The organism is Companilactobacillus tucceti DSM 20183 (assembly GCF_001434665.1).
GTDB lineage: Bacteria > Bacillota > Bacilli > Lactobacillales > Lactobacillaceae > Companilactobacillus > Companilactobacillus tucceti.
The window spans coordinates 1-57,671 of sequence record NZ_AZDG01000010.1; the positions used below are offsets into that span (position 1 = coordinate 1).

Here is a 57,671-nt window from a genome sequence, read left to right on the forward strand (position 1 = left end):
ATTATTTTCCCAGAAGTGCTCTTATTTATCTGTATCAAATTATATACTCAGTACCTATTTACAATGTAAATACGGCTCTTTTACTTATCATCATAAGTAAAGTATGAAGGTTCTACTTACTTAAAACGCCAAATCCACCAAGGATAATTCCACCTATCAATACACAAACAATTAAACGTGTAGAATTCATCTTTTTCTTACCTAGTAACCAGTAACAAAGAGCAACCAATAGTACTGGAATTAGTGATGGCATGATTTGATTTAATACAGATTGAGCTTTCAAAGTGACTTTACCACTTTGGAAAACTAAGGGAACTTTGGCCGAAACAACTGTAGGTATCAAGGCTCCTACAACTGTAACACCAAGAAGGATGGCTGCGTCGGTGATACGATTTAACTTATCACCGGCGGCATAAATCAATTTTTCACCTTGGGAATATCCTAAAGGCAACAATGTAAATCTCAAAAATAGAACTGCAAAATTGACAAGTAACCAGATAATTGCTCCAATTGGATTACCCTTCAATCCCATGTAAGCACCGATTGAACCAAAAATAGTTGGTAAAATAACTCCGACAATTGTATCACCAACACCGGCAAATGGACCCATTAAACCAGTCTTTAAACCAGCAACTGTATCTTTAGCTTTAGTACCTTCTTTTTCTTCAATTGCCATATCCATTCCGACAATGAAGCCACCGACATAAGCGTTAGTATTGAAGAACTGATTATGCATCTTCATCATTTCAATTAAATCTTTGTCATCAGGATACAACTTTTTTAAAGTTGGCAAAATTGTATAAAGATATCCAGTAGACATCATTCTTTCATAATTCCAACAGATTTGACTGGACCAAAGCCAACGCCAATTTGCTTTAAAAAGATCCTTTTTAGTGATCTTAGTTTTCGTATTCGCCGAGTTCATTTTCCACGCCTCCATCTTCTTGAGATTGTGATTTGTCATTATCGCCCTTATCGCTTTGCTTATAATACATAATTGCAAGTGCAAGACCTAATAAAGCTACACCTAACATTGGCATCTTTAAGTATGCTGCTGCGATAAATCCAACGATCAAATATGCAATAAATTTCTTTGTTGGTAAAAATCTCAATAAAATAGCAATACCGACAACTGGTAGAATTCCACCGGCAACGGTTAATCCATTAGAAAGCCATTGTGGTAACCATTCAACAATTTTTGAAACAACATTATTACCTACAATTAACATAACGAATACTGGAATGGCTCTTGATAATCCCCATGGAAACACTCCCAATACGATATTTCTAGCAACACCTTTTGTGTCACCTTCTGCAATATGTCTATCGACTCGATGTAAGAAGAATGTATTAACGAAACGTGCCAAAACATCCAACTGAACCATCAATAATCCCACTGGAACGGCCAAACCAATTGCAAAGTCAATGCCTTTACCTGTCATAACCGCATATGCCGTACCAATAATAGCTCCAGTCATAAAGTCTGGCATACTTGCACCACCATAAGTACCAACACCTAAAACCATTAATTGTAATGTTGCACCGACGACCAAGCCGGTTTTAACATCACCCATTATAATTCCGGCAACAAAACCAATTAGTAATGGATAATTACATAAAATTCCAACAGTAATTTGATCGATAATCATCCAAAATGCTAAGGCTGTTAATAGTAATATTTGCCACCAAACTATTGTCATGATTATTTACGCCCCTTTTTCAACAAATTCATAAATTCCTGCTTATTATCGTTTGGAACCATTTGATGATATAATTCAATATTTTGACTTGATAAATAATCAAATATCTTTTGATCTTCATCGGTCACGGCAACACTCTTAGCGATTTGACGTGCATTTTCAGACATGGACATGTTACCGACATTAATTGAGTCCAATTTAACGCCTTGTTCAACCAATCCTTGTAGCATGGATGGATCTCTAACTAAAATAAATACTCTTTGACCCTGATATTTTTTATCTTTTAGTCTTTTGGCTGCACCTTGGCTAGTTAAAATACTTAAATGTACTCCTCTAGGAACTGCAGTCTTCAGTGTCATTTTTTGAACATCGCTCTTTACAATTTCGTTATCAATAACCATGATTCTTGTTGCATTTAGCTTTCTCGTCCACATGGTCGCCACTTGACCGTGAATCAGTCGTGCATCAACTCTAACATTTACAATTGGATTCTTTGTTGAAGTCGTATCCACATCACTATCGTTCAATTCTTGAGCAACTTCTTTTTGAGGATCAATTTCTCCAAGAACTTTTCTATTCTCTTTAATTGCCTCTTCAATAGGAGTTCCAGTAGCAATTGTTAAAAGTAAACTTAAAGATAATCCAGCAAATACTCTGACTTCTTTATGTTTATCTTTAAACAACATTGCTGAATTTGCTGGAGTCCCATTTTTTATATCAGTAATTATATTAAATGAATCCGTAGAGTTGTTCTTATACAACTTTTCATATTTATTTACTACATCGTCAACTCCCATGGGATCATGAAATGAGACTGTTGCAAAATCATTTAATTCACCTGTAATCATCTCACAACTCTTTAAAGTCTCTTTAGAATAATCACCATGACTCGATAATACATACATACCTTCTCACCACCGTCTTAATATTAACTTAATGTACTAACTTATTTCGAGATAAGTCTAGCACATCAGGTAACCGATTACAATATTTCTTAAGATTCGTTTAAACGCTGATATATCGGTATTTACCATTTTCCTTACTACTTGAATTTATCCATCCTAATGTGTTAACTTAACACTAAGATTAATATTTGAGTTAGAGCTCAATCAAGGAGGATCAAGATGAACGTTCCTTTAAAAAGAATAAAAGACTATGAAGATATGGGACTCGGTCTATTCATTCATTGGGGATTATATTCTCAATTAGGTCAAGGTGAATGGACAGAGTTTATTCATGGAATAAATAAAGAAAAGTATGAAAAATTAGCAGATACTTTTTCAGCAAAAGATTTTGATGTAGAAAATATAGTTAAACAAGCTAAATCTATGGGTGCTAAATATATTGTTTTAACTTCCAAACATCATGAAGGTTTCTTCTTATATGACAGTAAAGGTTTAAGTGATTTTGATTCTGTCCATAGTTTAGCTAAGAGAGATTTAATCAAGGAATTCGTTGACGCCTGCAACAAGTATGACATTAAACCCTTTCTATATATGGCCACTTATGATTGGCATAATCCTCTCTACGAAAGCGACTTTAACAAGTATTTGGAATACTTACGTAAGTCTGTAGAAATCCTATCTAAAAATTATGGTCCTATCGGCGGTTTTTGGTTTGATGGAAATTGGAATAAAAAAGATGCTGATTGGAAATTAGATGAGCTTTACGGAACTATCCGTAAATATCAACCAAACGCAATGATCATCAATAATACTGGACTTAAAAATCGTGGTAAAATAATTAATCCAGAAATTGATGCTGTTACATATGAAAGAGGTACCCCTGATTCAATTAATCATGGTGAAGAAAATCAAAAATATGTTGCAGGTGAAATTTCATTAACTCTCAATCAACATTGGGGATTTGCGGATTCAGATATTGATTTCAAATCACCAAAAGAAATTATCGAAAATATTTGTCATGCTAGAAATATTGGGGCAAATATCTTAGTTAATATCGGCTTAACTGGTACGGGATCCATTCCAACAATCTCTGACCAATATATGAAACTTATTGGAATATGGATGAAATATAATAGTTCGGCCATCTATAAGACTCGTCCAACAAACATTGAATCAGGTTATAAAATGAATGATTTTGTACTTTCAGATGGTAAAAATCTTTATTTATTCATATTTGATTTAAAGATAGTTGGAAATAGCAATGTAGTTCTTGGAGGTGAAGGAGTCAATCCTCGTTCATTCACTGGAATTTCTAAAGAAGTTAAGAATATTTCTTGGTTAGATAATAAAGAAAAGTTAAGTTTCACTCAAAACAATGATATGCTAACTATTGACGCAACAGGTTTTAAGTATGGAACTGACTTAATTGTCCGAGTGGCAAAAGTTGAATTCTAACCAGGAGGAGTTTAATTGCTCACACCCAAATATCAAGAAATTATTGAAATATTAACTGACGAACTAAATCATGGTTCATTTAATCAAGGCGACAAATTTTACAGTGAGTCCGATATCTGCAAACGCTTTGGTGTCAGTTCTACCACTGCCGTAAAAGTTCTAAATGAACTCCAACAAGAAAATAAGGTTACTCGTATTAAAGGAAAAGGAACCTTTGTAGCAAAGGAAAATCACCGTAGTGTTGTATTGTTGACAGACTTAAACATGTCTAACGGCAATACTGAAGGTGTAAAGGTACTTTCTGCCCAAGAGAATAATCAACAAAAAATTCAAGAGATCCTAAAGATCGATTCTAAAACAAAATATTTTGAAATTAAGCGTTTACGATACATTGGTGATGAAGTAGTCCAGTACACTGTTAACTACATCAATTCCAAATATATTTCAAAAGAAACATTAATAAACTTGCATAATTTTGATTCTGTTTATCAAAGAATCCGCGAAGATTCTGGGATCGACCCTTACAAACTACCATATTCGCAAAAAACCACTGTGGAATTGCTTAACGATAAAAATATTCTCAATTATTTTAATCATAAAAAGTATCCACTATTTATCTACCAAAAGAGAAGAACATATCTACCTAATGTTAATGGTTCTATCCTTGAATATGCTTTTACATATAAAGATCCCGCCTACTGGGGTTACCAAACCGATTCCGTTTTTGGAAGCAATATATAAGGATGAATAAAACAAGACAATTTTTGCCAAATAAAAAGTCAGAGTCCAATTGGATTCTGACTTTTTATTTATTTTCTTGAAAATCAAATGGTGTGACATTCTCCATACCTATCATGGGATCAATTGCATTATTCATTACCATATCTAAAGTCAAAAGATAAGATTTCGGTTCCGATTTTAACTCTTCATCTTCATCTTCAATAATCTTAGGATCATCTATTTTTATCTTAAATGCAGCAAATAATCGATTTTTCAGATTAGTCTTTCTTTCAGCTGATTCGTCTGAAATAGAGCGCTCAAAAGCTGTTCTATTACCTACCATGATAAGTAGACGCTTAGACCTTGTAATCGCCGTATAGAGTAAATTACGGCGTAACATACGTGATTCTTCATTAACTAAAGGAAGTATCACCATCTCAAACTCAGATCCTTGTGCTTTATGAATCGATGTGCAGTAGGCCAAAGCAATATTAGTCCAATCCTTTCGATCAAGTGTTACTTCATTTCCATCAAAATCTATTACCAATTGATCTACATGATCGGTATTCTCTTTTGCTAAAATTATTCCAATTATTTTACCAATTTCACCGTTAAATACATTGTCCTCAGGAGTATTCACCAAATAAACTACTTTATCATTAATACGATAATGAACATTTCCCATCAAAACTTCTTTACGTTTTGGTTCCATAGGATTAACAACATCTTGAATTATGGAGTTTAAATTATCGATCCCGGCTACTCCACGATACATCGGTGCCAAAACTTGAACATCAGCAATATCAAATCCTCTATCACTCGATTTACTTACTATTTGTGACAAAACTTCGGGTACATTTTGACTGCTGCATTCGATAAAGCTTCTATCTGAACGGTTATGAAAGACCTCATCAGTCACTAAACCTTCGTTAATATCATGTGCCAATTGAATAATAGTAGAATCTTCATCTTGGCGATGAATATCTTTTAAAATTACTGTAGAAAATATTTCGCTGTTGATCAAATCAGAGAATATTTGACCGGGTCCAACTGATGGTAATTGATCTTTATCTCCAACTAATACTACTTGTGTTCCAGGCTGCACTGCATCGATCAAAGTTTTAAATAGTTTAGTATCAACCATAGACATCTCATCAATAATCAACAATTTGCAATTCAAAGTTGGTTCAGCAAATTCATCATCTTCTGTACCCGTCAATCCTAACAATCGATGGATCGTCATTGCAGGCAATCCTGTTGATTCACCCATGTGCTTAGCGGCCCTTCCAGTAGGTGCTGCTAAAGCAATAGCATAATCTTCTGAACTAGGATCTAAAGTTGCATCATTTAGTTTTGCATAGGCAGCAACAATTCCGTTAATAATAGTGGTTTTCCCAGTTCCAGGTCCACCGGTCAATAGAAAGACTGAATGTGTGAGTGATTCTTTAATAGCTTTTTCTTGCGAAGGATCATACTTTACTTTAAATGATTTTTCAATTTTATGTAATTCTTTTGAAAACTCTATATCAGTCCAGTCGAAACCTTTATAAGTGTCTGTGATCATCTTCATTGATTGGGCAATCGACCATTCAGCATCAAACAATGATTTGTCATAAACTTTACCTTCTTCAGAAACTAATACCCCATCATTTACAAGTGATTTGAGACCATCTTCAATTTTTACTTTCAATTCGTCTAATTGATTATTTGAACGTAAAATTGCTAAAGCACGTTTAAATAAATCATCTTGTTCAATCAATGTATCTCCAGTTGAATTATTTAGAACTGCTACCAGTTGAACAAGTGCTCCTTTTATTCGTCTAGGATCATCTAGTGGAATATTAAGATTTCTAGCAAGTTCATCTGCACGTTTAAACCCGACACCCTTAATATCAGTTACCAATCTGTATGGATCTTCAGTTATTTTTTCTAAGGTATTCACACCATACTTTTGAAAGATTCTAGTACTCAAAGTATTCCCAAAGCCGAAATTACTAAGCTGATACAAAACTTGTTCTGTTTGATGATTTTTAGATAATTGCTCAACTATTAAATTAGTTTTCTCTTCACCTAAGTTGAGAAAGTCAAGTGCATTGGGATCTTGCAAAATTTTATCTATAGCATTTTCACCCAATGTATCAACTATTTTTTCAGCTTTTTTCTTACCTATCCCAGGAAACTCATCACTAGAAAAGAAACTGATCAACTCTTTTTTCCCACTAGGACGACTATGCTGATACGTGTCGGCCTTAAATTGTTTTCCATATTTAGGGTGATCTACCATATGACCTTCAAATTTATATTCTTCTTCTTCAGAAATATTGCCAAAACTACCTGTTACGACAATGTCTTTGCCATCCCATTTAGTATTTGTTTTTTTGATTTTAATTGTAAAAATCTTAAAAAGATTCTCTGGATTTTCAAAAAAAATAGCTTTGACAGTTCCAACAAAATATTCTTTATCGTCTGCCATTGCTATCTCCTGTTTTAGTTAAATAATTTTGTAAATTTGATAACTTCTTTTCGTTTTCTACAAAATACTTGGGATCGATTTCTTTTGATTTATTTAAATATGATTGATAATCATCCTTTAAATTCATAGCACATAGAGCCATATTAAAGTAGTATTTAGCCTTTTGCTCCATCACGATAGCTTTTTGATAATACTCTTTTGATTCTGCAAAGTTTCCATTAGCTAATAATAAATCAGCCATCAATTCGATAGCAGCTTGATCTTTAGGATTTTTCTCTATTGCTGTTAAAGCATAGACGATTGCCAATTGGCGCTTACCTTGCTCATCCAAAGTCTTAGCTTCCATAAAATAAGCCTCAAAACCATAATCAGCTTGTATCAAACCAGAAAAGATCTCATTAGCTTTATCGTACTTATTTGCCAAAAAATAGACATTCCCTAAGTTATATTTAATATCCTTGTTATCACTAAATAGGGCCAAAGATCTCGTAAGAAGTTCTTCAGCCTGTTCTAAATCACCAACTTCAACTAAATAAGCTGATAATTGTAATATTTTATCTAATTGTTGATTATCTTTATTTAATTCACTAACTAGTTGTTTAATGGCAGCTTCTTTATCGCCATTTTTAAATAACTTTTCTGCTTTTTTATCCATTTAATACCTCAGATAGTATCAGTACTTTCCAACTTTTTATGTAAGTATCCAGTTTCATTCCATTTTATAAGTTTGAATTCATTATTACTATATTGTAAATGTGTCAGACTTGTATTTGATAATCCACCATCTTTTCTAATGTCGGCAACTTTAGTACCTAACAAGGATTGAATCAATGTTACTAAGGCTGCACCATGACTAACTATCAAAATTGACGAATTATCATCATTCTCAGAAACAATTTTTTTAACAGCATTAGTTGTTCTTTCAGCAACTTCCTCAAACGATTCACCCTTAATTTGGTCAGCATCATATTTACTAGGCTCAAATCTAAATGCATGGATAACTTCAGGGATTTCCTTCTCTAATTTAACAAATTTTTGACCCTCCATGATTCCAAGATCAAATTCTCGCAAATCATCTACGACTGTCAAATTAACAGATTGCTTTAAATCAGCTATCAAAGTTTCCGCAGTAGTTTTAGCACGTGGTAAAGGACTAGTATAAGCATTAGCTAAATTTATTCCGTCTAATCTTTTAGAAAGTAGTTTAATATCTTTTATACTCTCAGGAAGTAGTGGAGAATCACCATGTCCTCCTTGATATTTTCCCTCTAAGTTCCATTTGGTTTTTCCATGTCTGACAAAATACAATTCCATAATTTTATTCACCTTACAAAGTTAATTACTTACTATTATGATGATTTATAGTATCATTTTCAAGTTTCAGATAAATACAAAAAAAGACCAAGCAAATACTTGATCTTCTTCAATATTTAAATTAAATGTATTGTAACTTCTTTGCCTTCATGTAAGCAGCATCAATAGTTGCTCCACCCAGACACTCTTCACCATCATAGAATACAACTTCTTGTCCTGGTGTAATGGCACGTACAGGATTATCAAAATCAACAGATACCTTACCATCTTCAAGTACATGGACAGTAACGCCTGTATCTTGTTGACGATATCTGAACTTAGCTGTGCAATGGAATTCATCGCCATAATCTAAGCCAGTAATAAATGATAATTCTGATGCTTCCAAATGATCTGCATATAATCTTTCATTATCGTATCCTTGGTCAACATAAAGAATGTTCTTTGACATATCCTTACCTACAACAAACCATGGCTCATTAGACTTGCCGTTTCCGCCAATTCCAAGTCCTGATCTTTGACCAATTGTGTAATACATCAAACCTGCATGCTTACCCTTAACTTCACCATCTGGTGTCATCATTGTACCGGCTTGTGCAGGTAGGAACTCACTAAGAAACTTTCTAAAGTTTCTTTCACCAATGAAACATACACCAGTTGAGTCCTTCTTCTTTGCAGTAGCAAGTCCAGCTTCTTCAGCAATACGACGAACTTCTGACTTTTGCATTCCACCAATTGGGAACAATGCCTTTTGTAATTGATGTTGTTGTACTGTACTTAGGAAGTATGTTTGATCCTTATTAGCATCCCCACCACGTAATAAATGTACAACGCCATTATCATCACGGAATGATTGTGCGTAGTGACCCATGGCGATATAGTCAGCATTAAGCTTCTCAGCATAATCTAAGAAAGCCTTGAACTTAACCTCTTTGTTACACATAACATCAGGATTTGGAGTTCTACCCTTACGATATTCTGCCAAGAAATATTCAAAAACACGATCCCAATATTCCTTTTCAAAGTTAACTGAGTAATAAGGAATACCAATTTTATTAGCAACCTTAGCTACATCCTCATAATCCTCTGTAGCGGTACATACGCCAGAGTCGTCAGTGTCATCCCAATTCTTCATGAAGACACCAATAACCTCATATCCTTGTTGTTTTAACAAAAGAGCACTAACTGATGAGTCAACTCCTCCACTCATTCCAACAACAACGCGCTTTTTTGTATTATTCATAATAAAACCTCTATCTCTTAACTAAAATATTTTTATCTATTAAAAACTTCATTAAATATCTAAAATCTTCAACTTCTTGAGTTGTATTCTTTGATTTAAAAATATTCAAATTATGTAGACCACTTTTATCCGTTGTAGCCATTTTAAGATTACTAAAATCTTTATTGATGGTAACCTTCAAGACGTAACGAGCATCATATGGTGAGTCACCATTAATTGGACGTTCAAGGCGGAAATTACCTTGTTTAGTTTCTTGAAAACCAACATCTAACAGTGCGTATTTTTTTATTTCAGGACTGATTTCATAAAAATCAGTATCTCCTAAAACTTGTGCTTTTGTACTCATAGTAAAAACCCCCTAAGCTTAGTTAAATTAAGTTTGAAGAATCCTAACTAATTAGTCAAGTCTTTAACTATTGAAACTAACTTGTTAGAGAAATTAACGATTTCTTCATCAGTATTATCCTTACCAAAACTAATTCTGATTGAATCGTTAATTTTAGGGCTATCTTTACCGTACATAGCAACGAGGACATGCGAAGGTTCAAGACTTCCAGCGGTACATGCTGAACCACCAGAAACTGCGAAATATTCCAAATCTAATCTTGTTAACAATACCCCACGATCGACCCCTGGCAGATAGAGATTAAATACGTGATTTAAAGCATTGATATCTTTAGGACCATTTACTTCAAATTTTATATTATTATCTTTTAAGATAGTTTGAATATGTTGTTTAAAACCAAAATAACGATCACGACGAGCTGTTTTTTCTTCAGGAGTAATCAGCTCTACCGCTTTAGCAAAACCAGCAATAGCTGGAACATTCTCAGTTCCGGCACGACGCTTTGTTTCTTGGTCCCCTCCTTTGATAAAAGAAGGAATTTGAATCTTATCATTAATATAAAGGAAACCAATAAATTTAGGACCATTTATCTTATGAGCAGAAGTTGACAGTAAATCAATATGTTGATCTTTAACGTCAATAGTCTCTTGTCCATATGCTTGAACAGCATCTGTATGGAAGAAAGCTTGATGGTCTTGTAACAATTCACCTATCTCTTTAATAGGATTACGAGATCCAACTTCATTATTTCCGTACATAATAGATACCAAAATAGTATCATCTGTTAAAGCATTTTTTACTTGGTCAACAGTCACTTCTCCACGTTCATTTGGCATCAAGTAAGTAATGTTAAAACCTAATGACTCTAGATACTTCATAGGTTTTAAAATAGCTTCATGCTCAATGGCCGTAGTAATTATATGTTTACCTAGATTTTGTCGTGATAGAGCAGTTTCAATAACTGCCGTATTATCACTTTCAGTACCACCACTAGTAAAAACTATTTCTGAATCTTTAGCATTGATACTTTTGGCTATAGTATGACGACTTTCATCTAATACTTTTCTTGCTTGACGGCCAAAATAGTTAGTGGCTGAAGCATTTCCAAAATTATTTGCCATTTGTTCAGAAATAACATCAACGACTTCCTTAGCCATTGGCGTTGTGGCAGCATTATCTAAATAAGTAAACTCCAATTTAAAAATCCCCTCTACTCTTGATCTAAGAAGTTCAATAACATCTCAACTGACTTCTTGCCGGCTTGAATAACAAAGTCGTCAAAATTGACACTTGCATCTTCATCACCAACATCACTCATTGAACGAATTACAACGAATGGTGTCTTAAATTGTACACAAACTTGCGCCACAGCTGCACCTTCCATTTCAGAAGCTAATGCATCTGGGAACGACTTTTTAATTGTAGCAATTTTTTCTTTTCCGTCAATAAATTGATCTCCAGTAACAATTACTCCAACGTGTGAAATTAAGTTTGATTTCTTAGCAGCTTTAAATATTTCATCAACATAAAAAGAGTCGGCCTCAAAGAATAATGGTTGTTCAGGCAATTGGCCCATTTTATAACCAAATCCAGTTGCATCGGCATCATGGTATGCTAACTTACTTGAAATCACAACATCGCCAATTTTTAGTCCTTCGCCAATACCACCAGCAGAACCTGTGTTAACTACAAAGTCAGGTTGATAACGATCATTAACAATTGTCGCTGTCATTCCGGCTTGAACTTTACCAATACCACTCTTAGCAAGATAAACTTGGTGATTATTGTATGAACCAATAGTAATTTCAACACCAGCAACCTCATCTTTAGTTACGTCGCTTAGAGATTCTCTTAGTAATTTGATTTCCTCTTCCATCGGAACGATTACGCCAATTTTCATTTAACACTTCTCCTTTATATAAAAAATAAAATTAAAAATACAATAATTATTAAGCCAAACACTGTAATAATCGCAATATTTAGCTTTTTTTTCAATTTATTTGTCTTATTTTCAAATGACTCTAACTTTTCTTGCATAATTTGATCAGGATGTTCTCTACGATACTCTTCTTCAGCACGTATTCTTTCTTGATCTCTTATTTCTTGTTGTCTTTTTTCAATTTGATCAGCCGGTACTACTGAATCATATTCAGATTTATCTGAATTAGAAAATCTATCTTTTATTTTAGAAAAAAGATTATTTAGCATTCAATAACTCCCAATAAGTAATTGCGTAAATAGACTTAGAATCACAAATCACACCGGCATCAACTTGTTCCTTAGCCTCTTTTAAAGTAAGTTTCTCAACATTTAAAAACTCATCTTGATCCAAGGGACGCTTGAATTCGACTTCTTTTAATTTATCAGCTTTAAACATCGTTAACTTTTCGTTTGAATAACCAGGGCTGGCAAAAAAGGCTGTAACCTTTTCTAAATTATCGGTTGTCATACCTAGTTCTTCATTCATTTCACGTAATGCTACTTCCTTTAAATCACTGCCCTCATCAGGGTCAATCTTACCAGCTGGAATTTCCAAAGTCTCTTGGTCTAAAGGTGCACGCCATTGTCTAACAAAAATCATTCTTCCATCGTCAGTAAATGGAATAATTGCAACCGCACCATGATGCTTAACTACTTCCCTTATAGCTGGAATACCATTAGGAAGTATAACTTGTTCAACATCTACATTAATAATTTTTCCACCAAATACTCTTTTTTGAGCTACTACTTCTTCATAATATCTAGAATCTTCTTTATTCATTTTTCAAACCTCTTGATTTCATTAACCTTATTACAGACATAAGTATCGCCACTAAACAAATTGCTAGTGCAAATGCCATTGTGACACGCATACCATCAATAAAGATATCGGGTCTATTATCAATATATGTTGTCACAGACTTTCCATAAAAGCTACTCATTGATAAGAACAAAATTGTTGTTGATACAGAAACTCCAATTATCATTCCCATATTTCTTGCCAATGCATTCAACCCTCCAGCAATACCTAAATCTTTAGGGTCAACTGAACTCATGATCATAGTATTATTGGGAGCTTGGAACAATCCATTTCCCAATCCATTCAAACCAATAAATAATAGTATAAACCATAAGCTGGTATTTACATTAAAGAATAGATAGCCAATTTGGGCAACCGCAAGAACAGATAATCCGGTAATTGTTAATAAAATTGGATTAATTTTAGCAGACATTTTACCAGATATTGGAGAAATGATAACTTGAACAATTGGGAACATCATTAGGATATATCCAGCAATAGAGGCTTTTATTCCCAATGCATTTTCCAAATAAAACGGTGAAACAACGTTGAAAAAGAAATTAGTAACAAAAATTAAAAATCCCACAACTAAGCCCAAAGTAAAATCATGATTTTTAAAGATTCTTAATTCTATCATTGGTTGCTCAGTATTCTTTTGTAAGTGAATAAACCACATAAACAAGAGAATTGATAAGATGAAAGCTAAAATAATATAAATGTTCCCAAAACCGACTGATTGGCCAATAAAGATTGCGGCAAAGAATAGTAATAATGTTACAAGATAAACAAAAAATCCACGATAGTCAAATTTTGCTGGATTTTTCGGTTCTTTCTTTGGCAAATTTAAATATCCTAATATTAAGGCTATAGCTCCAATTGGCAAATTTATCCAAAAAATATAGCTCCAATGAAATTGTGAAAGTATTAATCCACCGATCCCTGGTCCTGCAATAGAACCAATCGATACAAACGAACCAATATATCCTAAAGCATAGCCACGCTCACGTAACGGAAAGGTTTGTGTAATTATGCCATTATTAGTTGCCATTGCCATCGATCCGCCAAAAGCTTGAAGAGTTCTACCTGCCAATAGAATTGGTAAATCAACTCCAAAACCACAAACTAGAGAACCCAAAATAAATAGAAAAGATCCCATTTTAAAAACTTTGATTTTACCAATTGCATCAGCTAATTTACCAAATAACAATAGGAAGATACAAATTGTAACTAAGTAGATAGAAACGATCCATTCGGCCATATTCATAGGTATATTTAAGTCTTTACTAATTACTGGCAATGCAATATTAACAATAGACCCATCTAAGGTGGCCATTAAAGTAAATATTCCCACTGAAATAAGTATCATCCATCTTTTAGGATTTAATTCTTCATCCACGTTACTTCTCCTTGATAAATAATTTCAATAAAAAAGAAAGCACTATTCAGCGCTTTCCTCATCTTGTTTTGGATCTAATATAGTTATATTAATTGCCTGTGGACCTTTAAAACCAGGAGCAATTTCAAACTCAACGTCTAGATCTGGCTTGATAAAGAAGTCCTCACGATTCAAAACAGAATCAGCAAAGAAAAAGATATCTTCTTCTCCATTATTTACAAAACCAAATCCTCTTTCGTTATTAAAACGAATTATTTTTCCTTGAAACATTATTAGCCCTCAAAACCTTCTTCAATTGTTTGAGGATATTCCTCAGTAACAATCTTAGCACATCTTGAGCAGAATGTTGGGAAGTTTGAGTCACTACCGACATCAGTCTTGATCATACGACATCTTTGACATACATCTCCATCAGCTTTTTCAACTAGAACACTAGCATCTTCATACTTGTCAGCATCTGCAGGTGCAACATCTTGACTGATCTCAAATTGGGAAACAATCAATAATTGACCAAAGTTACTATCAATTTTATCCAATGTAGACTTCAATTCATCATTTGGATAAATAGTTACCTTAGCTTCTAATGATTTACCGATCAATTTGTTTGTACGAGCAACTTCTAGTGACTTCAAAACATCATCACGGAATGACATGAATTTACTCCAATTTTCATGAATTTCATCAGCATCTGATAAATTCTCAACAACTGGTAGTTCTGTCAATTGAACGTATTCTTCAGGTTCTTTTAGATATTCCCAAACTTGTTCCATAGTGTGTGGCAATATTGGAGTCAACAATTTAGCTAGTTTAACAGCTGAATCATAGATAACAGTTTGCATTGAACGACGTGAATGTGAATCTTCAGGATCAATGTAAACAACATCCTTGGCAAAGTCTAGATAGAATGTTGACATTTCATTAGTAATAAAGCGAACAACGTTCTTTGTTACATCAGCAAAATCATATACGTCATACTCATCATGCAATTTCTTAACTAAGTCATTTAATTTAACTGCAATATATTTATCTTCTGGACGAAGATCTTCATAAGCAACGCGATTTTCTTTTGGATCAAAATCAGCTGTATTAGCAAGCATGAATCTCATTGTATTACGAATCTTACGGTAAGTTTCAGAAACTTGTTTGAATGAATCAACTGATACAGAAACATCAGAACTAGAATCAATTGAAGCAACCCAAAGACGGATGATTTCAGCACCGAATTGTTTTTCGATATCAGAAGGTGCAATAACATTACCTAATGATTTACTCATCTTTACGCCATTCTTATCAAGAGTAAATCCTTGAGAAAGGATAGCTTTATATGGAGCAACACCAAATGCGGCAACTGATGTGATCAATAGTGAGTTAAACCAACCACGATACTGATCAGAACCTTCAAGAATCAAGTCAGCTGGAAATTCTAAGTTATCACGTAACTTAGCAACTCCAGCATGAGCTGTCCCAGAATCAAACCAAACATCCATGATGTCTGTTTCTTTAGTAAACTCACCATTTGGACTATTAGGATTTGTATATCCTTCTGGCAAAAGATCTTTAGCATCACGTTCAAACCAAACATTTGAACCATATTTACCAAATAAATCTGCGACATGATCAATAATTTCTTTGGTCATGATTGGTTCACCATTTTCAGCGTAGAAAATTGGAAGTGGAACACCCCAAGCACGTTGTCTTGAAATTACCCAATCACCACGATCGCGGATCATATTATAAAGACGTTTCTTACCCCAGTCAGGGATAAAACTTACTTTTTCAAGCTCAGATAATAATTGTGGTCTGAATTTATCAATTGAAGCAAACCATTGTGGTGTAGCACGGAAAATAACTGGTTTCTTTGTACGCCAATCATGTGGATAACTATGGCTAAAGAAGCTCAATTTCAATAATGAGCCATTTTCAGTCATACGTTCGGTGATCATCTTATTTGCTTTATCATAAAAGACACCTTTATATTCAGGAACTTCATCAGTAAAGCAACCATGAGCATCAATTGGCGAAAAGATTGGCAACTTATATTTCATACCAACAACAAAGTCATCAGCACCAAATCCAGGAGCTGTATGAACTAATCCAGTACCATCATCTAATGTAACGTGATTACCAAGAATAAGTAGTGATTCACGATCATAGAATGGATGAGTAGCTGTTAAACCTTCAAGTTCACTACCCTTAAAAGTCTTTAGAGTTTCAACATTATCCCATTCAAGTGTTTCCTTTAAGAAACTGATACGTTCTTCAGCAACAACATACTTTTTACCGTCAGCATTAACTAAAGCATAGTTAAACTTAGGATTTACACAGATAGCCTCATTTGAAGGCATTGTCCATGGAGTTGTTGTCCAAATAATGAATGATGTATCTGTATCTAATAATCCTTTACCATCACGAACCTTAAAGGCAACAAAAATTGATGGGGATTTAATATCCTTATACTCAATTTCAGCTTCAGCCAAAGTTGATTCTGATGATGGTGACCAATAAACAGGCTTCTTACCACGATAGATATAACCTTTATCAACCATTTCACCAAAGACTTTTACTTCTTCTTTTTCAAACTCTGGTTGATATGTAATATATGGATGTGCCCAATCAGCTGAAACACCTAGACGTTTAAAGCCAGCCATTTGTTTTTTGATTTCTTTTTCAGCAAAATCACGACACATTTCACGGTATTCAGTCATACCGATTTCCTTACGTTTAACACCTTTTTTGGCTAATTGTTGCTCAATTGGTAGACCATGAGTATCCCAACCTGGTACGTATGGTGAACGGAAACCGTTCATTGACTTATATCTAACAATGATATCTTTTGAGATCTTGTTCAATGCATGTCCCATATGAATATCACCATTAGCAAATGGAGGGCCATCTAGTAATTCAAAAGTTGGTTTTCCTTCATTTAATTTTTGACGCTTTTCATATATTTTGTTTTCTTCCCAAGCTTTTTGCCATTCTGCTTCTTTATTAGGCAAATTACCTCGCATAGGGAATTTAGTTTTACCTAAATTTAAAGTATCTTTTACTTTCATCCTTACACCCCTTATAAAAAATAAAAAGAACCCATCCAAATTAGGACGAGTTCTCGCTATACCACCTATTGGTAAATAATTATAGAAATTTTTAAGAGTTGATATACTAAACAAATTATTCTACTAACCTCTCACCATACGTTAGCTCGCTGGAAAATGTTTTATAAAGCACTTGTTCTCTTAATTATTGTTATTATTCTGATCATCGTTATCAAATTGGAATGTCGGACCATTCTGATCATGATTGATCGTATAAGGATCATCCGAACTTTCCTCTGATTTTTGACTATCAGCAATGTTGTCATTATAATTCATTTGCTCGTCATTGGAAACACTATCTTGATAATTTTCATAATTATCTTGAGAATACTGTCCATTATCCATACCGATTTTTTGCTTCAAATCGTTGGTAGATGTAGCATCAGCAAGCTTTTGCCACTTAGGACTCTCGATCATTTCCAATTGTTGTTGCAACATACCTTGCAAACCTTGTCTGAAACTATCTGTTTTCTGCTTCAACTCATCAGTTTCAATTGTCACTTGTCGAGCTTTATCAGAGGCATCTTGTAAAATTTGGTTAGACTTATCTGTCGATTGATCTAATAACTCACGGGCCTTCTTTTGTGATTCTTCAATAATCACTTGTGCTTCTTGTTCAGCCCCAGATTTAACCTTGTCAGCGGCATTTTGTGCAACTAAAATCGATTGATTTAAAGCATCTTTCATATCAGTAAAATATTTGAGTTGCTCTTTAACATCTGCAAGTTCTTTTTCTAATTGTGAGTTCTTTTGTAAAGCTAAATCATAGTCTTGAACTACCTGGTTCAAAAACTTATCGACTTGGTCACGATCGTACCCACGAAATTTGTGGTCAAAATCTTTATCATGTATTTCAACTGGTGATAATACCATAATTTCACGCCCCTAATCATTTATTAATGACATTTACAAACAGTATATACTTATTATTTCTGGATTTACCCATAATATCATTAATCCTTATTCGACCATATCCACGAACACTTAGCGTATCACTCATTGTAATAAATTCACTAGCATTGCGTGTATTGGCCCAATTAAGCTGAACCTTACCATGTTCTACCAAAGATTTTGCAACCTGACGAGATAAATCGTAAGCAGTCGCAATAACAGTATCTATTCGAAGTGACTGAACACGAATATCTTCATCTACCGAATCATCTCTAGGAAGCAACAAGTCAGTAAAATCTTTTTGAATTAAATGAATCTTATATGGTCCAATTTTAGTAACTTGCTCCTCAATATAATCATCCATCTGGTCAAAAACGAAAAATTGCCATCTTTCACCATCAGTAATGATGTCACCAAAATGATCACGATCTACTCCTGATCCTGTCAGGGAACCAAGAATTTGACCGTGATGCAAATTAGCAAATTTTTCTGGATATCTTATTTCGTACATTGAAACCTTAAAGTCGGATTCTTTTGGTACAAAATAATCAGGAGCAATTATACCCCTGACTCTTTCCGCATCTTCATATCCACCAAAATAATGAACAAATAAATCATCGTATTTATTGATTAAATTATTCAAAATAAGCTGCTCTCTTTTGTTAAGGAAATCAGTTAACTGTGGTGTATACATTGTCTGTGACTTTAACAGCAAATCACCGATACGATCGACAAAAGGTTTTTCTTCTGGACGAAAAAAGCCGCTATTTAAGCTTATTTTTTCTTTGTCTGCCATTTTAAATCACCATAAATATTACTTTCTGGACTAATTGTAAAATAATCAAAGCAATTAATGGAGAAAAATCTAAAACTTGTCTATTTAAAAATGGTAAAGCTTTATGAATCAATACTAGAAATGGTTGTACTAACCTAACGATCAATTGACCAAATGGATTTTGATACAATCTTGGCATAAATGAAAGTATGCAGTAAATAAATATCACCATTTCATACAATTGGAAAATTCCAGCAATGATATACGGTAAACCGGTTAAAATTCGATCCATCTAACTCCCCTATCTATTCATTAATATCGGGAATGCTACCATCAATTTCAAACTTAGGCGGTGTACATAGGAATATCTTATCTCCTACACGTTTAATTTCACCATTTAGAGCAAAAATGGATCCCGTCAAAAAATCAACAATTCTTTTTGCTGAATCATCATTGATATTATTGAAATTTACAATAACAGCCTTATTGTTTAACAATTGTTTGGCAACTACCTTCGCATCAGCATACACTCTTGGTTGATAAATAGCTATCTTGCTGCTGTTGGTAGTTCTAGAATCTGTTGTTGAATTCATTGAAACAACCTTTTCATTATTAGAATAATCAGCCTCTTGTACAGGTTGATTCTCATCGTCTTCATCATTAATACCAAAGAAGTTACTGAACTTTTCAAATGCCATAGATAAGTTCTCCTTTATTTATTATTACGACGTTTAAAGATTGGTGGTGTTGAGTCATCATCATCGTCATTTAAATCAATAGTCTCTGGTTTTTGGAAAATTTCAAAATCACTCTTCTCACCAGAAACATTATTTGTATCAGCATCACGATTAATGTCCCAATCTGCCAAAGGATCTTTCTTTGGTTGAGGTGCTGGTTGAACACTACCTTGTTTATTACCATCTAATGTAGCCATTTTATTATTTAAAACTGGCTTCTTAACATTTTTCTTAGTATCTTCACTTTCAACACCAGTGGCAATAACTGTAATCTTAACTTGATCTCCAAGTGTTTCATCCATTGATGTACCAAAAATGATATTTACATCTGAAGTTGCTTGATCGGAAACAATTTGAGCTGCTTCTTGTGCTTCATAAAGTGATAGATCTGTACCACCAGTAATATTAAGAAGAACTTGTTTAGCTCCATCAATTGAAACTTCAAGTAATGGTGATGAAATAGCCTTAGTTGTAGCCTCATTAATTCTATTTTCACCGTTAGCTGTACCGATACCCATAAGTGCTGAACCTTGGTCTGACATAATAGTCTTAACATCAGCAAAATCCAAGTTAACATAACCAGGTGATGTAATAAGATCAGAAATACTTTGAACACCTTGGCGCAATACATCATCAGCAATACTGAATGCTTCACTCATTGGAGTCTTTTTATCAACAACTTCAAGTAATTTGCTATTAGAAATAATAACTAGTGTGTCGACATCCTTTTTGAGTTCAGTTATACCATCAGCTGCAAAACGTGAACGTTTTGAACCTTCAAATGCAAATGGACGAGTAACAACACCAACAGTAAGTGCTCCACTTTCTTTTGCAATATTGGCTACGATAGGAGCAGCACCTGTACCAGTACCACCGCCCATTCCAGCAGTAATAAAAATCATATCAGCGCCTTCAAGAGCCTCTTTAAGAGCTTCTTCACTCTCTTGAGCAGCCTTTTGACCAATTTCTGGATTTGAACCGGCACCTAAGCCTCTTGTTAATTTAGGTCCTAATTGAATTTTTGTTTCAGCTTTTGAACTTTCCAAAGCTTGAACATCAGTATTTGCAGCAATAAATTGAACACCCTTAATTCCTGTGTCCACCATACGGTTAACAGCGTTACCACCGGCACCACCTACACCAATAACTTTAATTACTGCTCCCATGTTGTTGTTTGAGTCTAAAGAATATTCCATTAAGGAGTTCCTCCTGTTTAATTTATCTTAGTTTTTAATCAAAAAATTTACTCCAGAAATCTCTAAACTTATCCATTCCTTTGCCTTTTTTGGCTTTTGGAGTTTGTTTTGGTTTTTCAATTTCATCTGGTTCATTTTTAGTCTTTGGTTCTGGTTCAACGACCTGCTTGGCTTTTGCCACAGGTTGAGGAGTTGAATTATTTTGGTTAATTGTTGCTCCGTTAACAACATTGTCAGCAATAATTCCGATATCGTTTAACCTTGAAGCATATGTTACCAAACCTAGTCCCAAGGAATATGACGGATGACGCATCCCCATTTGGGAAGGGACATAACTTCTAACTTTCACACCAAAAACATTTTTAGCAAGTTCTTCAATGTTAGGTGTTGCAGCCACACCACCAGTTAAAACAATTCCACCTGGTAGCGATAGAGCACCTGAATTTTCTAATGGATCTTTTAATCTATCAAATATTTGCTCTAAACGAGCCTCAATTATTTCTGAAATATATTGTTCTGAAATTTGTTCTGGTTCGGATTTTCCAACTACCTCAACACTGATAGTTTCATCAGAAGAAGTCTCGTCAGGATCAGCGTTACCATAATAAACTTTTAGTTGATCAGCATTTTCAATAGTTGTATTTAGCACTACCGAAATATCATGAGTGACATAATGACCACCTTCAAAATCAACAGTTGATAATTTCAAATTATAATCATGAACTACTGAAGCAGTTGTTTGACCAGCACCCATATCAATGATGACTGATCCAAATCCACTTTCACCGTCATTTAAAACCACTTGACTAAGAGCCATCGGTGAAATGACTTTATGAATAATGTTTAATCCAGCCAATTGAATAGCTTTTTTTGTATTATGAACGATTGTTTTAGGCGCCGTATATATGACACCTTTCATTTCTAAACGAACACCAATCATACCGCGAGGATCTTTAATATTATTAAATCCATCGACTGAAAATTGTCTTGGAATCAAAGATACTACTTCGCGTTCACTAGGTAAGTTTTGTACCATAGCCGCTGCCATTACTTGTCTTACATCATTTTCAGTAATTTCCTTTGACTCTGAACCAACGGCTATCATACCTTGGCATTTTTCTATTTGTAACATATTTGCGGAGATTCCGACCACAACGTCGTGAATAGTAATATTGGCTTGTGTCTCGGCCCGCTTAACAGCTTTTTTTATTGCACCTGCTGCCTTATCGATATCAACTATAACACCGCGGCTAACTCCCTCGGATCTTTCGCTTCCTACGCCAACAACATTTAACTTGTCATCCGACGATTCAGCAACCACTACTTTAATTGAACTAGTACCGATATCTAGTCCTACAAAAAACTCTGAATTATCCATATATACGTGGCAGCCTCCCTTACCTAGAAAAAAATCTTTTCATTAGAAAATTTTAACACAAATATGACTATATTAAACCTATTTCTTAGCTTTAAAAGGATAAGAATATGCACCAATTTCTAAATTAATTACACCTTTTCGCTTCATTTGAGCAGCAATACTTGGATAATACTTCATTTTTGCCTCTACGGTTCTAATATCAGCAACCACCTTGTTACCATCATTCATATCAATTTTGATACGATATGGATTCAATTTGGTTGGAGCGTTATAAAACTGAGAAACATTAGTTCTTACATTATCAGGCAAATTCTTATAGATTTTTGAAATCTTCTTTAAGCCTTTTTTATTAAATCCACTATAAATTGGATAATTTCCAATTGGCGCATGCATTCTTTGATTCAATATACGTCCGCCATTTACCACTCGGTAATAATAACCATCTTTATAAATTAATCCTAAAGTTGGAATCTCTTTCACTTTTATCACTATATCGCGTAAATTACGAGTTCTAAATGAAACAGTCTTTATCGAAGGTAATTTCTTTTTAGTTTTATCAGCAATTGATCGATGATCTAACAAAACATTGACCAATAAACTATTGTTATTGATTTCAGTGGCATCTATAACTTGTTGTGCACCTAAATCATTAACACCTTCAACATTGACATTTCTTACTTTACTAAGTGGAGAACCTAGATAAGCAATGAAAATTATCACGACAGTCAAAATCAAGATAATACTATTTTTACCTAAATTCTTCCTCTTCTTTGTCATAATAACTCCTAACTACTTAACTAAGTCAGTCAATACCTTAATCAATTTATCAGACGCATCTGGAACACCAATTTCTTTAGAGGCAGTTGACATTTTGTCTCTAAGGTCTTCACTACTCATTATCTTATTAACTTCTGAGTACAACGATTCTGAAGTTAAATCTGACTCAGGAATCATGACAGCTGCACCATTTTTGGCAACTGACAAAGCATTTTTAGTTTGATGATCGTGTGTTACATAAGGACTTGGAACAAATATTGCAGGTATTCCTAATGCCGTTATCTCTGCAATACTTGTGGCCCCACTTCGACCAACGATCAAACTAATATCAGGTAAAATTTCAGGCATATTATCAATATAAGGTTGCACAGATACATTGTCCATGTTCAATGATTTGGAATCAATCTTTTTGATTACATCATCGTAATGTACCCTTCCTGTCACAAACAATAATTGATAATCTGATTTTGAAAATCTTTCCAAAGATTCAATCGTCGTCTTATTAATAGGAGCTGCTCCCCTTGAACCACCAAAAATCATAACCGTAGGTTTATCAGCCTTTAATTCATAATCTTCTAAACGAGTATTCTTTTCTATCTTAGCAACTTCTTGAGCTCTAGGATTACCGGTAAAAACAATCTTTCTCTTCTCACTGAATTGATCTTGTGCTTCCTTAAAAGCAATCGCAATCTTATCAACAAAGTGACCAAGAAATTTATTTGTTATACCAGCAATAGTATTTTGCTCATGGATCACTGTTGGAATATGTAGTCTGTGTGCTGCGTATACAACCGCACTTGAAACATAACCACCAGTACCAATAACAACATCGGGATCAAATTCTTTGATTATCTTTTTAGATTTTCTAACACTAGATAAAAATAATTGCATAACTTTAACATTTTCAAATGTTAGTTTACGTTTAAATCCCCTTATTTCTATTGTCTTAAAAGGAATGCCCGCATTATTAACAATTTTACTCTCTAAGCCCTTTTCAGTACCGACATATAAAACCTCATCAACAAGGTTTCTCTCCTTTAAGCGCTTAATTAAAGCCATCGCAGGATAAATATGTCCACCGGTACCTCCACCAGAAACTACTATTCGCAATTTGGTCATTATGCCTCTCCTTTGAGTCCTTCAACTTCTTCTATAAATTGATCTCCACGTTGTTCAAAAGTATCAAACTGATCCCAGCTAGCAGCTGCAGGAGATAATAAAACAACGTCTCCCTTATCACTTTGACGATAAGCTTCAGGTACAGCTTCGGCAAGATTAGATACTTTTATGATATTTGTGATATTAGCCTTTTGAGCGGCATCAACCATCTTATCTGCAGTTTCACCATATAAAATTATATTCTTAACTTTTTTTAGGGGCTCAACTAATTCATCAAACCCATTACCACGATCAAGACCACCAGCAATCAAAGTCAACGGCTTGTCACCAAATGCTTCCAATGCAACAGTAGTGGCCTCAATATTTGTAGCTTTAGAATCGTTATAAAATCTACGACCATTAAATTCATCTACAAATTGAATACGATGTTTTACTCCCTTGAATGAAGTCAAAATATTAATTATATCTTCGTTCTTGACGTCAAATAATTTAGCAACATTGATTGCAGCTAATGCATTTTGAACATTATGCTCCCCAGGAATTTTAATAGCATCAATATTCAAAACAAATTCTTTGTCATAATAAATTTCATTATTTTTGACATAAGCACCATGATCTAGTACTTGGTTGTCGGAAAATGGAACAATCTGAGCTTTTGAATCTTTGGCTAGTTGACGCCATTCTTCTTCATTCCAGTTAACAATGAAATAATCATCTTTAGTCTGATTCTTAGTAATATGCATCTTAGCCTTAATATAATTTGCTCTTGTTTTATGGAAGTCTAAATGAGTTGAATAAATATTATTTAATACAGCTACATGAGGATGCAAATCAATTGTTCCTTCTAATTGAAAGCTAGAAAGTTCAGTTACCACAACATCATCTTTTGAAGCTTTCTGAATCACTTCAGAAATGGGTATACCAATATTACCTGCATAAAATGAATTTTTAAATTTGGGTGAATGTTCCAACATCAATTTTATTAATGTTGTTACAGTGGTCTTACCATTAGTACCGGTAACACCAACCATATGAGCATCAGAGAAGCTGTAGGCGATCTCTGGTTCTGTAATAACTGGAATGTTTAATTCTTCTGCATGCTGAATCAATTCATTGGAATAAAAAATTCCAGGATTTTTAACAACATAGTCAAACGATTCATCCACTAGAGATGCGTCATTACTACCTGTAATAACTTTAAATCCTTGATCCATCAATTCCTTTGCTTCTTTATTTCCTTCTAACGGATTTGAATCAACAACTGTTACATCTGAATTCATTTTATTTAATAATTTTGCAACTGCAAAACCACTTTTTGCTAAACCCAAGACGAGAATTTTTTTATTTGAGTATTTACTTTCTGCTTTCATGACTGACTTCCTATATAAATAATATTAGATAAATTCCTGAACAAACAATTCCAATGATCCAAAAAACAATATCAATTTTCCATTCGTTCCATCCAACCATCTCAAAGTGATGATGAACTGGTGTCATTTTAAAGATACGTTTATGGAAAACTTTGAATGAAAAGACTTGTAGCATTACACTTGCCGTCTCTAAAACATAAACTAATCCAATTAGTAATAAGGACCAATAACGCCCAAGTAAAATAGCGATTACTGCAAGACCAGCACCTAGTGCTAATGACCCAACGTCACCCATAAAGATTTTGGCAGGTTTATGATTAAAAATTAAGAATGCTAATAATCCGCCGACCACTGAGAAACAAACGATTGCAATGTCAATTCTATTTTGATTTAGTGCAATGATTCCATAAGTTCCATAGGAAATAGTAGCTAAACCACCTAGTAATCCATCTATTCCATCAGTCAAATTGGTAGCGTTGGAAAATCCTACTAACCAAAAGACAGTAAATAAAACAAATATGATCACTGAATCGATCGACCAAATACCAGGAATAGTAAAGTTAAATGGCAATTGGTCAGTTGCATAAACATACAGAAAAATAAATGCAACTATAATTTGTAAAACAAGTTTTTGTAAAGCTTTCAAACCTAAATTACGTTTTTTAAATACTTTAATAAAATCATCAATAAACCCAATTCCACCATAAAGTATTATTACCAAGGTAATAATAATCAATGAATGAGTTAATTGATTTTGCCAGGCTCCAACCCACAGGTTAGTAATAGTCATAGCAATTATAATTAGAAGTCCACCCATAGTAGGCGTTCCTGATTTTTTCTTATGCCATTTTGGACCAACTTCACGAATAGATTGCCCTTCTTTATGAGCAATTAAGTAGCCAATAAAGAATGGCATCAGAATTGAGACTATGGCAAAGGTACTTACCACATCTATAATAATTTGACTTAGTTCCATGTAAATCCCCTCAACCTATTTATTTTTCAATGTAACTATAATTTTACCACTGTCATTCAGAACATGACCGGCCTTCAATGATTGAGATACTACATATCCGTCACCTTTTGTCGTAACATGCTTACCTGTAACTTCAGCAAATTTTAGAACATCATTTTTAGACCATCCACTTAAGTCTGGCATGGTCATCGCACCATTAGTCAATAGAACTATTCTTTGACCTGGCATAACTTTTTCACCACTAGCTGGTAATTGTTGAACTATTTTATCACCAGTCCCTATAATACCAGCTTGTAAATCCATAGATTCAATTTTCTTAGTAGCTTTATCAGTTGTACTATTCAAAAGACTTGGGATATTTACATATTGGCTGCCAGGAATATTGGACTTCGTTGGTGAACTTCCTTGATTTACTAACCTTGTTACCAATGGATTAAATATCTCTGACAAAATCTTTTCTGGAGATTCTGTCATTTCTTGAGGCTGCTTCATAGTGATATAAACAATATAATTAGGATCATCATATGGAATCATACCAGCAACTGAGAATATATAATTATTGGTACCTGTTAAGTAACCACCATTCTCAGATGCAATTTGAGCCGTACCAGTCTTTACACCGACCTTAACATCTGGAACATTATAAACTTGACCAGTACCATATTTCTTTGTTACAACTTGTCGCATTGCTTTTTTAACTTTTTTAGCAGTGTCAGATGAAATAGGTTCTCCAACTGTTTCAGCTTTATAGGTTTTTTCAGTTTTACCAGTTGTATCATTTACTACCTTTTTGATAATTTGAGGTTTGATCATCTTACCGTTATTAGCAACTGCAGAAAATGCTTGTAACATCTGGATAGCATTGACATTAACACTTTGACCAAATGACGTCATAGCTTGATCACTGGCATGTTCAAAAGAAATTCCTCCTGAAACTTCGCCTGGTAATTGGATTCCTGTCTTTTCACCAATTTTAAATCGTTTCATATATTTCATCCAAGTATCAGCACCCATTTTTTCTTCTAGGTGCACCATCCCAACGTTAGATGATCTTGGAAAAGCTTCTGATATAGGAATAGAACCCCAACCAGCATCGTTCCAGTCATTTATAGTTCTACTTCCTACTTCCACAGAACCAGACTGATATAACTCATTAGGGTCATAATTACCAGAGTCAATAGCAGCAGAAAGTGTCAAAATTTTCATAACTGATCCCGGTTCATACTGATCTTCTACTAAAGTGTCACGCCAACTATCTGTTAATCCCTTTCCAGTAGTCGGATTAAAAGTAGGTCTTTGAGTAGCGGCCTCAATTTGACCAGTTTTAGAGTTCATAACAATTACTTGTAAATTCTTAGGACTGTACTTATCTTGAACATTTTGTGCCAATATCTCAGCATATTGTTGGATTCGACTATTCAAAGTCAGATAAATATTGTTACCATCAATAGCATTTTTTTCTACTATTTGTGAATTAGGAAGTTCATTTCCATTAGAGTCTTGCTTAGTTATCTTCTTACCGTTAGTACCTGATAACATTTTATTGAAATATTTTTCAATACCCATAACGCCGCTGATGTTACTGTTAACATCATTAGCATTATTAGCTTGAGTAATTCCGACTAAATTAGTCGCAAATACGCCGTTTGGATATGACCTAGATGGCAATTCAACAAACTTTATTCCAGGTAAATTTTTAGAAGCAATCTTATTTTTCATTTCGATGGAAAGCCCACGACCAGATTGGCCGAACTCCACTTGATACTGTTTTTTATTTTTGGGATTCAAATATTCCAAAGCTTGCTTTTTTGAAATTGGCAAATATTTGCTCAAAATCTTTGCTACTTTGGACTTATTTTTAACATAATCCGGCTTCCCATCTTCTGTTTTAGCAGAATGTGAAATAACCGCATATATATTATAAATGCTTGAATCTCCAGCAATCATTTCACCATTTGTATCTAAAATTTCACCACGGTGAGCATTAACTGTTGCTGAGTGTTCATATTTCATTTTTGTTCTTTGAGCAAGATTTACTCCGTTATATTGCTTACTTATGGCAATGGAAGTAAATCTAACTGTTAAAGCTATAAAAAAAAGGGCAGTCACGAGCACTATTATTATTCCTACAATATAGTGATTTCGTGTTTCCTTATTTGATAAAGCTTTTTTTATAATCCGTCTCATTTCGAAACATTCCTTACATTCTTGTTACTCATTTTTAAATTATGTTCTTTTGCAAATGAAGACAGACGATCAAAGCTTGTCATCTCTGAAATTTCTTGTCGTAAATTAATATTTTCTGTGCTTGTTTTACTTAATTTAGATGTAACTTCATCTAAATTATTCTGAGCTGCAGTCATGGAAACATTAATACTGACCAATGCCACCATTAAAGACAATACTAAAACACCTAAACCTATTAATAAACTTATCTCAAGTTTTGATACGGCGACACGGCCGGATACTTTGGGGGTATTAACAGGTTTAGCTTGTGGTTGAACTTCTTCGTAGTTTTGTAGATTTCTGGCTGTACTTTCTCTCATCTTTAATTCTCCAATATTAGATCTTTTCTACAACTCGTAATTTAGCACTATGTGCTCGATTATTTTGATCCAATTCATTTTCTTTTGGCAAAATTGGTTTTCTTGTAATCATTTTTAAATCCGGTTTTAAATAGTCAGGAATCACCGGCAAACCTTGTGGTACATCAATTTGTGATTTTTCCTTAAATATATGTTTAACTATTCGATCTTCTTTAGATTGGAAGGTTATTACACTTATACGTCCTTTGGGAGCCAATAAATCAATGGCTTGCTCTAACGATCTCTCCAATGAACCTAATTCATCGTTAACGGCAATTCTAATTGCTTGGAAAACTCTCTTGGCAGGATGACCGCCAGTTCTTCTTCTTGCAGCTGGAATTGAATTTTTTATAATATCCGCTAACTCTAAAGTAGAAGTTATACGGTGATCTTCTCTAATCCTTTCGATTGAACGTGCAATTTGTTTCGAGAACTTTTCATCACTATATTTATAAAAAATACTAACTAAATCATTGTAATCCCAGTCATTAACAATTTTTTCAGCATCTAAATCTTGACGTTGATCCATACGCATATCTAAACGAGCTTCTTTTTTATATGAGAAGCCTCTTTGTGCATCATCAAATTGAGGAGATGAAACTCCCAAATCATATACCACACCATCCACTGCTGTGACATTTAATTTATTTAGGCTTTCCTTCATATTCTCAAAATTGCTTCTAATCAAGGTCAATTGATTGTTACCTATGGCATCACTATTTTTAAGCTTTTCTCCAGCCTCAATAGCAGTCTCGTCCCTATCAAATGCATAAACATGACTGTTATTAATATGACTAAGCAACTCTTTAGTATGTCCCCCACGGCCAAACGTTGCATCGACATAAATACCATTGTCATGCGGATTCAATTGTTCAATTGTTTCTTTTAATAAAACTGTTTTATGTTTAAATTCATTAGAAGTCAAAATCCGTCATTTTCTCCGATATTTCTTCAAAATTATCTTCAGCTTCTTTACTGAAATCGTTCCATCTGTTTTCGTCCCAAATTTCAATTCTATCTGAGACTCCGACGATAACACAGTTCTTTTCCAATTTGGAAAAACTGATCAAAGGTGCTGAAATGTTAATTCTACCCTGCTTATCAAATTCAACCTCAGTCGCAGCTGAGTAGAAAAATCTAGTAAAAGAACGAGCATCCTTTTTCGTTAAAGGTAATTTATCTAATTGAGCTTCCAATTTTTCCCATTGTGAAAGAGGATATCCAAATAGGCATCCGTCCATACCACGCGTAATGACAAAGCTTGTCCCCATTTCTTTACGAAATTTAGCGGGAACAATAATTCGTCCTTTACTATCGATCGTGTGATGAAATTCACCCATGAACATCCCAGTCACCTCAATTCTTTAACACCTCTTAATTTACCACAATTCCCCACAATTAACCACTTGTTATTGCATATTGCTATTGACAAATCAAAAAAACTCCCGATCCACTGATAAATAAGATTATAAGTGGTGGGAGATGTATTCTAAATTTGCTAATAACAGGATTAAAGTTGCATAAAATGATTGAGTGAAGTAGTATTTCATTATATGAAATCAGATTAGGTGGTGGAAGTTTTGAACGACGAAAAAAAGCCTAAAAGTACTTTAACTAAAATAATTCAAGTTGTTGTTTGGTTAATGATCTTAGTTACCATCGGTGGAGTCGTACTCGGATCTCTTATGAGTTTTATTTAGACAGATAAGAGTGTGACAAAAGGCGGTCTGCCACCGGAACATAGTCTAGAATCACGAATGATTGGTACTATCAATCATTCGTGGTTCGTAACTATGTGGAGGTTGCAGCATTTTGTTACACGTTTAGGCTATAAAAAGTTTGGAAATAAAAGAGGTTGTGACTTATGTCATGGCTCCTTTTTTGATTTTTAACTTAAACGTGCAGCATAAACATGTGCCAACACATAGCTTTTTACGCTTAAATCAAATAAGCCCGTCAATCCAAAATCGGATTGACGGGCTTATTTGCCTTAATGCTCGAAAGCTGACCATGTGTTGGCACGCTCTCTTTTTAACCTTTAACAATAATAAAACGTTTAAAGACACGACTTAAAACTACAAGTAAGACTATCAACATAATCATATTTGCAATAAAGCTACCACCATTTATAACCCATGAATAAATCCATGGATTCATGGTCTTTGGCGCATATGCACCCCAGTAAATACCACCTGCTAAGAAATGCAAGAAGTATTTAACAAGGAACCCTAACGCAGAATATAAAATTATCAAGCCAAGTGGATTACCACCATTTTGAATTTTGTTTTTAACTTGAACACTGCCAAGACCAACTAACCCAACAGCAGCAAACGCTAATGGATATTCGACCAATCCTTGTAATGGATTTAAAAATCCACCACTACTGAACCCCTTTAAAATTAAATCCAAAATTCCCCAAACAAGTCCAGCAGTCAGCCCAGGTTTTACACCTCTTCTTAAAGCATAAATAGCCATAGGTATAAGTCCATATTCAACTTGGATAGATGAAACACCTAAATCATGCGGAACAAATGACAATGCCTGAGCAGCGGCAACAATTATTGCGCCTTCTGTCAAAACAACTAAGCCATTATTTCTAGTTGCAATATTTTTTTGCATATAAAAAGACTCCCTTATAATATTTGCCATCACAAGAGAGTCCAACTGTACACAGTGTCCCTAAACACGATCCCTACGCATGTATTAACATAACAGGTTTAAAGGGTCTGAATTTCAATTCACTCTCAGCCGAAATGGCTCCCCTTGTGTTGACTACTTAATATATTGTTACTATACCACAATTAGTTTTTTCTTCCAAAAATACGTCCTAAGAAACTAGTTTTTTTCGTTTCATTGAAAATATCCAAAGGAATATTTTCCCCAAGCATTCTATGAGCAATATTTTTGTAACTATGACCTGCATCACTTTTATCATCCAACACTACCATCTGTCCAGAATTGGATGCTGCAATGACTTCATCTTCATCAATCACGATTCCTAGTAAAGGAATTCCCAAATGATTGACTATATCATCAATCTTCATTGATGTTCCATTATTGATCATATTTTTTCTAACTCGATTTATAATTAAATGCGGCGTTATTGGCATATTCATATTCTCTAATATTCCAACTACTCTATCGGCATCACTAACCGAAGCTATCTCTGGGTTTGTAACCACAATAGCTCCATCAGCAACTGTTACGGCATTTTGAAATCCATACTCAATTCCAGCTGGACAATCAATCATTACAAAATCAAAACGCTGTTTCAAATATTCGATGATACTTTCCAAAGATGCCTGATCCAATGCATATTTGTCAGTAAACTGAGATGCCGCCAATAAATATAAATTATCATCAAATTTAGGATCTCGAACTAAGGCCTGGGACAAAACAACACGTCCTTGAGCAACATCGACAATATCGTAAACTACACGATTAGTTAATCCTAAAACTGAATCTAAGTTACGTAAACCAATATCAAGATCAACCATGCAGACTTTTTTTCCTAAACCTGCAAGAACAGTACTGATATTAGCCGTTGTAGTGGTTTTTCCCACTCCACCTTTACCGGAAGTTATAACAATTGATATCCCCATTATTATACCGTCCTCTTTCTCGAATCATTTATAATCTCACGATAATTTTGCATATCTTCAACATTTATAGTATGAAGATCATCTAAGTAAGCAAAACTATCATTTTTAAACTTGCTTGAATTATCTTCAGTAACAATTTCAATAACATCAGCAATTCTTAACTGAGCAGCTCCATCTAAGTTTCCACAAATAGCTGCACCTGTATTATCTGGATAACCTGCTTGTACTATTCCATGAACTTTACCAATTATAAAAACTGAACCTGTAGCACTAATATGTGCTCCTTCATGCAATGTTCCCAAGAATAACAAATCACCATCGTATTCTAACTTTTGTCCACTACGAACAATTCCCGCTTCTATATTCATTTGACTCTTTTTTATCAAATCTTCAATAATTGACTTTTCTTCGACATCAGAGTCAATACTTTTAATTTCAATCTGCGGATACTCGGCAAAAGAAGTTTTCAATTCTTTTACTTGTTCACTTGTTAGTAATCGGTTACCGGTTTTAATAGTAAATTGAATAACTTCTTCTTCAGAAGATCCAACATTTTGATTAGCAATAATCTCTTTTAATTCTTTTAATGAATTACCAAAGTCGCCCTGATCATTAATGGTCATGACATAACCGTCTTTACTTCCTTTAAGAGTAACGTCACTCATTTACTATCCCTCCTGTATTTAACAAGCCAATCACTCAAGTTAGCCAGTGGAATATAAAGAATGAAAAATACGATCATATTCCATAGTAAAGTGGGTCCTAAAGTAAAGGTAATAAAGTCCATAGCATTTACATTGATCTGTTGTAACAATCTTTCTAGTATATATACCCCAGATTGTACAAATGTTAATGCTAGGAAATAAATAGAAATTTCATATCCCATATTTGCTTTAACAAATAAAAACTTATAATGATCGACTCCCACCATTGCTAGTGGAAGTAAAATTGTATACAAACCTATCAAGCCAAAATAATAGGAATCGTAAATCAAACCAAATATGACGCCATAAAGAATCAGTTGTCTACGAGTACTGATCCTCATTGAAAGCATAACCATTACCATTAACATAAGTTGAGGAACAATTATGATATCACCAGTATTCATATTATTTAGAAATGACCACTTCATTAATCCATCTAAATAAAATGCCAATAAAGCGAGAATTACTTGGCCTGTAATTTTACGTGTTTTAACGTTCATTACTCTTCACCACTCACAGATGATTTAATAACAGTTACAACAGTGAAGTTTCTCATCTCAGCTGCAGGAACTATGTAGACAGAATTAGTCATTCCGTAATTATCTTTTTTAACTGAACTTACTTTACCAATATACAACCCTCTAGGAGTAACACCACCTAAACCGGATGTAATAACTTTTTGGCCTTTTTTGATATCTTTTGTTGAAGTGACATTTTCCATAACTAAGTCTCCAGAATCACTATCATACTTACTTATGACACCAGTAATGTTCTTATTCGTACTTTGAATCTCAGCAGCAAACTTGTCATTAAGTTCATTATTAGTAGAAATCAATTCAACTTTAGAACTGATCTTATCAACTTCAACTATACGTCCGATCAATCCTTTACCAGACATAACAGGCATATTTTTCTTAAGACCGCTTGTTTGTCCACGATTGATCGTCAAATAATTTTGCCAACTACTTGGAGAGCGTGACAATACCGATGCATTTACTGAACTGTAATCAGTTAAAGTCGCATTTAATTTCAATTCTTCTTTTAGCTTTTTATTCTCTTCTTGAACGACCTTCAACCTAGCTTGATTCTGTGCTAAATCACCGATCTTAGCCTTCAGTCTACGATTCTCAGTATATGTATTATACAAATCTGAAAACTCTGATGTTGCATTTTTGACAGCATTAGTTGGGTAGGCAAATATACCTCCGACGATACTAACAGTGTCATTACCTACCTGCTGTACAACAGGAGGAGTACTTTTCTTATCCTTAATATTGACTGACACGGCTAATAATCCAAAGGTCACGATAATAATCAACATTAGAATAATTAACTTTTTATTTGAAAAAAACTTTTGCATTGCTTCCTCCTACTTGAACAAATAAAAAAAACGGGATTAACCCGCTTATTTTTGTCGACGCATTACATCGATATTTTTAAGAGATTCTCCAGTACCGATGGCTACACAGTCTAGTGGGTCTTGAGCAATGAATACGGGTACTCCAGTTGCTTCAGAAATAACTTCTGGCAAATGATGTAGTAAAGCACCACCACCAGTAAGTACGATACCATGATCAATTACATCCGCAGCAATTTCAGGAGAAGTTTCTTCAAGTGTTTCTTTAATAGTCTCGATTATTTCTTGAACATCTTCATGGATGGCTGTAGCAATATCTTCACCAGTTAATTGAATTGTCTTAGGTAGACCTGTAACCAAATCTCTACCACGAATTTGCATTGATTCGATTTCTTTAGCCTTCTCAATTGATGCTGAACCAATTTGGATCTTAACATCTTCGGCAGTTCTCTCACCAATTTGCAAGTTAAAGTTAGTTTTAATGAATGATGAAATAGATTCATCAAACTTGTCACCAGCAACTCTGATTGAACGAGATGAGACAATTCCACCTAATGAGATAGTGGCAACATCTGTTGTACCACCACCAATATCAACAACCATATTTCCGGTTGGGTCCATTACTGGAAGACCTGCACCAATTGCAGCAGCAAATGGTTCTTCTATTACATATGCTTCACGAGCTCCTGCATGTTGAGTTGCTTCAATGACAGCACGTTTTTCAACTTCAGTAACACCACTAGGTACACAAACCATAACTGATGGTTTTGAGTTCCCAGCTGTTTTTTCGATGAAATATTTCATCATAGCTGCAGTTGTATCGTAATCAGCAATAACACCATCTCTCATAGGACGGATAGCTGAGATACTTCCGGGTGTACGACCAATCATTTCACGGGCATCGGAACCAACGGCAACGATTTCTCCAGTGTTGTTATTCTTTGCTACAACTGATGGTTCATTAAGGGCAATACCCTTACCTTCTACATAGACAAGTGTATTAGCAGTACCTAAGTCTATACCAAGTTTCTTTGATCCAATACCAAACAATTTATATTCTCTCCTTTAAAGTACACACCACATTTTACGCTAAACAAAATTATATCATACAAAAGCCCAATTTAAAGTAGCACAGTAACTTAAACTAAATTAAATTAGATGACTTCATACTGAGATATGAATTTCTAGTTATTACTAAATGATCAACTAGACCAATGCCTAATAATTGGCAACATTCGTGCAGTCTCAATGAAAAGTTTCGGTCATTTTTAGATGGGCTTAATCTTCCACTAGGATGATTGTGAGCAATAAGAACTCGACACGCTGAAACGCTTAGGGCTTCACGCAAAATATCTCTAGGGTGGACAGTCGCCGAATTAATGGTACCAATAAAAATAACCTTTTCTATTATAATATGATTACTATTATCTAGATATACTGCAATTAATTTTTCTTGTGGTGAGCTTCCAATTTTTTTTACTAGATGTTCTCCTAATATTGATAATTCTATTATCTCATCAGGTAATTTATCAGCTTTTAGTTTACGTTCACCTAACTCTAAAGCAGACAGTAATTTGCAGGCGTTAGCTAATCCAACACCTTTTATATCTGTTAGTTGCTTTAAATTTAATTGAAGGTCTTCTGATTTTGACAAAATATCTGTAGATATATCTAAGACACTCTGACCTTTAATTCCATTACCTAAAACTACGGCAATTAATTCTTCTGTTTTTAAAGACTTTACTCCGTGATTTAAAATCTTTTCTCTTAATTTTATCATTGTATCCTAAATTACGAAAAAAATGATTCCAAATCAGAAACTAAATAAAATGAACCAGTTACTAATAAAACTTGTTGTTCCGTTAAATTATTTTCTATTTCTTTTAGCTTATTTCGATAGTCTTTCACAAAAACTACATTATTATATACTGAAAAGTCATAATCAGCTACATCAGCAGAACGATTCATGTCTAAAGTAGTTACATAAACCTTGTTAACACGCTCGGACAAATAATTCAAAATATCTTTTCTATCTTTGTCCTTCATTCCAGCATACATTATAATTATATCTTTCTTTTCCCAATTTGATATTAAAGAATTTATTAAATTCTTAATTGCTGAAAAGTTATGCGCACCATCTAGAATAATCATTGGCTTTTTATGAACCACTTGCATTCTACCTAATATTAAATGTGATTCAAGATTATCCTTAACTAATTCTAAATCAACTTTTTCCTGATTAATAGTTTGATAGGCTAAAAAAGTTCTTATAGCAATCGACATATTAACAGCGGTTGTCTTTTCAAAACTTGAACAATTAATTCCTTTAATTACTACATTCTTGCCTATGTAATCAAAAACGCTTTGATTTTCACTAGTTTCAAAATCACAAATTTCAAAGTCTTTACCAAATTCAAACATCTGGCTGTGCATTTCAGCTGCTCTTTTGGTAACGATATTACGAACATCTGGTTGCAAATATCCAGTAACCACTGGTCTATCATTCTTTATTATTCCAGATTTTTCAGCTGCTATATCTTGTAAAGTCGGTCCAATTATTTTTTCATGATCCATATCTATCGAAGTAATTACAGAAACATCTGGCAAAATCACATTAGTTTTATCGTGAGCTGCTCCAATACCAACTTCTATAACTGCTACATCTACTTTATCTTTGAAATAAGTGAAGCCTAGAATCACGACAAATTCAAATTCGGTTAAATCAATTTTATCAGTAACTTTTCTAACACGATCTACCAATTCAACCAAAGCATCATCAGAAATCATTTTATGATTAATTTGAATTCTTTCATTGAATTTTATAATAAATGGTGAAGTAAACATCCCAACTCTTTTACCAGTTGCTTCTAGTAAGTTGGATAAATAATTGCAAGTGCTTCCTTTGCCATTTGTTCCCGTAACATGGATAGTCTTATAACTATTTTGAGGATTACCTAACTGGTCTAAAGCTTTTTTGATGTTTTCTAAACTATCAGTTCTATGAAATTTAGAAAATGAATGAATATAATTAATAGTTTCCTGATAACTTAACACGAGATAATTCCCCCTAAAATAGTAAAAAAGTCGTTATTTGCCTAAACAAACAACGACTTTTTTTGTAGTCTAATGGAAATAGACCACAAATTAACAAGTAGTCAATTTGCCACATTCCCCATTATAAGACTATTTATTAGCTTTTAGTTGATCAATTCTTTGACTGATCTTGGCTTGACGTGATTTATAGTCGGCTAATTTTTCTTTTTGTTCAGCGACCACTTTTTCAGGAGCCTTTTTAACAAAGTTTTCATTTGAAAGCTTCTTATCTAAACGACTAATTTCTTTGTCCATTTTAGCCATTTCTTCATTTTGACGAGCAATTTCCTCATCAAGGTCAATCAATTCTGCTAAAGGAATGTAAACTTCTGTTCCGTTTGTGACCGAAGTCATGGCAAGTGCTGGAGCTTCAAGATCAGTATCAATTTGTAGATCCTTTGGATGTGCAAATCTATCAACATAATCTTTGTTATTCAAAATGACTTCTTTTATATCATCATTTTGAGGCTTGATCATGATATCAATTGCTTTAGATAAAGGAGCATTGGCTTCAAGACGAATCTTTCTAACTGACTTGATCAAGTCAATTAGGACGTCCATATCACTCATAGCTTTTTCATTCTTAAATTCATCGTGATTTTCAGGATATGAAGATAATGAAATTGATTTACCATTATGTGGCATTGATAACCAAATTTTTTCGGTAACAAATGGCATGATTGGGTGCATTAGCTTCAAGATCTTATCAAGAACATATGTTAATAGCATTCTCTTTTGGTCTTTTGCATCCCCATCTTCACCAGTTAATGTAGCCTTACTCATTTCAATATACCAATCACAGAAATCATTCCAAATTAAATTATAAAGATTACGGCCTACTTCACCAAATTCAAATTTATCCATCAAACGATTAACTTCATTAACTGTTTGATTCAATTTAGCTAAAATCCACTTATCTGAAAGGTCATAGCTTGTTACCTTTGATAAATCATCCATAGCTGGTGTATTTTCATCAAGATTCATAATAACAAAACGACTAGCATTCCAAATCTTATTAATGAAATTCCAGGCTGAATCCATCTTGTCATAACTAAAACGTGTATCTTGGCCAGGTGTTGATCCATTCATTAAGAACCAACGTAAAGCATCTGCACCATATTTCTCGATAACATCCATTGGATCAATACCATTACCAAGTGACTTACTCATCTTGCGACCTTGTTCATCACGAATCAAACCATGAATAACAACATGTTCAAATGGACGCTTCTCAGTAAATTTAAGACTTGTAAAGATCATTCTTGAAACCCAGAAGAAGATAATGTCGTAACCAGTTACTAATGTGTCTGTTGGGAAATAACGTTTGTAATCATCGCTATCTGTATCTGGCCAACCCATAGTTGAAAATGGCCATAGAGCACTTGAGAACCAAGTATCAAGCACATCACTCTCTTGTGTCCAATTTTCAATATCCTTAGGTGCTTCTTCACCAACATACATTTTGCCGGTTTCTTTGTTATACCAAGCAGGAATTTGATGTCCCCACCATAATTGTCTTGAAATTACCCAATCATGAACATTATCCATCCATTGTGTAAATGTATCTTCGAAACGATCAGGAACAAAGTTAACTCTAGAATCAGTTTTTTGGTTTTTCAAAGCTAGTTCTGCTAATGGCTTCATCTTAACGAACCATTGTGTTGATAAACGAGGTTCAACTTGAACACCTGAACGTTCTGAATGTCCAACACTGTGAACAATAGGTTCAACATTTAACATGTAATCTTGATCTTTCAAATCTTTAACCATTGCTTTACGAGCTTCGAAACGATCCATGCCATTATATTTACCAGCATTTTCATTCATAGTTCCGTCAGCATTCATCGTATTGATTCTTTCAAGATCATGTCTATTACCAACAGCAAAGTCATTAGGGTCATGGGCAGGTGTAATTTTAACCATACCTGTACCGAATTCCTTATCAACATAATGATCAGTTATGATTGGAACTTTGCGATCAACTAGAGGAACAATGACTTCTTTACCAACTATATCCTTATAACGTTCATCACTTGGATTGACGGCAATAGCTATATCACCAAACATTGTTTCTGGACGAGTTGTGGCAATTTCAATATAACCAGATCCATCGGCATATGGATACTTAACATGATAAAAGGCACCTTGATCATCCTTATGAATAACTTCAATGTCAGATAAAGCTGTTTGAAGTTGTGGATCCCAATTAATAATGTACTCACCACGATAAATCAAACCTTCGTTGTACAACTTAACAAAAACCTTACGAACAGCTTTTGAAAGGCCTTCGTCAAGAGTGAATCGTTCACGATCATAATCAAGTGATAGACCTAATTTACCCCATTGAGATTTAATGATCGAAGCAAATTCATCTTTCCATTTCCAAACTTCATCAACAAACTTTTCACGTCCAAGGTCATATCTAGAGATGCCTTGTTCACGTAACTTAGCTTCAACTTTAGCTTGAGTAGCAATTCCGGCATGATCCATACCTGGAAGATACAAAGTATCATAGCCTTGCATACGTTTATAGCGAATCAAAGTATCTTGAATAGTAGTATCCCAAGCATGTCCTAAATGCAACTTACCAGTAACATTTGGTGGTGGGATAACGATTGAGTATGGCTTTGCTTTCTTGTCTCCGGAAGGCTTAAATACTCCTTCATCAAGCCATTTTTGATAACGGCCTGCTTCGACTTCTTTGGGACTATATTTAGTATCCATGTCGATTTCTCTCATAAAATTTCCTCCATAAAATAAAAAAAGCACTCATCCTGAATAGGACGAATGCTCGCGGTACCACCTAAATTAGGAGTCAAAGACTCCTCTCTCAACAGATAACGGTGGCCCGATCAATTTTGATAGCTCACAGGTAACAATTAAAGAATTCAACTAAGTACTTTTCAGCGACTGTACTCTCTCTAAAGTTTATTTCAATAATACTCCTGATCAAAGCTGTTGTTTATGATAATAAAACAATATTTAAAAAACGTCAATTGCCTAAAGTAAGCTATTGATATTTTCTTGATTACTTTCCATAAAATGATCACCATGTTCAATTGTTGTAATCTTTACTCCAGCAAGAGATCTCTCAATTAAACCATCAATATCCAAGACACTTTCAAATTTACGTGTTTTTTCAACATTAGGTCTAGTTTTAGGACTAGGTGGGGCAAAAACTGTACAACAGTCTTCAAATGGTTGAATAGATAAATTAAATGTATCGATTTTTTCAGCAATTCTAATAATTTCTGTCTTATCCATTGTTGCAACGGGACGAAGAATTGGTGTAGTTGTTACATCATTTATAGCCATCATGCTCTCTAAAGTTTGTGAAGCAACTTGCCCCACAGCTTCACCATTGAAAATAGCTAAAGCATGTTCTTTCTCACGTAAAATATCCGTTAATCTAAGCATAAAACGACGTTGAATCGTCATTAAGTATCCTTCTGGTACGGATGCTTTGATAGTTTCTTGAATCTCTGCGAATGGAACTTCAATAAATTTGATATTTCCACCAAAAGCAGTCAATTTACTCGTTAGTTCTTTAGCTTTATTTAATGCTTGTTCTGATGTGTATGGAGGACTGTAGAAATGAACCATTTCAATATCCACTCCACGCTTCAAAGCATAATATCCAGCAACTGGTGAATCAATACCACCGGACAACATAAGCATTGCTTTCCCAGCAGTACCAACTGGTAATCCACCAGCACCTTTAATAGTTAAGTAAGATAGATAAATTCCATCTTGTCTAACTTCAACAGAAATCTTAATATCTGGACGTTTCATTTCAACATCAATGCCAGGAAATTCATCACAAATTGCATCCCCAAGTTGAAGATTGATTTGATTAGTATCCAAATAATAACTATGATCTGAACGCTTAGTACCCACTTTAAAACTCATTCCAGGTTTATAAGCTTCATGCATCATTTCGATAGCTTTTTTCTTAACATCCTCAAAATCTTTTGAGACTTCAACACTCAATGAAAAAGTTTGAATCCCAAAAACATTTTTTAGTTTTTCCATAACTGGTTTTGCGTCAACACCATTTAGTTCAATATGTAGACGATCACGATGTGGTCTCATTCTTAAATCAGGGTAATCTTTCAAAACTCTAGCGACATTACCATGTAAGCGGTCGATGAAGCTCTTACGATTTTTACCCTTTGTTGATAGCTCACCATAGCGAACCATAATTTCAGTATATTCCATTAAATTCTCCTAGTTTTGTTTCTAAAAACTTAATTCAAAATTTGAAAATGATCATGGATCTGATCTAAATTCTTAATGAATTTCTTCATTTCAGCTTCAGTATTATTCTCATCTAAACTAACTCGAAAAGCACTTGTAGCAACTTTTTCCGGAGTGCTCATTGCCTTTAAAGTACTAGATTCCAAACCCTTTTTAGATGAACAAGCACTTGTTGTTGAAATATAAATGTCACGATCCTCAAATGTATGAACAACCGTTTCACCTCGAACACCATCAATCGTGAAGCAGATAATATGCGGTGCAAAATCATCTGATATCTTTGAGAATACGTGAGTATTTGAAAGGCCTTCGATATGATTGATCAATTCGGATTTTAATTTTAACATTTTTTCAGCTTTTTGAGCTTCGTTATCTTTTAATAAACGTAAAGCCTTGGCCATAGCAGCAATAGCTGGTGTATTTTCAGTACCACTTCTAAGATTTTTTTCTTGGCCTCCACCAGCCATAAGTGGCTCCAATTGCTTACCAGATTTCATATAAATAAATCCAATCCCACGTGGTGCATGGAATTTATGACCTGAAAACGTGTAAAAATCAACACGGGAATCAATAAATTTATCATCTATATTCTTTCCAATAGCTTGAGTTCCGTCAACATGGTAACTGATGTTTGGGTAATCATCCAAAACACGTGCCATTTCATGTATCGGTTGAATAGAACCGATTTCATTATTAACCGCCATTGTTGACACAAGAATCGTATCGTCTCTAATAGCGTCCTTTAAATCACTTGCACTAACATGACCTGTCTTATCTACTGGCAAGTATGTTACTTCATAACCAAGTTCTTCCAATTGATGCATCGAATTCATTACTGAAGGATGTTCAATTGAAGTAGTAATAATATGTTTACCAAATTCACGTTTTTTAAAAGCAGTTCCTTTTATGATCCAGTTGTTTCCTTCTGTACCACCACTTGTAAATACTACCTCATAGGGTTTAAATCCCATAAGTTGAGCAATTTGCTTACGTGATGTTTCCAATAACTCATAAGCTTTTAAACCTAACTTATGTAAACTAGATGGATTACCAAAGTAATTCAAACTAGCAGCGTTATATGTTTGTAAAACAGATTCCTCAATTTTTGTTGTTGCACTATTATCAAAATAAATCATATTTTTTCCCACCAAATAAAAAAGGCCCTCAGGCCTAAAATTTCATCTCTTATACGATACATCAAAACGATTAATTATGCATTAATTGTCTCTTTAATTCTTTCAACTGATCCTGGTTCAACACGTTCCAATTCTTTGGAAATTATTTCAACTGCTTTGTTGTAATCGTAATCATTATCAAAGATAGATTTTGAACGTTCCAATTGATCTTTAAAGTTATCGTCATGATTACCATATCTATTAGCATATTGTAATAATTTTTCAGCTAAACTTACTTTTTGCTTTAATTCGGTTGTCTTTTGAACTAAATTCTCCAAATCTTCCTGCGCAACAATGACTTGTTTACTAATATCTTCCATATTAATTTGCTTAGAACCTAACTCGTCATATAATTTATTGATCTCGTCGTAAACCATATAGAAATAATCCAAGTAATAATCTGGCAAGCCATTTAGTCTCAATTGTTCAACGATCTTCTTTTGAATTTCTAAACGTTTAGAATATTGATTTACACTATTAATCGCAATACTCTCACTGGAAACCATCTGATTCAAGCTATCATTGATCGACTTTTCCTCTTCTTCAATTCGATCAAGTTTTTCAATGATATCCTTGAAGGTAACTTCAGCGTGAGAATATACAACCTTTTTATCAGCAATGTCTTGAACTTCTTGGTCATAATCTTCTCTCAGACTGATCAATTCCTTACGATTATCTTCAATTTCATTTGTATCATTTTTCTTTAAAATATAGTGTTCTTCTAATTCTTGCATTCTATGTTCTAGTTTATTGTGTTGATAATTGGCATGATTAATATAGTCTAATACCGGTTTTTGTTGCTTTAGGACACTTTGTTTTGCTTCAACCTCAAGTGTCAAAATGTCATAAAGATTTTCAATCTTTTCCTTTATATCGTCATTTAACTTGCTAGTATCATCAAAATCTAGTTCACCTAAAGCATTATCCGATTTAATCATATTCTCTTGAACACTATTCATTAAATCAGCAATATTATCCTCAAATTGATATTGTTGATTTAATAATTTTTGATAAACATCGTTAATTTCTTCTACTTGTCCAGGAAATACTTCATTTAAATCATGATGTAGTGGTTCTATCACTTTGAGTTGATCGGTTATCAATGCAATCTTCACTCTTGCATCATCCAAATATTGGCTGGCCTCTAGATGATCACCATTTTTAGTAGAAGTTTCTTCTTCATCTAATAGTGTCGCAACTTCTGAAAGTTCATCTTCCAAATTATCCGCTGCAGAACCATAATCAAATGATTGAGTTAATACTTGCTTACGCAATAATTGATAGTTCTTATGCAATTCATCACGACGTAAAGCATTTTGCTCGTCACTATTTGATAAGTTATCTAATGAAGATTCTATTTCACTGAATTTAGATTCAACATCTGATATTCTTGTTGCTATTGCCTTAAGTTGCTTATTTGCCCCAAAAACTCTAAATTGGGTATTCTTATAATCAGCTTTACGCATATCAGTAGAAATATCAGGTACCACTTCATTCAATTCTTGAAAATATTCTTTTTTTACACTAACAAAGCGCTCACTACTGGAACCTGTCAGATTCATATCTTCGATTTTTTTTATTTTATCTTTAAAGCGGTCTTCCTTTAAATCAGTTATATTGTCCTTGTAGCCATTCAATACACCGGCATTTTTCTTTTGCAAGAACCACATATACCATAAGAAAATCAGCACCAATAAGATAATTACAATAATAATTATAGACACATTTACACCCCTAATGATGTTACTTAACATTCATACTCAAAATTATAACAAAGATTTATACTACTATTACTGATAGCAAGCATTCATAATAAAGTTTTAAATATTTACTTTGACAATGGTTAATATTCACGTTACACTAGTCTTCGTGTAAAATATGCAGCAAAGAGCGGCAAGAACGTCAACAGTTAAAGGCTTTTAGTTCGATTAGTAACCTGTGGCTGCACATGGCGAAGATCGTAACGATAACTGCACGAATGCTAAACTCTTGTTAATTATTTTACTCCATTACAACTTTGGAGGAATTTTATTTATGTCTAGATATACAGGACCTCGTTGGAAATTATCTCGTCGTTTAGGTATTTCCCTATCAGGATCAGGAAAAGAAATCGCACGTCGTAACTATGCACCAGGTCAACATGGACCAAATAGTCGTCGTAAGATCTCAGAATATGGTCAACAATTAACAGAAAAGCAAAAATTGCGTTTCATGTATGACGTTAACGAACGCCAATTCCGTAACCTCTTCTTACGTGCCGGTAAGCTTGAAGGTATCCACGGTGTTAACTTGATGATTCTTCTTGAAACAAGACTTGATAACGTTGTTTACAGATTAGGTTTAGCAAGTTCACGTCCACAAGCTCGTCAACTTGTAAACCATGGTCACATCACTGTTGATGGTAAACGTGTTGATATTCCATCATACGAAGTACAAATTGGTCAAAAGATCAGCCTTCGCGAAAAGTCAAAAGACTTGGCTATCGTTAAGGAAAACCTTGAAAATGTTGTTGGTCGCCCTGGCTTTGTTAGCTTTGACGATAACACATTGACAGGTTCTCTAGTACGTAACCCAGAACGTAACGAACTAGAACCAAATATTGACGAATCACTAGTTGTTGAATACTACAACCAAATCCTTTAATATTTATATTCAAACATCCACTTGGTGGGTGTTTTTTTATACGAAAAAAACAGGTCGCCTAATTGGCGACCTGTTCATTTATTTCTACCATAAATTGAACTAATTTCATGAACTTATCAAAAAGTAACTTATCGAAGTCTCCTCTTTCAACAATTTCAGAGTCTTTATTAAGAGTAAATCCAATTACAAAATCACTTGATTTAACCGACGTATATCTTTTTAGTATTTTTTTGTATGAATCACTTGCAGTAAATAATTCTGGTTGAGTGTGATCATTAGATACTCCCCAACCTCCATCAATTATTCTCTTTTCTAAATCTTGTATTATAGGATAATATTCTGGTCTCTTATTTATATCTGCCAATAAACTAAAAGTAATAAAATATCTATCGGGCCATAATCCCAATTCAACATGCGGAGTTTTCTTATACCCTCTTTTATTTTGATTTATTGCTAACCAAGTATCAGGTGGCGGATTTTTTGTCCTACGCTGATGTTTAGCTATTTTCATATAAAATTTAGACTGATATTTTTCTTCCAGTGCTGATAACAATTCATCACCAAATTTTTGAAACTTTGGATCAAGTTGTTGTCGTATCAATTGTAAACGACCAGATAACGTATCATCTTCAAAAACTTCAAAATCATTTTTCTTAAACATCATATTCTTCCTTTGTTGTAGAATATACATATTGATTATATAGGAGGTATTATGCAAAAACCACTAGCATATCGAATGCGACCAACTAATATCGATGAAATAGTAGGTCAACAACACTTAGTTGGAACTAATAAAATCATCCGTAGAATGGTTGAAGCTAAGATGTTATCTTCGATGATTCTTTACGGACCACCTGGCATTGGGAAAACTAGTATTGCCAGTGCAATAGCTGGTAGCACTAAGTATGCCTTTAGAAAATTAAATGCTGCTACAGATAGTAAAAAAGATTTACAAATCGTTGCTGAAGAAGCAAAAATGAGTGGTACGGTTGTTCTACTTTTAGATGAAATTCACCGATTAGATAAGACAAAACAAGATTTTTTATTACCCTTATTAGAAAGTGGATCAATTATTTTAATTGGTGCTACAACTGAAAATCCATATATCAATATAAGCCCTGCTATTCGTTCTAGAGTGCAAATATTCGAATTACATCCGTTGTCACCAGATGATCTAAAAAAAGCCGTCAAGCGTGCTTTAAATGATGATAAAAACGGTTTGGGTAAGTATGATGTTAAAATTGATGAATTGGCACTAAATACATTAGTTGAATCCACTAATGGGGATCTACGAAGCATATTAAATGGATTAGAACTATCTGTCTTATCCACCAAAAAAAATGAGAATGGAACAATACATTTAAAACTTCATGATATTGAAGAATCCATTCAAAAAAAGGCTATTTCAGCTGATAAGGATGGAGATAGTCATTACGATGTGATATCAGCTTTCCAAAAATCTATTCGTGGAAGTGACCCAGACGCAGCACTCCATTACCTAGCAAGATTACTAGAAGCTGGGGAACTAACAATTGCTATCAGAAGACTACTCGTTTGCGCATATGAGGATATCGGATTGGCAAATCCACAAGCATGCTCTCGTGCAGTACAAGCAGCACAAGTAGCACAAATGGTTGGACTTCCTGAAGCTCGTATACCTTTGGCCAATGCCGTTATTGATTTATGTTTATGTCCTAAATCTAATTCCGCCATGGATGCAATAGACTCTGCATTAGCTGATGTTAGATCTGGTAAAGCTAACTCTATACCAGATGACTTAAAAGATGCCCACTATAGTGGAGCCAAGAAATTAGGCCACGGTGTGGGATACAAATACCCTCACAATTATCCAAATGATTGGGTAAAACAACAATATCTTCCAAATAATTTAATCAATACTACATACTACCAACCTAAAAACACTGGTAAATATGAACAAGCACTTAATATGCGATTGAATCAATTAAACGATTGGAAGAAAAAAACAAATTGGAGTAATAAAGAACATGATGATTAAGATTTTAATGGCACTATTTATTTTATTCTTACTAGCCCTTTCCTATAATCTGTGGTATCACAGTGATAAAAAATTTTTAATTTACTCACCTGATGAAAATTCAACTCTTAAATCGGCAATGAGAATTACTTCGGTGCTTTTGGTTGTCATATCAGTTGTTGGCGTTATCATATTATTAGTAGGTAATGAAAAAGCAAACTTCATTACTTTACTTCTAGGTAGTCTAACAGCAGCTATATTTTCAATTTATTTAGCAAATATTAACAGATAGCTGTATTTATTTTTCCGAATAAACTAAAATATAAGTATAGGTATAGTACTTATACCAATACAATAACGGGGTGATATTATGTTACAACAATACAAAAACATTCTCGTACCAATTGACGGATCATTTGAAGCTGAATTAGCTTTTAAAAAAGCTGTTGAAGTTGCAAAAAGAAACAAAGCCGCAGTTCATTTACTACATGTAATCGATACTCGTGCTTTTCAAAATGTTTCCAGTTTTGATTCTACAATGGTAGAACAAATTACAGAAAAGGCTAAAGAAACTGTTAAAGGTTATGTTAAAACAGCAAAAGAAGCTGGATTAACAGAAATTGACTATAGCATCGAGTATGGAGCCCCTAAAGCAATCATTGCTAATGACTTCCCTAAGAAATTAGGAATTGATTTAGTTATGATCGGTGCAACTGGTTTAAATGCAATGGAAAGATTATTGATCGGTTCTGTTACTGAATATGTAACAAGAACAGCGGCATGTGATGTGTTAGTTGTTAGAACTGACTTAGATAACAATCCTATTAAAGACGTTAAGAAAAAGAAATAATAAAAAATAAAAAAGTGAGCCGGATTTTTAAAATCCAGCTCACTTTTTTTATTTGAAATTAATAATTAGTTAGTTGTTAAATACATTAAAATCTACATCTTTAATCTTCTCTTTTAATTTTTCAAAGATTTTCTTATTATCAATAATGCTTGAAAGTACATAAGCCTTGATATAATTCTCATCGGCTTTTTTACCTTCGCGGGTACCAGCTTCAGCTAAAGAACTATACATCTCATCTAGTTTGAACAATGATTGCTCTTTTCTAGCGATATAGATACCTTCACTAGCGTAATCTGCTGCTCTCTCATTATCACCCAGATTCAGAGAAAGATCAGACATGTTAGCATAAATTGAAATACTATCATGATAGTTTTCATCGCTAATTTTTTCGACGCTAGCTTTGATTAAATCTTTAGCTTGTTCAAAGTATACCTTTGCTTCATCAGTTGATTTCTTATTGACATAAGCTTTAGCGGTGTAAATATCAATTAAGATATCATACATGTCAACGTTCGCAATATTGACATTCATCGCACGGTTAAAATCAAAAATTGCTTTGTCGTAATTCTTGCTGAGTTCATATTCTACTAACCCATTGAAGAAATGAATCAACTTGATTTCTTGCTTATTATTGATATTGATATCATTTAACTTATTGAGCTTATCTTCAATAGCTTGATAATCGTCAAAGTAAAATGATTTTTTTATATCACTGATAATTGAATAAATCTGACTATCGTCATTGACGATAACGAGGTTCATTGTGATACCCAGTCTTTCACAAATGCGAACCAAGATTTCCATACTTGGAATCTTATTTTTTTTCTCGATCAAACTAACAGTTGCCTGTGTGCATATGCCATCGGCCAGCTCAGATTGAGAAATTCCTCTGAGCTTTCTGTAATGGCGAATTTTTTCACCTAAGATTTTCATTTTAAACTACCCCATTCATTTATTAATTTCAGGATAATTTAAACAGTTCTTAAAAAAAGTTGCAAGGAATAAGCAACAATAAATGTATTGGTTATAATTATTTAATTATTTACTTCAAAAAGCCAAGCATCTTCTTCAGAACCATTTAACAATTCAGGATTATCAGTTAACTTATCATTGATCTTAACGATTTTACCGGAAACTGGTGATTGTAGTTCTACAACAGCTTTTTGCGCCTCAACCTCACCAGTTGAGTCCCCAACTTTAATATCATGTCCTAAAATTGGCAAATCGACAAACTTAACTTTACCTAAGGCCTCTTGTCCAACCTTAGTTAATCCAACACGTGTTGTTTCTTCTCCAACTTTTGTCCATAAATATTTTTTTTCAGACATACTCTTTACCTACCTTTGATTAAATGTACCATTTTCAAACATATAACTCTTATGATGGAATCTCATAGACATAATTAATCCTATACCAATCATATTACCCAAAAGTGCTGAACCACCTTGAGAAATAAACGGCAACGGAATACCTGTCAATGGTAGTAATCCGATACTCATACCAATGTTTTCAAAGACGTGGAATAAGATCATCATAATAACGCCAGTCGAAACATAAGCATAAAATTCATTTTTAGTATCAAAAGTTACTTGAATCATTTGATAAATTAACAAGAAATATAAGAATATCAAAACACATGAACCAATGAATCCAAAGTTTTCACCGACAACGGAAAAAATCATATCAGATTCACGTACTGGAACATAAACGTTAGAGACATTAAATCCCTTACCAAATAATTGTCCAGATCCAATAGCCTTCATATTCTGCCAAATTTGATAACCATTTTCTGAAGTATCCTGAGATGGATTTAACCAGCTATCAATTCTAGCAAATTGATAAGCTCTAAATCCAAAGTGAGACAAATACGATCTTCCCCAATCGGTAGTAGCAAAGGTCAAAGCTACACCACCCACTACTGCAACGATTAGGAAGGCTGTACCTATAATTTTCCAATCAATACCTGAAACTAAAACGATTCCACCTAAAATGGCGATAAATACTAACAAAGTACCCAAATCGTTTTGTAACTTTAGTAATACCAAGACTGGCAATGTCCAAAGGATCAATTTACCTAATAGTGAAAAGTCACTTTTCAATGTATGTGTTCTAAACTCGGTATTATGATTCGTTACAATCTTACTTAACATCAATATATACGCGGGTTTCATTACCTCAGACGGCTGGAACGTAAATGGTCCTAAGGCAAACCAACTTTTTGCACCAGTTTGCGCAAAATAAGTTCTACTGTATAAGAGAAGAACTAATACCAGTAACGCCAGTCCTCCAAAATACGCAATATTAGCTACCTGCCACAATTGTTCTGCATCCAACTGCATGATTACAACTACGATAACTGCTCCAATTGCATACCAAACTATTTGTGAAGCAACATTCTTCAATGGATTTTGAGAATCCTGAACTGTAGCAACATAAATAGACATTAAACCAATAAGGGCCAACATCATAACCGAAAAGATGACTCCATAATCAATTCTTGATTCTAAATCATTTTCTCTTTTATTGTTTTTTATTTGCATTTTAACACCTATTAATGATTATGTAGATTGTACTGCATCAATAATTCATTTATTGCATCGTCAAGTTTAACTGACTTAAAGGGAGTATCGTTACTTTCTACATATGACAAGTAACGTTCACCCTCTTTTTTAATAGTTCCAATATATTTTTTACCATTCCAAAGTTCATAAACCTCGGGATCGTCACTTATATCTTTTAAATTAATTTCAATTGCTTTCTTTTTTCTAACCATTAAATCTTCCTATTCTTTACTATGAAATTTCTTAGCAATAATCTCATCTTCGTAGTCTTCTGGATGAGGATTGCGAAAAATGGTGAAATTATCCGGAACAGGATCCACTCCACCACGAACAAAGGGATTGCACCTAAGAATTCGAGCAATACCCATAATTGCTCCTAAAATAGCGCCGTGCTTCTTAACGGCATCAATAAAGTAAGTAGAACATGTTGGATAATATCGACAGCTAGGAGGTAATACTGGGGATATAAACTTCTGATAAACTCTGACCAAACTAATTAATAGTCTTTTCATTTAACTACCTTAAAAAGTCTAACATATGAATCCATGTTCCTGGCCAAAGTACGGCTAACGGATTTGACCCGCCAAGAGCAGAACCAATTAACATACCCAGAATAAAGAAGATCAGAATGAGTAGAAGCACCCAACCTATTTTTCGAAAAATATCTTTACGATATTCTCTACCAAAATCTTTTTTCATTATTCACCCTAGTATTTTTTATGTTTTTCTATATTTTCTAATAAAATTCCAGTTCCCAAGGCAACTGAATCCAAAGGACTTTCAGTCATTAAAACAGGAACCTCCAATTGTTCGGCCAATAATTTATCCAAATTCTTAAGTAAAGATCCACCACCAGTCAACATAATACCGCGATCGATAATATCTGCAGACAATTCAGGAGGTGTTTGTTCAAGAACACCTTTGGCAGCGTCAACGATTTGAAGAACACCATCATGCAAAGCATCCTCAATTTCTTTTTCGTTAACCGTGATCTCTTTAGGTAAACCAGTAACGATATCAATACCACTAGCAGAGAAAGTAACTTTATCATCGGCTTCCAAAGCAGAACCAATTTCGATTTTGATTTGTTCTGCTGTTCTCTCACCAATAATTAAGCTATGGTTAGACTTTACATATGCTTGAATTGCACTAGTCATCTTATCACCAGCAAATCTAAGTGAACGACTTGTTACAACATCACCCATTGAAAGTACAGCAATATCACTAGTACCACCACCGATATCAATAACCATATTTCCTTGAGGCTTAAAGATATCTAGTCCTGCACCAACGGCAGCAACTTTTGGTTCAAATTGCAAATATACTTTTCCGCCACCAGCTTGTTCAGCGGCTTCAATGATAGACTTTTGCTCAACTGGAGTTACATTAGTTGGAGCACAAATCATAATAGTTGGTTTTGAAAAACGACTTCTAACATTTAATTTATCAATAAAATATTGAAGCATTTTTTCAGTTATATTAAAATCAGCAATTACACCATCTTTCAAAGGACGAACTGCTTTAATATTAGCTGGAGTTCTACCTACCATTTGATAGGCATCTTGTCCAACTGCAACAACATCGTCATTTTTTGTGTTGATTGCTACTACTGAAGGTTCGTTTAAAACAATACCTTCTCCTTTTACATCAATAAGTACATTTGCTGTACCCAAATCAATTCCTAGATATTTCGACATACTATATCCTCCAAAATCTAAACAAAAAAAGTATATCATAACAAGCGCCATCAATAAATTGCCACGAATAAAAAAAGAAAGTGGATCAACCACTTTCTAAGCCAATTTATTGATACTTGAAACGGTATGTAATACTAAATTCTCTCTTCCGTCTTTATCAATCGATACACGTCTTATATTGGCGCCTAAATTTCTTAACTTTTCAGTGAAATGATAATAACCACGATCTAAATATTGCAAATTAGAAACTCTAGTTTCACCTTCTGCAACGATACCTGCTAATACTAAAGCTGCAGCCGCTCTTAAATCGGTTGCTGAAACTTTTGCACCAGTTAGTTGTGCAGGGCCAAACATAATAACAGAATTTCCTTCTATCTTATAATCAGCCTTCATTTTCCCAAATTCTGGAAAATGCATAAATCTATTTTCAAATACAGTCTCCGTCATAACGGTGGTACCTAAACTTAATAGCTGTACTAACGTCATTTGAGCCTGCATGTCAGTTGGAAAACCAGGATGAGGTAATGTTTTAACATCAACCGGTTGAAGATGATCTGTTCCTACAACTCTAATTCCTTCGTCTGATTCAATTATTTTTACGCCCATTTCTCTTAATTTAGATATCAATGGACGATTATGTGCCTCGATTGCATCTTTGATCATAATATCACCATTAGTAACCGCTGCTGCAACCATAAACGTACCAGCCTCAATTCTATCCTGCATAATAGAATGTTCACATCCATGTAGAGATTTAACTCCTCTAATACGGATAGTATTAGTTCCAGCACCACTAATATCTGAACCCATTTTACTTAGTACATTTGCAAGATCAACGATTTCTGGTTCACGTGCAGCATTATCAATAACTGTTTCACCTTCAGCTAAAACCGCAGCCATCATAATATTTTGAGTTGCACCAACACTTGGAAAATCTAGATAAATGTTAGTTCCCTTCAAACCTTCAGTTTTAGCATCGATGAAGCCACCATTTTGTTGAAATTCTGCACCCATCGCTTCAAGTCCCTTGATATGCAAATCAATTGGACGTGAGCCAATTGCACAGCCACCAGGCATTGCAACGTGTGCTTCTTTATTACGTGCCAATAGCGGTCCTAAGACAACGATTGAAGCACGCATTTTATCAACTAAATCCTCAGGAGCTGTGGTCAAAGTTCCCTTAGAAGAATCGACAGTCAATACTTCATTATCTTCATCAAAATTAACATTTGCACCAAGTGCACGTAACATTTTTGTCATCGTTATGACGTCTGACAATGGAGGGATATTTGTCAAATTCACTTCTCCAGAAGAGGCTAAAAGCGTCGCTGCTAGGATGGGCAACGCCGCATTTTTAGCTCCTTCGATTTTAACAGTTCCCTTTAACTTAGATGGTCCATTTACGATAATTTGTTGCACAATTTTTTCCTCCAAAACGATGGAATCATTAGAATTAGAAAAGTAAGGTCAAGTTCTGTGAAACACTGATTATGTTCAAGAAAAATGAACTAACAGTATAGCCTAAAGCAATAGCTAAGAACGCTATTAGTAATTGTAACATTCTAGGATTAACAGATTTATTGTAAATTTTTTTCCAATCAATTACTTGTAAACAATTAAAACTAAGCCAAATGAAAACTAAATGACTTACCAAAGTAAAAATTGCGTTTACTCCTAGGTTCTGCATTCTATAACCTCACTTTGTATAGCATAACACTGTCATAATGATATGTTTGACTTTATTAAAAATACTTAACTCTTTTCATATTACCAAAAAAAAGACAAAGACTAAACCCGAAAGTTTTATCTTTGTCTTTTATTTTACAATTTAGTATCTTCGTGTGAACTAACATTGATTCTATTAACAGCTTTACGCAATGATACTTCAGCACGATTAAGATCATCTACATTATGTTTTTCTTTAGCCGTTTGAATTCTCTTCTCGGCTTTTTCTTTAGCATACTTTGCACGTCTTAAATCGATATTAATAGCTCTCTCGGCACTATTGGCAACAATAGACACGAGATTATTGCTGAACTCCAGGAATCCACCGTTAACCGCAATTGAATCTTCATGATTAGGAGAATCCACACGCTTTACACGTACTTCATCAATTTTCAACGGAGCAATTATTGGTTCATGATTTGACATGATACCAATATTTCCACTAATCGTGCTTGCAACGATAAGATTTGCATGATGGTCATAAACAACACCATCAGGAGTGACAATATTGACCGTCATTAATTCACTTTGATCAGCCATATTATTCCCCTCCCTTATTAATTAGCTACTGCCTCAGCAGCACCATTTTGTTGTTCGTCTTCTGGTTCCCAGCCCATCTTCTTGGCCTTTTCAAGTACATCTTTGATTCCACCAACACCGTTAAAGGCATCTTCTGGAACATCGTCATACTTACCATCTAAGATGGCCTTAAAGTCCTTAACTGTTTCTTCAACAGGAACATAAGAACCTGGTACACCAGTAAACTGTTCAGCAACACTAAAGTTTTGTCCAAGGAAGAATTGAATACGTCTTGCACGAGCAACAGTAGTCTTTTCTTCATCAGACAATTCATCCATACCAAGAATTGAAATAATATCTTGCAATTCACGGTATCTTTGAAGAGCTTGTTGAACTCTTGTAGCAACATCATAGTGTTCTTTACCAACAATAGATGGGTCAAGTGCTGAAGATGATGAAGCTAGTGGATCAACAGCTGGATAAATACCTTGTTCTGTTAACTTACGTTCAAGGTTAGTTGTAGCATCCAAGTGAGCGAAAGTTGTTGCAGGAGCAGGGTCAGTATAGTCATCGGCTGGAACATAAACGGCTTGAATTGAAGTAATTGAACCCTTCTGTGTAGAAGTGATTCTTTCTTGCAATTGACCCATTTCTGTAGCCAAAGTAGGTTGATAACCAACGGCTGATGGCATACGTCCTAACAAGGCTGAAACTTCAGAACCAGCTTGAGTAAATCTGAAAATGTTATCGATAAACAATAGCACATCTTGGCCAGCAACATCACGGAAGTACTCAGCAATTGTTAAACCAGTTAAGGCAACACGCATACGAGCACCAGGTGATTCGTTCATCTGTCCATAAACCATGGCAGTCTTTTCAAGAACACCTGATTCTTTCATTTCATAGTAAAGGTCATTACCTTCACGTGTTCTTTCACCAACACCAGTAAATACTGAGATACCACCATGCTCTTCAGCAATATTGTGGATCAATTCTTGAATCAAAACGGTCTTACCAACACCGGCACCACCGAACAAACCAATCTTACCACCACGAACATAAGGTTCGAGAAGGTCGATAACTTTGATACCTGTTTCAAGAATTTCTGTTGATGTATTTAATTCATCATAAGCTGGTGCTTGACGGTGAATACTATCTCTTCTGAAGTCTGCGGGGAATTCCTCGCCTCCATCGATTGATTCACCTAAAACGTTAAATACACGGCCCAATGTTTCTTTTCCGACAGGAACAGAAATTGGACTACCAGTATTAATAACGTCAGCACCTCTTTGAAGTCCGTCAGTAGAACTCATAGAAATGGCACGCAATGCACCATCACCTAATTCTAGGGCAACTTCAAGGGTAATTGTTGATCCGTCATGCTTTGTAATTTTCAAGGCATCATTAAGTTCAGGAAGATCTCCGTCTAAAGGAAACTCCACATCAACAACCGGACCAATTACCTGAATAACTTTTCCTTTGCTACTCATTAATTTGGCTCCCTTCTAAACTATTCTAGTGCAGCAGCACCGCCGACAATTTCAGTAATCTCTGTAGTAATTTGAGCTTGACGAGCACGATTGTAATGTAGTGAAAGATCAGAGATCAATCCATCCGCATTATCAGTAGCACTCTTCATGGCTGTAACAGAAGCAGCATGCTCTGCTGTTTTTGCGTCCATGATTGCTCCGAAAGTTAAGCATTCAATATATTGAGGTACAAGAGAAGCCAATACAACCTCAGCACTAGGCTCTGTTAAATATTCGCTAGCAATATGTTCTTCCTCAGGTGTTGCATCTTTTGGTTTAGATAATGGCAATAACTTGTCATTAGTAAATCTTGATACAAGAGAGTTAACGTGATGGTTATGACAAACATAAATTTCATCAAAGCTTCCTGCTTGATATAATTGTAAAATGGTTTTCACAATAGGTTTTAAATCTTCAACTTCTGGAACATCTTGTAATCCGTGATATTCATAAGCTATATCATAACCACGTGTCTTGAAAAACTCTGTTCCGGTATTGCCAAGTGAAATAATTGTAAATTTACTTGTATCGTTATGATATTTCTTCTTAAAAAGATCCATCATAGCTTTCAAAATATTACTATTATATCCACCAACAAGGCCACGATCACTAGTTATAACAACGTATGCGGTCTTTTTGACTTCACGTACTCGAAGAAGATTATTAAGACTCATTGGATCCTTTGAGTTTCCACCAGCAGCAACTTCACTAAAAACGTCGCCAACTGTTAAGTGTCTAA

General features: G+C 34.2%; 61 protein-coding genes, 1 riboswitch and 1 other annotated feature (1 of these 63 running past the window's edge). Of the genes, 7 read left to right on the top strand and 54 right to left on the bottom strand.

The genetic code is table 11. The annotated features are described in order from the left end of the window. Positions 1–112: 112 nt before the first annotated feature. The 3 genes from FC72_RS05425 to FC72_RS10640 are packed head-to-tail and all read right to left on the bottom strand — an operon-like array spanning position 113 to position 2,605. The gene (locus FC72_RS05425; RefSeq protein ID WP_057765579.1) at positions 113–925 is read right to left on the bottom strand and encodes a PTS system mannose/fructose/sorbose family transporter subunit IID; all 813 of its coding nucleotides are present in this window, start codon (positions 923–925) and stop codon (positions 113–115) included. Continuing rightward, positions 900–1,700: a PTS mannose/fructose/sorbose/N-acetylgalactosamine transporter subunit IIC gene (locus FC72_RS05430; protein ID WP_057765581.1), complete on the bottom strand. Its 801-nt coding sequence runs from the start codon at positions 1,698–1,700 to the stop codon at positions 900–902. Before FC72_RS05430 ends, FC72_RS05425 begins: the two co-directional genes overlap by 26 nt. A 2-nt stretch (positions 1,701–1,702) precedes the next feature. Further along, the gene (locus tag FC72_RS10640; protein ID WP_083480757.1) at positions 1,703–2,605 is read right to left on the bottom strand and encodes a PTS sugar transporter subunit IIAB; all 903 of its coding nucleotides are present in this window, start codon (positions 2,603–2,605) and stop codon (positions 1,703–1,705) included. A 219-nt stretch (positions 2,606–2,824) separates the two neighbouring features. Here FC72_RS10640 and FC72_RS05440 point away from each other — a divergent pair, with 219 nt between their 5' ends. Beyond that, entirely contained in the window at positions 2,825–4,060 is a 1,236-nt protein-coding gene (locus tag FC72_RS05440) for an alpha-L-fucosidase (RefSeq protein ID WP_057765583.1), read from the top strand. Between the two features lie 15 nt (positions 4,061–4,075). Continuing rightward, positions 4,076–4,801, top strand: coding sequence for a GntR family transcriptional regulator (locus FC72_RS05445; protein ID WP_057765585.1), 726 nt, complete (start codon positions 4,076–4,078; stop codon positions 4,799–4,801). Positions 4,802–4,865: 64 nt separating this feature from the next. Here FC72_RS05445 and recD2 read toward each other — a convergent pair whose 3' ends face one another. The 26 genes from recD2 to mraZ form a co-directional block, all read right to left on the bottom strand. Then, positions 4,866–7,253 carry an SF1B family DNA helicase RecD2 gene (gene recD2, locus FC72_RS05450; RefSeq protein ID WP_057765587.1) on the bottom strand — a complete coding sequence of 796 codons (2,388 nt, stop codon included), beginning with the start codon at positions 7,251–7,253 and terminating at the stop codon, positions 4,866–4,868. Beyond that, positions 7,240–7,908 carry a tetratricopeptide repeat protein gene (locus tag FC72_RS05455; RefSeq protein ID WP_057765589.1) on the bottom strand — a complete coding sequence of 223 codons (669 nt, stop codon included), beginning with the start codon at positions 7,906–7,908 and terminating at the stop codon, positions 7,240–7,242. The genes recD2 and FC72_RS05455 overlap by 14 nt, the downstream gene beginning before the upstream one ends. An 8-nt stretch (positions 7,909–7,916) precedes the next feature. Further along, entirely contained in the window at positions 7,917–8,570 is a 654-nt protein-coding gene (locus FC72_RS05460; RefSeq protein WP_057765735.1) for a histidine phosphatase family protein, read from the bottom strand. A gap of 118 nt (positions 8,571–8,688) precedes the next feature. After that, positions 8,689–9,807: a tRNA 2-thiouridine(34) synthase MnmA gene (gene mnmA / locus FC72_RS05465; protein ID WP_201781798.1), complete on the bottom strand. Its 1,119-nt coding sequence runs from the start codon at positions 9,805–9,807 to the stop codon at positions 8,689–8,691. Positions 9,808–9,817: 10 nt separating this feature from the next. After that, on the bottom strand, positions 9,818–10,153 hold the full coding sequence (locus FC72_RS05470) for a hypothetical protein (protein WP_057765593.1): 336 nt from the start codon (positions 10,151–10,153) through the stop codon (positions 9,818–9,820). Between the two features lie 47 nt (positions 10,154–10,200). Continuing rightward, a complete protein-coding gene (locus FC72_RS05475; RefSeq protein WP_083480758.1) occupies positions 10,201–11,349 on the bottom strand; it encodes a cysteine desulfurase family protein in 1,149 nt (382 codons plus the stop codon). Positions 11,350–11,363: 14 nt separating this feature from the next. Then, positions 11,364–12,053, bottom strand: coding sequence for a 5'-methylthioadenosine/adenosylhomocysteine nucleosidase (locus FC72_RS05480; protein WP_057765595.1), 690 nt, complete (start codon positions 12,051–12,053; stop codon positions 11,364–11,366). Between the two features lie 14 nt (positions 12,054–12,067). Continuing rightward, positions 12,068–12,361, bottom strand: coding sequence for a hypothetical protein (locus tag FC72_RS05485; RefSeq protein WP_057765597.1), 294 nt, complete (start codon positions 12,359–12,361; stop codon positions 12,068–12,070). Next, complete coding sequence (locus FC72_RS05490; RefSeq protein ID WP_057765599.1) at positions 12,351–12,914, bottom strand: NUDIX hydrolase; 564 nt, start codon at positions 12,912–12,914, stop codon at positions 12,351–12,353. Before FC72_RS05490 ends, FC72_RS05485 begins: the two co-directional genes overlap by 11 nt. Next, positions 12,907–14,298 carry an MFS transporter gene (locus FC72_RS05495; protein WP_057765739.1) on the bottom strand — a complete coding sequence of 464 codons (1,392 nt, stop codon included), beginning with the start codon at positions 14,296–14,298 and terminating at the stop codon, positions 12,907–12,909. Before FC72_RS05495 ends, FC72_RS05490 begins: the two co-directional genes overlap by 8 nt. Positions 14,299–14,370: 72 nt before the next feature. Further along, on the bottom strand, positions 14,371–14,598 hold the full coding sequence (locus tag FC72_RS05500; protein WP_057765601.1) for a cold-shock protein: 228 nt from the start codon (positions 14,596–14,598) through the stop codon (positions 14,371–14,373). Between the two features lie 2 nt (positions 14,599–14,600). Next, a complete protein-coding gene (ileS, locus tag FC72_RS05505; protein ID WP_057765603.1) occupies positions 14,601–17,381 on the bottom strand; it encodes an isoleucine--tRNA ligase in 2,781 nt (926 codons plus the stop codon). Positions 17,382–17,561: 180 nt separating this feature from the next. Beyond that, positions 17,562–18,293: a DivIVA domain-containing protein gene (locus tag FC72_RS05510; protein ID WP_057765605.1), complete on the bottom strand. Its 732-nt coding sequence runs from the start codon at positions 18,291–18,293 to the stop codon at positions 17,562–17,564. 16 nt (positions 18,294–18,309) lie between these two features. Then, a complete protein-coding gene (locus FC72_RS05515; protein ID WP_057765607.1) occupies positions 18,310–19,107 on the bottom strand; it encodes a YlmH family RNA-binding protein in 798 nt (265 codons plus the stop codon). Between the two features lies 1 nt (position 19,108). Next, a complete protein-coding gene (locus tag FC72_RS05520; protein ID WP_057765609.1) occupies positions 19,109–19,378 on the bottom strand; it encodes a YggT family protein in 270 nt (89 codons plus the stop codon). Positions 19,379–19,391: 13 nt separating this feature from the next. Continuing rightward, positions 19,392–19,784 carry a cell division protein SepF gene (locus FC72_RS05525; protein ID WP_057765611.1) on the bottom strand — a complete coding sequence of 131 codons (393 nt, stop codon included), beginning with the start codon at positions 19,782–19,784 and terminating at the stop codon, positions 19,392–19,394. Positions 19,785–19,798: 14 nt separating this feature from the next. Next, entirely contained in the window at positions 19,799–21,019 is a 1,221-nt protein-coding gene (gene ftsZ / locus FC72_RS05530; RefSeq protein ID WP_057765613.1) for a cell division protein FtsZ, read from the bottom strand. A gap of 34 nt (positions 21,020–21,053) precedes the next feature. Continuing rightward, positions 21,054–22,397: a cell division protein FtsA gene (ftsA, locus tag FC72_RS05535; RefSeq protein ID WP_057765615.1), complete on the bottom strand. Its 1,344-nt coding sequence runs from the start codon at positions 22,395–22,397 to the stop codon at positions 21,054–21,056. 78 nt (positions 22,398–22,475) lie between these two features. Next, the gene (locus tag FC72_RS05540; protein ID WP_057765617.1) at positions 22,476–23,174 is read right to left on the bottom strand and encodes a cell division protein FtsQ/DivIB; all 699 of its coding nucleotides are present in this window, start codon (positions 23,172–23,174) and stop codon (positions 22,476–22,478) included. Between the two features lie 12 nt (positions 23,175–23,186). After that, complete coding sequence (gene murG / locus FC72_RS05545) at positions 23,187–24,284, bottom strand: undecaprenyldiphospho-muramoylpentapeptide beta-N-acetylglucosaminyltransferase (protein ID WP_057765741.1); 1,098 nt, start codon at positions 24,282–24,284, stop codon at positions 23,187–23,189. Positions 24,285–24,292: 8 nt separating this feature from the next. Beyond that, positions 24,293–25,663 carry a UDP-N-acetylmuramoyl-L-alanine--D-glutamate ligase gene (gene murD / locus FC72_RS05550; protein WP_057765619.1) on the bottom strand — a complete coding sequence of 457 codons (1,371 nt, stop codon included), beginning with the start codon at positions 25,661–25,663 and terminating at the stop codon, positions 24,293–24,295. Positions 25,664–25,673: 10 nt separating this feature from the next. After that, complete coding sequence (gene mraY, locus FC72_RS05555) at positions 25,674–26,639, bottom strand: phospho-N-acetylmuramoyl-pentapeptide-transferase (protein ID WP_057765621.1); 966 nt, start codon at positions 26,637–26,639, stop codon at positions 25,674–25,676. Positions 26,640–26,654: 15 nt separating this feature from the next. Next, positions 26,655–28,826, bottom strand: a complete 2,172-nt coding sequence (locus tag FC72_RS05560) for a penicillin-binding transpeptidase domain-containing protein (RefSeq protein WP_057765623.1) — start codon at positions 28,824–28,826, stop codon at positions 26,655–26,657. Beyond that, positions 28,823–29,185 carry a cell division protein FtsL gene (gene ftsL / locus FC72_RS05565; protein ID WP_057765625.1) on the bottom strand — a complete coding sequence of 121 codons (363 nt, stop codon included), beginning with the start codon at positions 29,183–29,185 and terminating at the stop codon, positions 28,823–28,825. Before ftsL ends, FC72_RS05560 begins: the two co-directional genes overlap by 4 nt. Positions 29,186–29,201: 16 nt before the next feature. Then, entirely contained in the window at positions 29,202–30,149 is a 948-nt protein-coding gene (rsmH, locus tag FC72_RS05570; RefSeq protein ID WP_057765627.1) for a 16S rRNA (cytosine(1402)-N(4))-methyltransferase RsmH, read from the bottom strand. Continuing rightward, positions 30,139–30,570 (bottom strand): division/cell wall cluster transcriptional repressor MraZ, encoded by a 432-nt coding sequence (gene mraZ / locus FC72_RS05575; protein WP_057765630.1) that lies wholly within the window; start codon positions 30,568–30,570, stop codon positions 30,139–30,141. Before mraZ ends, rsmH begins: the two co-directional genes overlap by 11 nt. Before the next feature lie 234 nt (positions 30,571–30,804). Here mraZ and FC72_RS10645 point away from each other — a divergent pair, with 234 nt between their 5' ends. Further along, the gene (locus FC72_RS10645; protein WP_083480759.1) at positions 30,805–30,924 is read left to right on the top strand and encodes a DUF4044 domain-containing protein; all 120 of its coding nucleotides are present in this window, start codon (positions 30,805–30,807) and stop codon (positions 30,922–30,924) included. 331 nt (positions 30,925–31,255) lie between these two features. Here FC72_RS10645 and thiT read toward each other — a convergent pair whose 3' ends face one another. From thiT to FC72_RS05635, 12 genes are all read right to left on the bottom strand, one after another. Then, positions 31,256–31,843 carry an energy-coupled thiamine transporter ThiT gene (gene thiT, locus FC72_RS05580; protein ID WP_057765632.1) on the bottom strand — a complete coding sequence of 196 codons (588 nt, stop codon included), beginning with the start codon at positions 31,841–31,843 and terminating at the stop codon, positions 31,256–31,258. A 52-nt stretch (positions 31,844–31,895) separates the two neighbouring features. Continuing rightward, positions 31,896–31,998: riboswitch (TPP riboswitch) on the bottom strand. Between the two features lie 27 nt (positions 31,999–32,025). Continuing rightward, the gene (gene minD, locus FC72_RS05585; protein ID WP_057765635.1) at positions 32,026–32,826 is read right to left on the bottom strand and encodes a septum site-determining protein MinD; all 801 of its coding nucleotides are present in this window, start codon (positions 32,824–32,826) and stop codon (positions 32,026–32,028) included. Positions 32,827–32,828: 2 nt separating this feature from the next. After that, entirely contained in the window at positions 32,829–33,491 is a 663-nt protein-coding gene (locus FC72_RS05590; RefSeq protein WP_057765637.1) for a septum site-determining protein MinC, read from the bottom strand. Then, positions 33,488–34,030, bottom strand: coding sequence for a rod shape-determining protein MreD (gene mreD / locus FC72_RS05595; RefSeq protein WP_057765638.1), 543 nt, complete (start codon positions 34,028–34,030; stop codon positions 33,488–33,490). The genes FC72_RS05590 and mreD overlap by 4 nt, the downstream gene beginning before the upstream one ends. Beyond that, positions 34,030–34,890: a rod shape-determining protein MreC gene (mreC, locus tag FC72_RS05600; protein WP_057765640.1), complete on the bottom strand. Its 861-nt coding sequence runs from the start codon at positions 34,888–34,890 to the stop codon at positions 34,030–34,032. The genes mreD and mreC overlap by 1 nt, the downstream gene beginning before the upstream one ends. A 45-nt stretch (positions 34,891–34,935) precedes the next feature. Further along, a complete protein-coding gene (locus tag FC72_RS05605) occupies positions 34,936–35,937 on the bottom strand; it encodes a rod shape-determining protein (RefSeq protein ID WP_057765642.1) in 1,002 nt (333 codons plus the stop codon). 94 nt (positions 35,938–36,031) lie between these two features. Continuing rightward, a complete protein-coding gene (radC, locus tag FC72_RS05610; RefSeq protein ID WP_057765644.1) occupies positions 36,032–36,667 on the bottom strand; it encodes a RadC family protein in 636 nt (211 codons plus the stop codon). An 11-nt stretch (positions 36,668–36,678) separates the two neighbouring features. Next, complete coding sequence (locus FC72_RS05615; protein ID WP_057765646.1) at positions 36,679–37,941, bottom strand: bifunctional folylpolyglutamate synthase/dihydrofolate synthase; 1,263 nt, start codon at positions 37,939–37,941, stop codon at positions 36,679–36,681. A gap of 129 nt (positions 37,942–38,070) precedes the next feature. Then, positions 38,071–40,719 (bottom strand): valine--tRNA ligase, encoded by a 2,649-nt coding sequence (locus FC72_RS05620; protein ID WP_057765648.1) that lies wholly within the window; start codon positions 40,717–40,719, stop codon positions 38,071–38,073. Between the two features lie 37 nt (positions 40,720–40,756). Beyond that, positions 40,757–40,942: a binding site (T-box leader), on the bottom strand. Positions 40,943–40,980: 38 nt separating this feature from the next. Continuing rightward, complete coding sequence (gene thiI / locus FC72_RS05625) at positions 40,981–42,198, bottom strand: tRNA uracil 4-sulfurtransferase ThiI (RefSeq protein ID WP_057765650.1); 1,218 nt, start codon at positions 42,196–42,198, stop codon at positions 40,981–40,983. 29 nt (positions 42,199–42,227) lie between these two features. Beyond that, positions 42,228–43,373: a cysteine desulfurase family protein gene (locus FC72_RS05630; RefSeq protein ID WP_057765651.1), complete on the bottom strand. Its 1,146-nt coding sequence runs from the start codon at positions 43,371–43,373 to the stop codon at positions 42,228–42,230. 74 nt (positions 43,374–43,447) lie between these two features. Further along, positions 43,448–45,136 carry a septation ring formation regulator EzrA gene (locus FC72_RS05635; protein WP_083480760.1) on the bottom strand — a complete coding sequence of 563 codons (1,689 nt, stop codon included), beginning with the start codon at positions 45,134–45,136 and terminating at the stop codon, positions 43,448–43,450. 310 nt (positions 45,137–45,446) lie between these two features. Here FC72_RS05635 and rpsD point away from each other — a divergent pair, with 310 nt between their 5' ends. Then, positions 45,447–46,055 (top strand): 30S ribosomal protein S4, encoded by a 609-nt coding sequence (rpsD, locus tag FC72_RS05640; RefSeq protein ID WP_057765654.1) that lies wholly within the window; start codon positions 45,447–45,449, stop codon positions 46,053–46,055. A 58-nt stretch (positions 46,056–46,113) separates the two neighbouring features. Here rpsD and FC72_RS05645 read toward each other — a convergent pair whose 3' ends face one another. Further along, entirely contained in the window at positions 46,114–46,716 is a 603-nt protein-coding gene (locus FC72_RS05645) for a DUF1054 family protein (protein WP_057765656.1), read from the bottom strand. Positions 46,717–46,767: 51 nt separating this feature from the next. Here FC72_RS05645 and FC72_RS05650 point away from each other — a divergent pair, with 51 nt between their 5' ends. The 3 genes from FC72_RS05650 to FC72_RS05660 all read left to right on the top strand — a co-directional run bounded on the left by FC72_RS05650 (position 46,768) and on the right by FC72_RS05660 (position 48,901). Then, on the top strand, positions 46,768–48,072 hold the full coding sequence (locus tag FC72_RS05650) for a replication-associated recombination protein A (RefSeq protein ID WP_057765658.1): 1,305 nt from the start codon (positions 46,768–46,770) through the stop codon (positions 48,070–48,072). Beyond that, positions 48,062–48,343, top strand: coding sequence for a hypothetical protein (locus tag FC72_RS05655; RefSeq protein ID WP_057765659.1), 282 nt, complete (start codon positions 48,062–48,064; stop codon positions 48,341–48,343). Before FC72_RS05650 ends, FC72_RS05655 begins: the two co-directional genes overlap by 11 nt. 78 nt (positions 48,344–48,421) lie before the next feature. Beyond that, positions 48,422–48,901, top strand: a complete 480-nt coding sequence (locus tag FC72_RS05660) for a universal stress protein (RefSeq protein WP_057765662.1) — start codon at positions 48,422–48,424, stop codon at positions 48,899–48,901. Between the two features lie 69 nt (positions 48,902–48,970). On the opposite strand, the gene FC72_RS05665 is transcribed toward FC72_RS05660, so the two are convergent. From FC72_RS05665 to FC72_RS05720, 12 genes are all read right to left on the bottom strand, one after another. Continuing rightward, a complete protein-coding gene (locus FC72_RS05665) occupies positions 48,971–49,834 on the bottom strand; it encodes a helix-turn-helix transcriptional regulator (protein ID WP_057765663.1) in 864 nt (287 codons plus the stop codon). A 101-nt stretch (positions 49,835–49,935) separates the two neighbouring features. Beyond that, the gene (locus FC72_RS05670; RefSeq protein ID WP_057765665.1) at positions 49,936–50,229 is read right to left on the bottom strand and encodes a glycine cleavage system H family protein; all 294 of its coding nucleotides are present in this window, start codon (positions 50,227–50,229) and stop codon (positions 49,936–49,938) included. A gap of 9 nt (positions 50,230–50,238) precedes the next feature. Beyond that, positions 50,239–51,441: an FtsW/RodA/SpoVE family cell cycle protein gene (locus FC72_RS05675; RefSeq protein WP_057765667.1), complete on the bottom strand. Its 1,203-nt coding sequence runs from the start codon at positions 51,439–51,441 to the stop codon at positions 50,239–50,241. Between the two features lie 11 nt (positions 51,442–51,452). After that, complete coding sequence (locus tag FC72_RS05680) at positions 51,453–51,674, bottom strand: DUF2969 family protein (RefSeq protein ID WP_057765669.1); 222 nt, start codon at positions 51,672–51,674, stop codon at positions 51,453–51,455. A 9-nt stretch (positions 51,675–51,683) separates the two neighbouring features. After that, positions 51,684–51,974, bottom strand: coding sequence for a membrane protein insertion efficiency factor YidD (yidD, locus tag FC72_RS05685; protein ID WP_057765671.1), 291 nt, complete (start codon positions 51,972–51,974; stop codon positions 51,684–51,686). 4 nt (positions 51,975–51,978) lie between these two features. Then, a complete protein-coding gene (locus FC72_RS05690; protein ID WP_057765673.1) occupies positions 51,979–52,161 on the bottom strand; it encodes a DNA-directed RNA polymerase subunit beta in 183 nt (60 codons plus the stop codon). A gap of 8 nt (positions 52,162–52,169) precedes the next feature. Beyond that, a complete protein-coding gene (mreB, locus tag FC72_RS05695) occupies positions 52,170–53,159 on the bottom strand; it encodes a rod shape-determining protein (RefSeq protein WP_057765675.1) in 990 nt (329 codons plus the stop codon). A gap of 96 nt (positions 53,160–53,255) precedes the next feature. Further along, the gene (murA, locus tag FC72_RS05700; protein WP_057765677.1) at positions 53,256–54,578 is read right to left on the bottom strand and encodes a UDP-N-acetylglucosamine 1-carboxyvinyltransferase; all 1,323 of its coding nucleotides are present in this window, start codon (positions 54,576–54,578) and stop codon (positions 53,256–53,258) included. Between the two features lie 34 nt (positions 54,579–54,612). Beyond that, entirely contained in the window at positions 54,613–54,846 is a 234-nt protein-coding gene (locus tag FC72_RS05705) for a DUF1146 family protein (protein WP_057765679.1), read from the bottom strand. A 134-nt stretch (positions 54,847–54,980) separates the two neighbouring features. Further along, complete coding sequence (locus FC72_RS05710) at positions 54,981–55,424, bottom strand: F0F1 ATP synthase subunit epsilon (RefSeq protein WP_057765681.1); 444 nt, start codon at positions 55,422–55,424, stop codon at positions 54,981–54,983. A gap of 17 nt (positions 55,425–55,441) precedes the next feature. Further along, on the bottom strand, positions 55,442–56,893 hold the full coding sequence (gene atpD, locus FC72_RS05715; RefSeq protein ID WP_057765683.1) for a F0F1 ATP synthase subunit beta: 1,452 nt from the start codon (positions 56,891–56,893) through the stop codon (positions 55,442–55,444). A 20-nt stretch (positions 56,894–56,913) separates the two neighbouring features. Continuing rightward, positions 56,914–57,671: the 3' portion of a F0F1 ATP synthase subunit gamma gene (locus FC72_RS05720; protein ID WP_057765685.1), read on the bottom strand. 160 nt of this gene lie beyond the right edge of the window; the window shows 758 of its 918 coding nt (coding positions 161–918); the start codon falls outside the window, past its right edge; it ends in the stop codon at positions 56,914–56,916.

Coding starts and splice junctions, on each gene's coding strand:
- mnmA (WP_201781798.1), bottom strand. CDS start 9,807: ATGAATAATACAAAAAAGCGCGTTGTTGTTGGAATGAGTGGAGGAGTT.
- atpD (WP_057765683.1), bottom strand. CDS start 56,893: ATGAGTAGCAAAGGAAAAGTTATTCAGGTAATTGGTCCGGTTGTTGAT.
- FC72_RS05455 (WP_057765589.1), bottom strand. CDS start 7,908: ATGGATAAAAAAGCAGAAAAGTTATTTAAAAATGGCGATAAAGAAGCT.
- ileS (WP_057765603.1), bottom strand. CDS start 17,381: ATGAAAGTAAAAGATACTTTAAATTTAGGTAAAACTAAATTCCCTATG.
- FC72_RS05520 (WP_057765609.1), bottom strand. CDS start 19,378: ATGGATCGAATTTTAACCGGTTTACCGTATATCATTGCTGGAATTTTC.
- FC72_RS05490 (WP_057765599.1), bottom strand. CDS start 12,914: ATGAATAAAGAAGATTCTAGATATTATGAAGAAGTAGTAGCTCAAAAA.
- FC72_RS05630 (WP_057765651.1), bottom strand. CDS start 43,373: ATGATTTATTTTGATAATAGTGCAACAACAAAAATTGAGGAATCTGTT.
- ftsL (WP_057765625.1), bottom strand. CDS start 29,185: ATGAGAGAAAGTACAGCCAGAAATCTACAAAACTACGAAGAAGTTCAA.
- ftsA (WP_057765615.1), bottom strand. CDS start 22,397: ATGGATAATTCAGAGTTTTTTGTAGGACTAGATATCGGTACTAGTTCA.
- FC72_RS05540 (WP_057765617.1), bottom strand. CDS start 23,174: ATGACAAAGAAGAGGAAGAATTTAGGTAAAAATAGTATTATCTTGATT.
- FC72_RS05515 (WP_057765607.1), bottom strand. CDS start 19,107: ATGGCAGACAAAGAAAAAATAAGCTTAAATAGCGGCTTTTTTCGTCCA.
- FC72_RS05590 (WP_057765637.1), bottom strand. CDS start 33,491: ATGAGTGACGTTACTCTTAAAGGAAGTAAAGACGGTTATGTCATGACC.
- FC72_RS05675 (WP_057765667.1), bottom strand. CDS start 51,441: ATGCAAATAAAAAACAATAAAAGAGAAAATGATTTAGAATCAAGAATT.
- FC72_RS05710 (WP_057765681.1), bottom strand. CDS start 55,424: ATGGCTGATCAAAGTGAATTAATGACGGTCAATATTGTCACTCCTGAT.
- minD (WP_057765635.1), bottom strand. CDS start 32,826: ATGGGGATATCAATTGTTATAACTTCCGGTAAAGGTGGAGTGGGAAAA.
- yidD (WP_057765671.1), bottom strand. CDS start 51,974: ATGAAAAGACTATTAATTAGTTTGGTCAGAGTTTATCAGAAGTTTATA.
- FC72_RS05495 (WP_057765739.1), bottom strand. CDS start 14,298: ATGATACTTATTTCAGTGGGAATATTTACTTTAATGGCCACCTTAGAT.
- ftsZ (WP_057765613.1), bottom strand. CDS start 21,019: ATGGAATATTCTTTAGACTCAAACAACAACATGGGAGCAGTAATTAAA.
- thiI (WP_057765650.1), bottom strand. CDS start 42,198: ATGGAATATACTGAAATTATGGTTCGCTATGGTGAGCTATCAACAAAG.
- mraZ (WP_057765630.1), bottom strand. CDS start 30,570: ATGTTCATGGGTGAATTTCATCACACGATCGATAGTAAAGGACGAATT.
- FC72_RS05470 (WP_057765593.1), bottom strand. CDS start 10,153: ATGAGTACAAAAGCACAAGTTTTAGGAGATACTGATTTTTATGAAATC.
- thiT (WP_057765632.1), bottom strand. CDS start 31,843: ATGCAAAAAAATATTGCAACTAGAAATAATGGCTTAGTTGTTTTGACA.
- mreD (WP_057765638.1), bottom strand. CDS start 34,030: ATGAACGTTAAAACACGTAAAATTACAGGCCAAGTAATTCTCGCTTTA.
- FC72_RS05680 (WP_057765669.1), bottom strand. CDS start 51,674: ATGGTTAGAAAAAAGAAAGCAATTGAAATTAATTTAAAAGATATAAGT.
- FC72_RS05560 (WP_057765623.1), bottom strand. CDS start 28,826: ATGAGACGGATTATAAAAAAAGCTTTATCAAATAAGGAAACACGAAAT.
- FC72_RS05500 (WP_057765601.1), bottom strand. CDS start 14,598: ATGTTTCAAGGAAAAATAATTCGTTTTAATAACGAAAGAGGATTTGGT.
- FC72_RS05705 (WP_057765679.1), bottom strand. CDS start 54,846: ATGCAGAACCTAGGAGTAAACGCAATTTTTACTTTGGTAAGTCATTTA.
- radC (WP_057765644.1), bottom strand. CDS start 36,667: ATGATAAAATTAAGAGAAAAGATTTTAAATCACGGAGTAAAGTCTTTA.
- FC72_RS05670 (WP_057765665.1), bottom strand. CDS start 50,229: ATGTCTGAAAAAAAATATTTATGGACAAAAGTTGGAGAAGAAACAACA.
- FC72_RS05425 (WP_057765579.1), bottom strand. CDS start 925: ATGAACTCGGCGAATACGAAAACTAAGATCACTAAAAAGGATCTTTTT.
- FC72_RS05650 (WP_057765658.1), top strand. CDS start 46,768: ATGCAAAAACCACTAGCATATCGAATGCGACCAACTAATATCGATGAA.
- FC72_RS05655 (WP_057765659.1), top strand. CDS start 48,062: ATGATGATTAAGATTTTAATGGCACTATTTATTTTATTCTTACTAGCC.
- FC72_RS05660 (WP_057765662.1), top strand. CDS start 48,422: ATGTTACAACAATACAAAAACATTCTCGTACCAATTGACGGATCATTT.
- FC72_RS05665 (WP_057765663.1), bottom strand. CDS start 49,834: ATGAAAATCTTAGGTGAAAAAATTCGCCATTACAGAAAGCTCAGAGGA.
- FC72_RS05645 (WP_057765656.1), bottom strand. CDS start 46,716: ATGTTTAAGAAAAATGATTTTGAAGTTTTTGAAGATGATACGTTATCT.
- mreB (WP_057765675.1), bottom strand. CDS start 53,159: ATGTCGAAATATCTAGGAATTGATTTGGGTACAGCAAATGTACTTATT.
- mreC (WP_057765640.1), bottom strand. CDS start 34,890: ATGCAAAAGTTTTTTTCAAATAAAAAGTTAATTATTCTAATGTTGATT.
- mraY (WP_057765621.1), bottom strand. CDS start 26,639: ATGGAACTAAGTCAAATTATTATAGATGTGGTAAGTACCTTTGCCATA.
- FC72_RS05485 (WP_057765597.1), bottom strand. CDS start 12,361: ATGCTAAATAATCTTTTTTCTAAAATAAAAGATAGATTTTCTAATTCA.
- FC72_RS05480 (WP_057765595.1), bottom strand. CDS start 12,053: ATGAAAATTGGCGTAATCGTTCCGATGGAAGAGGAAATCAAATTACTA.
- FC72_RS10640 (WP_083480757.1), bottom strand. CDS start 2,605: ATGTATGTATTATCGAGTCATGGTGATTATTCTAAAGAGACTTTAAAG.
- FC72_RS05620 (WP_057765648.1), bottom strand. CDS start 40,719: ATGAGAGAAATCGACATGGATACTAAATATAGTCCCAAAGAAGTCGAA.
- FC72_RS05510 (WP_057765605.1), bottom strand. CDS start 18,293: ATGGTATTATCACCAGTTGAAATACATGATAAAGATTTTGACCACAAA.
- FC72_RS05690 (WP_057765673.1), bottom strand. CDS start 52,161: ATGAAAAAAGATTTTGGTAGAGAATATCGTAAAGATATTTTTCGAAAA.
- FC72_RS05440 (WP_057765583.1), top strand. CDS start 2,825: ATGAACGTTCCTTTAAAAAGAATAAAAGACTATGAAGATATGGGACTC.
- rpsD (WP_057765654.1), top strand. CDS start 45,447: ATGTCTAGATATACAGGACCTCGTTGGAAATTATCTCGTCGTTTAGGT.
- recD2 (WP_057765587.1), bottom strand. CDS start 7,253: ATGGCAGACGATAAAGAATATTTTGTTGGAACTGTCAAAGCTATTTTT.
- FC72_RS05525 (WP_057765611.1), bottom strand. CDS start 19,784: ATGGCATTTGAAAAGTTCAGTAACTTCTTTGGTATTAATGATGAAGAC.
- murD (WP_057765619.1), bottom strand. CDS start 25,663: ATGAAAGCAGAAAGTAAATACTCAAATAAAAAAATTCTCGTCTTGGGT.
- FC72_RS05430 (WP_057765581.1), bottom strand. CDS start 1,700: ATGACAATAGTTTGGTGGCAAATATTACTATTAACAGCCTTAGCATTT.